Genomic DNA, 56,462 nt, shown 5'->3' on the forward strand with positions numbered 1-56,462 from the left:
ACTATATCGTCGGGTATTACAGCTCGCTAAGGCCGCATGACTATAACGGTGGGTTACCCCCAAACGAATCGGAAAATCGATACTGGAAAAACTCTAAAGCGGTGGCCAGTTTTAGTTGACCACTACAAAATAGCGATCTTTTACCGATAACAGAGATCACACTTTTCCGGCTCGTTGAATCACCAGGGTTTAACAGCCTCTCAAAGCTATTTCCGATGGCTTAAAAAAGTACTCATGAACGGTACTATCCTGAACAGCGCAAAATTGAAGCGGGCAAACAGGTTGCCGATCGTTGCGATTAACCTTTTTATTATGCTGTTGGTCGCTGATTCCTGGCGTCTGTAAACTGAATATTCCCGTCGTGGATCTCCCGGCTAATTTTCTCATACTGCAAGCTGATGCTTTCAAGGTGGTTCATTGTGGTTCATTTGGTCATTTGCTGAAAGTTTGCAATTAGGCGCACCACAGTTAACGCCTGTGATCTTTACGTTCTCCATCAACACGGAATAATAGGCCACTTGTTGCCCTGCATGGCTGATATGATAGAACTTGATTTCAGCACTTTTAAGCGTCTGACCAGCTGCAGCGGCTTTGCAAAGGTAGAGTGTAGATCTATCAACTTCCATTTCAATCATCAGTGATGAATGCTGACGTGTGCCAGTGATTTACCCTTGGCGCTGCCTACAGGTAAGTTAATACCGTGACTCAATCCGATGATCTCTGTACTTCCTTTACGGTCTTTAACATCGACAGATCCTTTGAGATCTGCACATCGCCATCGTCCAGAGGTATAGTGGCCTCCTGTTTCAGCTTATAAATGTTACCTCTGGCTAATGAACCTCAATCGCTTTTGTTACATTCTTCTCGGCTTAGCGGCTCTGGGCTGCTTATTTCTTCCCCATGCTTTGGCTATGTGGTTCTTACTGGTTAACGCGCTGACGCTGGCGATTTATGGCGTCGATAAAATGGCGGCCCGCAAAGCCTGGCGCAGAGTCCCCGAGTTGACGTTGCTCGTTTTTGGGCTGGTGGGGGGATGGCCTGGGGCGATTATGGGCCAGCAGCTCTTTCGGCATAAGACGCAAAAGCAGCCCTTCAGGCGCTATTTCTTTATCAGCGTGATGTTGAATGTCGTGGTAACGGCGGCGGTATATCGCTACTTGCTTTACTGAGGCCCGCGAAGTATTCATGAATACCGCTCATAGTGGCTATCCTCCTGCCCGCGATTATCTGCGGGCACAAACCGGTTAACATGCGTCTATCTCATTATCTCCAGATGGATCACCATGCTTAATCCACAGGCACGAACGCAGTCAGCGACGGCTAAAAAAACCACTCTTGCATTTGTACTTATTCTCAGCGCATTAATGGCTGTCACCTCCCTATCAACCGATATCTATCTCCCCGCAATGCCGGTCATGGCGCAAGATTTACAGGGCGATGCAGCGCTGACCATCACCGGTTTTCTTATTGGTTTTTGCATTGCTCAGCTGATTTGGGGGCCGATTAGCGATCGCTTCGGGCGGCGTCTGCCGCTGTTCATCGGTATGGCGCTGTTTGTTATCGGTTCTGTGGGCTGTGCGTTATCAGCGGATATCGTGCAAATCGTCTTCTGGCGCGTTTTTCAGGCTTTAGGCGCCTGCACCGGCCCGATGCTGGCGCGGGCGATGATCCGCGACCTCTTTAGCCGCACCCGGGCAGCGCAGATGCTTTCGACCCTGATGATCATCATGGCCATCGCGCCGATTGCCGGCCCCCTGATTGGCGGGCAAATGATTAAAGTGACGTCGTGGCACGCCATTTTCTGGCTTCTGGCGGTTATCGGAACATTGATGCTGGTTTCGTTATTCTGGCTACCGGAAACATTAGCTGAAAACAGACGTTCGCAGGCGTCGGTATCCAGCGCCTTTCGTAACTATTACGCATTACTGACTAATGGCAAGTACATGCGTTGTACGCTGTGCCTGACGTTCTACTACGTCGCCGCCTATGCCTTTATCACCGGCTCCCCGTTCGTATACATCACGTACTTCGGCGTTGACCCGCAGCATTACGGGTGGCTATTTGCCGTGAACATTGTCGGACTGATGGCGGTGAGCCTGGTCAACCGCCGCCTGGTTCACCGCTATCCGCTGGAAGCGTTACTTAAGATTGCCGTATTCGTCGCTACCCTTGCCGCAATAGTCCTGGCGGTCGCAAGCGGGCTGGGAGTCGGGGGGATTAGCGCGATCGCAGGAGCCGTATTCGTCTTCTTCTCCATGAACGGCATCATTGCTGCAACGTCTACGGCGTGCGCGCTGGACGCCGTACCGAGCGTTGCCGGTTCCGCATCGGCGCTGATGGGGGCGCTGCAGTACGGTAGCGGCATCATCTCTTCGCTGCTGCTGGCGCTGTTCAGCGACGGCACGCCGTGGACCATGGGCTGGATTATTGCGGCGTTTACGGCCGCCAGCGCCTTAATGGCGCTGACCATTCAGATAAAAAAATAACCTTCACCTGACGTCTCCCGTTCGGGTTTATGAATTTCATTCATAGCGCCTATTTAATGGGCGTAATTATCTTTCCCCGTGACTTCGCTAATCTGGGGGTCGTCAGGCGAATAAATATGAGTAACGGCCGGCCCGTCAGGCCGGCCGGGATAGTGACGGCGGCGAATTAAATATTCTTATCGAAGAAGACGTCCAGCTTCCGCACAGCCTGGTCAACGTATTTGGGAACCCAATACGTTTCGATATGGGTCGCGCCGTCGATCAGGAAGAGCTCTTTGTCCTTCGTGCCGGTGGCTTTAGCGAATGTATCTTCGGTCATATACAGCGTATCCGCTTTTGTACCGGCAATCATTAGCAGTGGTTTATTGATGAGATTGATATGGTCCGTCACGTCAAAGTTCATCAAGTCCAGCAGGCTGCTGGTGGTGTATTTAAACGTTGAGTTCGGGTGGGCGTGGGTTTTCCAATAGTACTCGTAGCCCTGCCGATATAAGGCAAAAGGTAATTTAGCGATCTGCTCATCGGTCAGATTTACATCGCCGGAGTAAAGAATTTCGCCTCCGGCGGCTTCCTGAGCGCGCGCGTCAGAAGCCTGCTGAAGCCGCTGCTGGATAGTATCCCGCTGCGAATCCTGTAACCCATTGCGGCGTACAAGCCCTGAGTTAAACATGCTGATTGTGGCAATCGATTTGAATCGCTTATCCGTTTCTGCTGCAACAAGTGAATACCCGCCGCCTCCGCAGATGCCAAGCAGACCGAGGCGGGAAGTATCCACCCCCGGGTACTGGCTGATGTAGTCAGCCATCCCGTGAACATCCTCAATGCGGTTAGCGGGTTTATCCACGCTGCGAGGCATCCCCCCGCTGCCTCCCTGCCAGGCGGCATCGGCGGTAATCGTAATGTAGCCGTGCTCTGCCAGACGCTGAGCGTACAGCCCGGCAACCTGCTCTTTTACGCCGCCGTTAGGGTGGGCAACCACAACCGCAGGGTACTTTTTCGCGGGATCGTAGTTGGCCGGCGTATAGACGTTCGCGGCAATCTGGATGCCGTGCAGATCGTATTTCACCGGGTGGATGTTGACCTTGCCTTTGACGTTTTCGGTGATAGCGCCGTCATAGACGAGAGTAAACGGATTCTTTTTGTAATCAGCCGCATGGGCCGAGGTGATTCCGGCCATTGCCGTAAACAGCATGGCGCTTAACAGCGTGAATTTCATGGTATCTCCCAACGAGTAACGGCCTGTCCATGCAGGTCCGCAAGATCAAAATTGCGGGTTCAGAGTAGGGAGCGAGGACTGTCAGCATCGTGACAGGCCAATAACATTTTTGTCAGGAAGCCGCGGTTTGGCAGGCGCCAGTTTCTGACAGGGCTGTCAGGCAACCGTCAGCTTTATGTTGGCAATCAGGCAGCACAATGACCGCAGATTACACGAGGCTGATGTTCAATTAGCGCAGAAAAGGAGCGAACCATGAAAAGCCAAAACAATCCGGCGCTGCCCGGGCGACGTAAGCTTTTAGCGGCCGGAGCCGGCATCGCCGCGGCGTCACTGCTTCCCCACGCCCTGGCAGCAGGGAAATCCTCTTCGTCGGATTCATCCGGACAAGGCAGCCAGCGCTCCGCTACGCCGGGCAGACGCAGGCTCGGGGAGCTGGAAGTCTCCGCCGTGGGGTTGGGCGTTCAGAACATGAGCCGTAAATACGACACCTCTACCCCGTGGCGTCCCGAGATGGTGAATATTATTCGCCGGGCATTTGATGAGGGCGTGACGTTTTTTGACGCAGCCGAAGCCTACGGTCCCTTTGAAGTGGAGAAGATCCTCGGGGAAGGGGTGGCTCCTTTCAGGGATAAAATCGTTATCGCCACGAAGTTTGGCTGGAACATCGATCAGCAGACCGGCAAGCGCCTGCCGGGCCTCAACAGCCGGCCGGAGCATATCAGAGCGGTTGTCGAAAATATGCTCAAACGCCTGCGGACCGATCGCATCGACTTGCTGTATCAGCACCGGGTCGATCCTCAGGTTCCGATCGAAGATGTCGCCGGCGTGATTAAGGATTTAATGGATCAGGGAAAAGTCCTGCACTGGGGACTGTCGGAAATGGGCATCAATACGTTAAGGCGGGCCCATGCGGCCGTACCCGTCACCGCCGTACAAAGCGAATATTCGATGCTCTGGCGGGGACCGGAAAAGCACGTGCTTCCGGTATGCGAAGAGCTGGGAATTGGGTTTGTGCCGTGGAGCCCGTTAGGCGTGCAGTTTTTAACCGGCTGGATTGATGAGAATACCCGGTTTGCCGCCGGTGATTTCCGCGCGACGGAAACGCGCTTCTCGCCCGATAACCTCGCGCACAACTTACAGCTGGTTGAGTTACTGAAAGCCTGGGCGATAAGAAAAAATGCCGCGCCAGGTCAGATAGCGCTGGCATGGCTGCTGGCTCGCAAACCCTGGATTGTCCCGATCCCCGGCACCACAAACCAAGACCATATGCGGCAAAACACGGCTGCCGCAGGAGTCTCGCTGACGCCCGCCGAGATGGCCGAGCTCAGCCGTTCGCTGGATGCGATCGCTATCCAGGGCCAACGGCTGCCGGATGCCGTGCAGGTTTATTCCGATGTTGAAGCGCCGTTGAAAGGTTAAGAGGAAGTCTCGTTATGCGTCTGCTGTTAGTCGAAGATGAAGAAAAAACGTCAACCTATCTCAGCCGTGCGCTGGGTGAGTCCGGATTTACGGTGGATGTTTCTGCCGATGGCGCTGAAGGGCTTCACTACGCGCTGGAATTCGACTACGACGCGATAATCCTCGACGTGATGCTGCCGGGAATGGATGGCTACCGGGTGCTTGAGGGCGTGCGGGCCAGTAAACAAACCCCCGTGCTGATGCTATCCGCGCGGGGATCGGTTGACGAGCGCGTCAAAGGGCTTCGCCTCGGCGCTGATGACTACCTCCCCAAACCGTTCTCGCTCATTGAGCTGGTGGCGCGTATTCAGGCGCTGGTGCGGCGCCGGTCAACGGATGGGGTTGATATCACCCAGCTGCAAATTCACGATCTGCATCTCGACCTGCTGGCTCGCCGGGTGTTTCGCGCCGGTTCGCGGCTGGAGCTGACCGCCAAAGAGTTCTCTCTGCTGAGCCTTCTCGCCCGTCATCAGGGAGAAATCCTGTCGAAGATGATGATTGCTGAGCAGGTATGGGACATGAATTTTGACAGCGACGCCAACGTGGTTGAGGTCGCCATTAAACGCCTGCGGGCCAAAGTTGATGCCCCGTTCGCCGTTAAATTACTTCATACCGTACGCGGTATGGGATACGTCCTCGAAGTCAGGCCTGAATAAATGAAGAGGATAAGCATGACCAGACGCTCCATCTCAGTCCATCTGGCGCTGATGTTCGCGCTATCCGCACTGCTGATCGTCTCGGTTATCGGCATTCTGCTGCGAAGCTCGTTGCACGACTCGCTGCAAAAGCAGATGCACAACGAGCTGTTATTCCGTGAGTCATTAATGAGCCCGTGGATCGCCGCGCGTACCTCGGCCGACGGCTGGTCAACGCTGGCCAATAAATTCACCGTGCTGGCCAATTCAGAAGGCGAGCGCGTTCGCTACTGGATAGTGAGCAATAATCCACGATTCAGCGTGGGGGGAACGCCGCCGGTTGGGGTTGAGTGGTCCGCGTTGCGGGAGGGCTTTAATAAAGCGCCCGGCGCATCGGAAGGCGCATGCTCGCTGTTCCTGTTAGTAAAAACTATCCCCGCAAACGGCGAAAGACCTGCGCTACGCTACGTGGTTGCCATCGACTCCACGCCGTACATGGGCACTCTCGATGCGTTCACCCATACGCTGCTGGTTATTGCCGCATTGGGGGTATTTATCGTCGCTTTGCTGGGCTATATGGTCTCAAGGATTGGTATGCGGCCGGTGGGGGCGCTCGGTAAACAGGCGCAGCATCTCGCGCCGGGGGATCACGGCCAGCGCCTGGATACCAACGCATTGCCCGGAGAGCTACGGCAGCTAGCCTCATCCTTTAACGGAGTGCTGGAGCGTCAGGAGGTCGCCTGGCGACAGCTTGAAAGTTTTAACGCCGACGTTGCCCATGAACTCCGTACGCCGCTGACCAATCTGATTGGCCAGACGCAGCTGGGGCTCTCACGTCGACGTTCGCATGATGAGCTGGAAGAGTTGCTGGGGTCAAATCTCGAAGAGCTTGAGCGAATGACGTCGATCGTTAACGACATGCTGTTTCTGTCCCATGCGCACGCGGGCGAACATGCCTCCCAGCTTGCGCCGGTCTCCCTGCGTGAGGAGACGCTAAAAACAGCGGAGTATGTCGAACCCTCCTTTGCTGAGAAACAGCTTTCCCTTGACGTTGAAGGCGATGTCACCGCGCATATTGACCGGCGGTTGTTCCACCGTTCACTGGCCAATTTGCTGGAAAACAGCGCAAGGCATTCGCCCGCTAAAAGTACGGTTACCGTCAGGTTGAGCGCAAAGAATAATCAAGCCTGCGTTGAGGTTTCGAACCCAGGCGATCCCATTGCGGCAGCGCATTTGCGTCGGCTTTTTGAACGTTTTTATCGCGTCGACTCATCTCGTGCGCGGAGTGATACGCATCATGGGCTGGGGTTATCGATCGTCCGTGCCGTGGCGATTATGCATCGGGGGGACGTCTTTGCGCGCAGCGAAGGGGGGATCAACACGTTTGGACTGACTTTGGCAATGCAGCCGGATAAAAAAACCGGCAGCGCCTTCGCCGGGGCGGGGGAGGCAAAAAGGCGGGCCAGCCAGGCTGACGCAATTGTCAGGCGTTCGTCAGCCTGACGACATCGCCCCCTCGTTAGAATCATCGCAGGCCATCCCCTTCCAACGATAAGGACGCTTTGTATGACTCAACGTTTACGCTACCTCGGGCTACTGCTGCCGCTCATTGCTTTTACATCCTCGGCCGCGGAGCAAAATGCCGCCGTCCATATTGCCGCCGCCGGTAGCCAGAGCGCGGTATCCGGGCCGGCGGAAAATTTTAGCGGCCGCGTCCGGGTTGAGCCGCTCTTCAGGCCGGATAGCGACATCAACGTTTCCGCAGCTTATGTCACGTTTGAGCCCGGAGCGCGATCCGCCTGGCATACGCACCCTGCGGGTCAGAGGCTCATTGTGACCTACGGCGTAGGGCTTACGCAGCAGGAAGGCCAGCCGGTACAGGTCATTCGCCCTGGCGATGTCGTCTCTTGCCCGCCGGGCGTCAGGCACTGGCATGGCGCAGCGCCGGGCAGCGCCATGACGCATCTGGCGATAACCGGGATTGTGGATGGCAAAAGCGTGAACTGGATGGAGAAAGTGACGGATGAACAATACCACGCCCGTTAAGGCATTAACGGCAGCGGCACTGCTGACCTGGGGTTTTAGCCTCACGGCAAATGCCGCGCCGGTGACGAAAGGAGCCACAGAAATGAATCAAGAACAAACCGTTTCAGACTCGTTGTCTGCCCGACAGCAGGCTATCCCTTTGATTGCGGCATCAATGGCCAGCAGTCAGATGGATAAGCTTAATGCGGCGCTTAATCAGGGTCTGGACGCCGGACTCACGATAAACGAAGCCAAAGAGATTCTCGTCCAGCTCTATGCCTATACGGGTTTCCCCCGCAGCCTGAATGCGCTTAATGAGCTGATGAAAGTGGTTGAAGCGCGCAAACAGCGCGGCATCGCAGACGTTGAGGGTAAAGAACCGGGCAAACCGGTTCCCGTCGGGGAGGAACTTCTCCGCACCGGCACCGCAAATCAGACCAAAATCTCCGGGGCTCCGGTTCAGGGGCCGCTTTTTGATTTTGCGCCGGTCATTAATCAGTTCCTGCAAACGCACCTGTTCGGTGACATTTTTGCCCGCGATAATCTCGACTGGCAAAGCCGCGAGCTGGCAACGGTGGGCGCATTAGCGGCTACGCCCGGGGTTGAAGCGCAGCTGTTATCGCATACGCGGGCAAGCATGCGGGTCGGCCTGACGGCAGGACAGCTGCGCCAGCTGGCGCAGGTACTGCGCGAGCATGGTGAAAACGATGCCGCCATGCGGGCCGAACGCGCGCTGCAGCAGGCGCTGGCGAGCAGGTAGAGGAACCGGTATGGAACACGATCCCACCCGCAGAGCGTTAATTACGGCGCTGGCCGGGCTTACGCTGGCTAGCGTCACGCTGGCGCCGGCGGCGTCCGCAGCCGCCAACGTTCGGGGCAGCAGCCGTATTCTGGTGGCGTACTTTTCACGTAGCGGGAATACGCGGGTGATTGCCGGCGTCATTCATCGCAGCCTGAAAGCCGATCTGTTTGCAATCGAACCGGCTGCGCCTTATCCGGAGGACTATTTCCTGACCGTTGAACAGGCAAAAAACGAGCGTGCCCGGGGAACAAAGCCGGCATTAAAAAATAGCGTCGCGGATATCGGGCGCTATAAGACGGTTTATTTAGGCTTCCCCATCTGGGGAACCAGCGTGCCTCCCGTGGTGCAAACCTTTCTGAGTACCCACAACCTTGCGGGTAAATTACTTATCCCCTTCATTACCCACGGCGGCTACGGCAAAGGTGACAGCGAGGATATCCTCGCTGTCCTTGCTCCGGCCGCTCGTCGGGAAAAACCGCTGGTCATTGAATGCGATCAGGAACGCAGAACCACGGAGACGGTAGCCGGTTGGCTAGAGGCGATACGCGGCTGATTTATTGATGCGGGAATGACGTTGCGGACACGCTGACCATCTGCACGACGCACCTTCCTTATATAGGGGGAAAGGAAATACCCACTTCCCGTTATCAGACCTCAATAAGATGCAGGTTGCTGATTTGGTGGGTAATTTATTGAAAGAAAAATAGCTGCCATAGTACGAGATAATATTGAGCCTCCATTATTGAGGGCTCAGAACATCGGCTTTATAAAGGCTAATGTGGCCTCATCGTGGCGAAGGGATGTTGAACGTGACTGTCTGCTTTGAGCTGTGAGTTCAACGGGTCGATGCTATCTTTAACACTTTGTTAGCGTTGATAAGGGATCGACTGGTATGGATAAGAAATTGTCTGGTGGGTGTTTATGTGGGTTTATCAGATTCACTGCGGTGAACCCTTCTTCCTCTCATTCCTGCTCCTGCGATATATGCCAGAAGCATTCTGGCTGCCAGACCGCAGTATGGCTTGAATTCCACTCGGATGATGTTGAATGGACTGGCGAAGGGGGAGTGCCTTCCCTGTTCCGCTCATCCACGGCTTCATCCACGGCTTCATCCAGGGCATTTTGCGCCCGGTGTGGCACCTCAGTCGGCGCTATCGATGACGCTCCGGTGATTGCTTTGCTTAGCGGTATTTTTGACCACAACGAGCGCGCCTTGTTTTCGCCACAATTTCACTCATTTCAAGATATGAAACCTGAATGGTGGAGAAAAATCATGCCTGATACCGCTGTCTAAATAATGAAGCAGTGCCATGTTCAAAGTGACTGCAACGCGATGTCGCTTCAATTATAAGGTTAGTGTTAGTTTTGGCCCTTAGCTGTGTGCAATGAGCGAGGAACGGAATTTGTGACCTTATGAATTAGATTGAACCTGAATCAACATCTTTATTTTCTCTCACCTTGTATCGCTGGGTGTTTATTGGCTGCTGTTGTAATCCAGTCACGGAACCGGCGACTTATCTTCTGCAATATAGCGGACTCTTCGTACACCAGGTAGTACGCAATCGGCGAATCAACCGGCATTTTCAGCGGGTTAATCAGCAAGCCACTTGCAAGTTCTTCCTGAACAAGAGCACTGCGAACAAGCGCAATACCTTTACCTGCGATTGCGGCCTCAATCACGCCGTTGGAATCGACGAAAACAGGACCAGTGTCAGTATTCACATTGGCAATACTCAGTGCACGAAACCAGACGGACCAGTCCAGCCGGTGTTCATCATGCAACAGCGTGTACTCTGCAATATCGATCGGTGATGAGAGTTCGTGTTCCGGTGCAATTAATCGGGGGCTACAGATCGGGAGAAGTTTATCGTTCACCAGGCACTCAGACTCCATTCCAGGGTAGCTACCAGCGCCGTGCCGGATAGCGAAATCAATCCCTTCAGACAGTAAATCAACCTGTCTGTTGGTTGTACTGATTTGTACTTCCACACCCGGGTTGGCTTTTTCAAATGCAGGCAGCCGTGGCAGCAGCCATTGAATGGCAAAACCACTTGTGCAACTAATCGTTACTTTGTTTGCCTTTCCATCATTCGTTAAGCGTTGTGTTGCTTCTGCTATCTGGCTGAAAGCGGGCCGTATCGCCCTCAGATAGATGCGCCCCTCAGTTGTCAGTTCGAGACGACGAGGACTGCGTATGAACAATCGAGTGTTCGTCACGTTTTCCAGTTTTGCAATCTGCTGGCTGACAGCGCTGGACGTTACGCATAATTCTTCAGCAGCGGCCTTCATACTCATAAGTCTGGCCGCAGACTCAAAACACATAAGCGCATGTAAAGGTGGAATTTTCATCAGATATTGTGCTTTATAAGTTAGAAAATCTTAAGTATAAACAAAAATCTTGTTTGTCGACATGTCTGGCATGATTCACAGTTTCGTTGTTACTTCCCCTTCAAAGAAAAAGGAACTGTTATGCGTGTTGCTGACTATCTCCGGTTACTCCTGCTTGCCGCTATTTGGGGGGCGAGCTTTCTCTTTATGCGTATAGCTGTGCCGCAATTCGGTGCCATTAACACCGCTTTTTTGCGGGTGTTTTTTGGCTTTGCAGGCCTCGCGGTTATTTTGTTTATGCTTAAATCCTCTTTTGATTTTAAAGGTAAATTCAAGTCCTCAGTGATACTTGGCGTGATTAACTCCGGGTTGCCCTTTCTGATGTATTGCCTTGCGGCCAAATGGCTACCTGCCGGGTATTCAGCCATTTTGAATGCAACAACGCCTTTGATGGGGGCACTCGTTGGATTTTCATGTTTTGCGGAAAAACTGACACTCCGAAAATGGGCTGGCATGCTCCTGGGACTTGTCGGCATCATTGTGATCACCACAATTGGTGAAGCATCGTCTGCGGACAAGCAAATTGCCGGTGTTATTGCCTGTCTCATCGCTACCGGTTGTTATGGGGTCGCCAGTTTTCTGACACGAAGCTGGATTTCCAACAAAGGCGGACTCGATCCTAAAATTGTCGCCTTCGGTAGCCAGATGGGGGCATCTATTTTTCTGATGCCTTTTTTTCTATGGAGCACCAGCATTGGCCCCACTGTTGACTGGCTACAGCAAGAGGCATGGGTAAGCGTAATTGCAGTGGGAGTGATCTGTACTGCGTTTGCTTACATATTGTATTTCCGTCTGATTGCCGATGTCGGGCCGTTACGTTCATTAACAGTGACATTCTTAATTCCTCCGTTTGGCATGCTGTGGGGATATATTGTGCTGGGCGAAATCGTTAACAATGGCTTCATTATAGGGGCGGCAATTATAGGTGTTGCTGTCTGGATGGTTGTGAGCCCGGAAAAAACTAATTAGTGGTGAAGTATAATGAATAAAAACAGCGGGCTTTCATAACCAGGAAGCCCAGAGGAGTTTAATTAAAAGCTAATTAACGCAGAAACTTATATTTATCAGTGATTCTTTTTTACTTGATTATAAAAATAAACGTCCGCTCACAGCACAAAACGGACCGGTCCTAAGCGTACGACTTCTGTTATGGACGAGAAGCGGAGCGCAACCCTTTCCCTGCCCAACAAATCCCATTTATGCAATTGAGTGCCATTCTCATCTATTATTATCCGCAAATCACAGGATCCATGGCTGCTGCAACAAGGGAGGTCGTCAGTGCTACTGGCTATCAGGTACGTCTTTGCTTCATGTCCACTTCGTATTACCGCGCTTATCGCCGTTGTATTGCTTCAGGGGCTGATACCGGCCCTCAACGTCTTTATGACCGGCCAGATAATCAATACGCTGCATGCAGCGCAAACCACCGACGGCGAGCTGATGCTGAACGTCGCAGTTTGGTGTGTCTCACTCCTTGGCATGCAGCTTATGCAGCCCCTGGTCAATCTTGTTCAGGGGGATGTCACGGAGATTTCGACCAATCACTTCAGCGCGAAGATCATGCGCCGCATGAACGACTCTTTTTCCCTGAGCCTGTTTGATAACAAGGCGCGTTACGAGCAGCTGGAATATTTGAAAAAAGAAGCAGCCTATCGTCCGCTTAATTTCATCATCTGTATCATTTACGTCATCCGGGCAACCATCATGGCCGGCAGTTTGCTGTTGGTTCTGCTCAACTATTCAGGAGCAGGAGCGGCCATTTGCGCGCTCTCCGCCATACCGATGATTGTTATTAATATGCGTATTCAGCAGAGATATGTGCGGGACTTATTCCTCACCTCTAAAGATGCGATTGCGATGCGCTACGTATATGGCGTTAGTATGGACAAGAGCTTTTTGCAGGAAATCCGGCTTTACGGCCTTGGGAAATATCTGCTGAATAAATTTAGCGTATCTGCCCGCAATACCTACTCACGCATGCACAAACAGCGCATTCGCGCGCTCATCGCGCCCGTGCCAGCGATGGTGCTGAGCCTGGGGATGCTGTTCGCCGGAGTAACGCTGTTTTTAAGCAACTTACGCACCAGCGATATTGCCGTGGGCGCGCTGGTGATGGTGTTCCAGTCTATTGTGATGATGAAATCGCACCTCGACGAGATAGCCAACTATGGTTCTAATCTCGTCAGCATGAGCAGTTTTTTCACTCACTATCATTCGTTTATGACGGATAAGATCGAACCGGTGAAAAACGGCCATCTTACCTTGCCCGCCGAAACGCCTTTTGCGCTCAGCATTCAAAATCTCCGGTTTCAGTATGAGGGGCGTAATCATCCCGCCCTGAATGGGGTTAACCTTGAAATCGCCCCCGGCGAAAAGGTCGCTATTCTCGGCGATAACGGCAGCGGAAAAACAACGCTGGTAAAAATGATTCTGCGCATGTACGCCTTCAGTGAAGGGGCGGTGTCGGTGTCAGGCGTGCCGCTCGACAGGCTGGATATTGAAAGCTATCGGAATCAGATCGCCACCGTGTTTCAGGATTACGGAAAATACGAGTTCACGGTGGGCGAAAACATTGCCCTGAATAATTACGACGCTGAAGCCCCGTCACCCGCGGTGGATGAATTGCTAAAACAGGTAGGGTTCCCGTATGACCAGCACACCCGTCTGGGCAAGCAGTTCGGCGGCGATGAGCTCTCCACGGGGCAGTGGCAACGGCTTGCGATTGCACGAGCGCTATACCGAAAGGCGAGTTTGTTTATTTTTGATGAGTTCTCTTCGTCACTCGATCCCGAAACCGAGCATCGGCTGTTTAATGACATCCTTGCTCTGAACACGACCGTTCTCGCCGTAACGCACAGGCTCGGTAACATCAAAGAGTTCGACAGGATTATCGTGATGTCTGCGGGAAAGGTCATCGAAAATGGAGACTTCGCTACGCTGATGGGCCGCCGGGGGAAATTTTACGACATGTGGCGTGCGCAGTTTAAATCGGTGATGGCTCAGGCGGTTTAATACTACGAGAATAGTACGCGGGTATTTTGCGCGTTACTCCTTAGATGTCGCTCCGCCAAAGTTAATATTATTGCACCCAGGCGTATGGCGGCCCCAGGTCTGCTATAAGCGAACGTAGGCTTTAAAAGAGTATTGGACACTTTGAAAATGAATCGCTTTTTTGCCGGGACTCTTATCCCAGGGCAACGGTTATTTTTCGGAAAAAAAGTCAGTTATGGATCAGGAAATTCCCAATCGAGTCGATTAAACCGGGAGCTAAGGGGAGTGCCGGTTCCGCGTATGAAGTGATATTTGCCTTGAGATCGTCCGAAGTCACCTCTTTCATAACGTGGTTCATATTGGGCAGTATAACCAGGGACGCTTGAGGATTTGCGGCTTTAAGCTGTCTTGCATCCGTTTCTCCCACCTGGAGATCGCGTTGCCCTTGTAGCACTAGCACGGGTTTGGTAATGGTCGAAATGAGCTGACTCGGATTATATGAAAACACATTGATCAAAAATCCCTGAACCGCAGGATTAAAGAGATTTTGCAGTGCTGGATGTATATTCGTTGTATCGACCCGCCGCCGATGCTCCAGAGCATCAATTATCGGCAATGCCTCCTTTAATAACAGCGCGTTTGCCGGATTAGCTTTAAGTTGTCCCCTCAACACCTCCCCCATCGGCCTCCCGGGCGTTGCGATAAGAACCACTCCGCACACATCCTGTTCCTGAGCCGAGGCAAGTGCGACAACACCTCCTTCGCTGTGTCCCAGAACCCAAATACAGGGAGTTTGCATTTCACGTCTAAGCACTTTTACCCAGGATCGAACGTCGTCAACATAGTCAGCAATCGTCACCGCATTGGCATCCTCTACGGCCATTGCGCTAGCGAACATTCCACGTTTGTCGATACGAAGCGTTGCAAAGCCTTTTGCAGCCAGGCCTTCAGCAAGAAGTCGATATGATGATGCACTCACTCCAGGCGGGTTGTTTCCATCCCGATCGGTAGGCCCGGAGCCAGGAACGATAAGAACAACTGCGGTTGGTGTTGAATTTGGGGTGAGTAACGTGCCTTTCAAAGGACCTTTTGGCCCGGGAGCCTCAAGGAAAGTTTCGGAAAAGGTCACCGGCACCGACGCCAGACTCACAAACGGGCATGCGCTCAAAAGGGCAATGGAGGCTGTAATATTCACCGATTATGTTCCTGTAAAACTAAGCGTAGCTGTCAATTTATATTATAAATATGACCTGCTCTCCATTGATTAATACATCAGTGATGTTAGTCAGGTCCGCCTCTGATGCAAAACAGCCCGTCAGACGCCAACAGCATTGATGAACACATCTAATAAACCCTAGCTAATTACCCCATCTAATAGAATAAATCGCTTTGCGTTATGCTTTTTCCGGACAACAGCTGAAGGATAACGTCATGCAAACTGTAAAACTGAACAACGGTATTGAAATGCCCCTGCTGGGCTTTGGTGTGTTTCAGATGTCTGATGCCGCCGAATGCGAGAGAGCCGTTATCGATGCCATCGATACGGGATATCGTCTGATCGATACCGCCGCCTCCTACCAGAATGAAAGCCAGGTCGGGAATGCGCTGCAGCAGACGGGTATCGCACGTAATGAACTTTTTGTGACCACCAAACTATGGCTACAGGATACCAGCTACGAAGGGGCGAAGGCGCAGTTCGAACGTTCATTGAACCGACTGCAGCTGGACTATGTTGACCTGTACCTGATTCACCAGCCCTACGGCGACGTCCACGGTGCCTGGCGCGCGATGGAAGAACTGCAGCAGGCTGGCAAAATTCGCGCGATTGGCGTCAGCAACTTCCATCCTGACAGACTTGCCGATCTTATCGCTTTCAACAGCGTCGTCCCTGCGGTGAACCAGATTGAAGTTAACCCCTTTAACCAGCAATTGCACGCTGTGCCGTGGATGCAGAGTCGTGGCATTCAGCCGGAAGCCTGGGCTCCGTTTGCAGAAGGCAAAAATGGTCTGTTTCAGCACCCCGTGTTAACGGCGATCGGTAAGAAGTACGGCAAGAGCGTCGGTCAGGTTGTTCTGCGCTGGATCTTCCAGCGAGGCACCGTTTCGCTGGCGAAATCGGTGCGAAAAGAACGCATGGAAGAGAACATCAACGTTCTCGATTTTGAACTCAGTTCTGCAGACATGCTGCAGATTGCCGCCCTTGATACCGCAACCAGCGCATTCTTCTCGCATCGCGATCCGGCAATGGTTGAGTGGCTGACCGGCCGCAAACTTGACGTTTAAGCCACGACAACAGAGGTACTTATTAAATGCAAAAACGTTATCTGGGTAAGTCCGGACTGGAAGTATCGGCCCTCGGACTCGGTTGCATGGGGCTTAGCCACGGCTACGGCCCGGCGACAGATACCCGTCAGGCTATCGAACTCATTCGTGCTGCGGTTGAACGCGGCGTCACCTTCTTCGATACCGCCGAAGTGTATGGCCCGTATCTAAATGAAGAGGTTGTCGGCGAAGCCTTAAAACCGTTTCGCGATCGCGTGGTCATCGCCACCAAATTTGGCTTTACCTTCGGGGATGACAACAGGCAGCAGATTTTAAACAGCCGGCCGGAGCATATCCGCGAAGCCGTTGAAGGATCATTACGCCGCCTCAAAACCGAGGTTATCGATCTGCTGTATCAGCATCGCGTCGATCCGGATGTTCCCATTGAAGATGTTGCGGGAACGGTAAAAGATCTGATTGCAGAAGGAAAGGTCAAACACTTCGGCCTCTCCGAAGCGGGGGCGCAGACCATCCGACGTGCGCATAGCGTACAACCGGTCACTGCCCTGCAAAGCGAATATTCCATGTGGTGGCGCGAGCCTGAACGGGAGATCCTGCCGCTGCTGGAGGAACTGGGCATCGGGTTCGTGCCGTTCAGTCCGCTAGGTAAAGGATTCCTCACCGGATCGATCAAGGCCGGGACCTCGTTTGGTAAGGACGATTATCGCAGTACGGTACCGCGTTTTGCCGCGCATGCGATTGAAGCCAATGAAAAGCTGGTCGCTTTACTGGGTGAACTGGCAGGCGAAAAAGGTGTGACGTCTGCGCAAATTGCGCTGGCATGGCTGCTGGCACAAAAACCGTGGATTGCCCCCATCCCCGGTACGACCAAACTGCACCGTCTGGAGGAAAACCTGAGCGCCGCCGAGATTATCCTTTCTCAGGATGATTTACGCCAGGTCACCCAGGCGCTTGAGACGATAAAAATCGTCGGCGAGCGTTACTCGCCTGAGCATCAGGCCCGCGTAGGCCGCTAAGACCCTGGCTGGTTCGCCGCGAGCTGCGGACCAGCTATTCCGCGTAGCGAAGGGCATCGATCATTAACGCAAAGGCGGGCGGGTGCTGCTTGCGGCTAGGGTAATAAAGATAGTATCCGGGGAAAGAAGGGCACCACTCCTGCAGAATCTGGATGAGCTCCCCTGACCGGATATAACCCTGGACCATATCTTCCGGAATGCAGGCGATGCCAAAACCCGATAGAACGGCATCTATTCTTTCCGCCAGCAGGTTAAACGTCACTTGTCCTTCAACTCTGACGCGTAGCGGTTTCCCGTCCTTCTCGAACTCCCAGTGATAAAGGCCGCCGGCGGTGGGCAAACGCATATTAATACAGCGATGGTTTTGTAGCTGGTGCGGCGTTTCAGGCGCGGGGTTAGCGGCGAAATATGCCGGAGCACCGACCACCGCCATACGCATATCCGCGCCTATCTTGACGGCGATCATGTCCTTATCCACGCTTTCGCCCAGGCGGATCCCGGCGTCAAAACGCCCCTCAACAATATCGACAAAACCATTATCAACGACCAGTTCGACATTGATTTCCGGATATTCCCTGAGAAAGGGTTTTAGCTTCGGCCATACGAGACTTCGCGCGGCGTGCTCCCCGGCAGATAAACGGATATTACCCGAGGCAGTGCCGTTCAGTTGAACAAGCGACTCCAGCTCCTGCTCAAGATCGGCAATACGGGGTTCAAGGCAGGCAATAATTCTCTCACCAGCTTCCGTGGGGGCAACGCTGCGGGTGGTTCGGGTCAAAAGACGGATGTTTAATCGTTCTTCCAACGCTTTCATCGCGTGGCTGAGCGCTGACTGGGAAACGCCGAGCTTACCCGCAGCTTTGGTAAAGCTTCGCTCTCTTGCCACCACAAGGAAGATTTGGAGTTCGTTGAAGTTTTCTTTGAGCATTGGCGATTCCCTTATTGAGGCATTCCCCCCCAAAAGCACTCATGAAGGGCGTTCATAGACACAATCATTTTAGCCCTGTTACTGACAATAATGATAATTGATATTCTCTTTGTATTAAAAAATATATCTGAATTATCAAAAGGTTTACTATGAAAATACTCGTTGCCGGCGCGACAGGAAGCATAGGGCTTCACGTCATGAACAGCGTAATTGAAATGGGCCATCAGCCCGTGGCCCTTGTCAGAAACCGGCGCAAAGTGAAATTGCTTCCTCGCGGAACCGATGTTTTTTACGGGGACGTTTCGCTGCCTGAAACGCTGGCTGATGTGGCGAAAGATATTGATGCCGTTATTTTTACGCTCGGTTCGGATGGGCAGGGGCGTATCGGTGCCAGAGCGATCGATTATGGCGGCGTGCGTAATATCCTGAGAATGTTCATAGAGAGGCCTGTCCGCATCGCCTTAATGACAACGATTGGCGTCACTGAGCGGCTCAGCACCTGGAATCAACGCACCGAGGTTCATGACTGGAAGAGGCGCGCCGAGCGTCTGGTCAGAGCAAGCGGTCATCCCTACACCATCGTCAGACCGGGCTGGTTTGATTACAACAACGATGATGAGCAGAGGATCGTTATGCTCCAGGGCGATCGACGCCATGCCGGAACGCCGGAGGATGGCGTGATCTCCAGAGAACAAATCGCCCGGGTGCTGGTTAATGCCCTGACCTGCGATGCGGCAAAAAATAAAACCCTTGAGCTGGTGGCTGAGCAAGGGGAAGAGCAGCAGGATCTCATGCCGCTGTTTGCTGACCTGCAGGCTGATAATCCCCAAAGAAATGAGGGCATTTTAGATCTGGACAATATGCCTCTCAATGAAGAACCACAATGCGTTATTAACGAGCTAAATCTGTTTTCAAAACACGCTAAATCAATTTAATTACTCTGACAATTTTGTCATATCACGGTCAGTCTTATGACAGCTAAGATCTGTATATTTATTTTGGCGGCCAGAGGGGACTTCTCCTAGCGGAAGCTCTGGAATATACATTTTTTGACAGAGGTACACAGCATGAAAACGCTACTTATTACTACATTGTTCATGGGCTTCCTTTTAGTGAATGCCGCATCTGCGGCACAGGAAATTAACCATGCCGATGGCAAGGAGAGAATTGGCGTAGTCTCGGCCAGCAACGCCTATACGCTTGATGATTTATCGAATGAGCTTTCTCGCAAGGCTGATGAGCAAGGGGCAACCTCGTTCAAGATTCTGTCAACAACAGGAAATAATCGACTGCACGGCGTAGCAGAAATTTACAAATAAATCATGAGTATCCTGAGAGGGATGGTGTCATAAACCTTTCATAATGAGCGTCAATTTATGTTCAGAACAGAAGACATCATCGATGAGATAACTCAATGGATTGATTCAAATTTACATCAACCGCTGAGGATCGAGGATGTTGCCGCCAGGGCTGGCTACTCTAAATGGCATCTTCAGCGGATATTCTTTCAGGTTAAACGCATTAGCCTTGGTAAATATATTCGCGATCGGCGACTGTCCCTCGCGGCAAAAGATCTTGTCGAAACCGACGAATCGATAATGGAAATCGCTTTTAAGTATGGATTTGATTCTCAGCAGACCTTTACAAGAGTATTTTCAAATAATTATAGGTTACCACCGCTCAGGTATCGAAAGTTTAATGGAGTAATTGATTAATTTATTATCTCATGCACTATATTCTACCTGACTCTGTGTTAATTAAGCCGTTACGCAAGCATAATAACCAATGCGTTGGTTTTAGATAAAGTCACCCAGTGTTTATTGGGAAATATCTATTTGAGCCTGTTACGTCCTTTTGCATATCCGGAAGGGGATTCAGTGCGTTCACTGACCAGCGATAAAGACAGATGCCCGCGCTGTTATATGCGTAGATGATCTTGGTTGACGAACTCAGCGCGGATTGCCGCGTCCTGACGGTAGCGATGATGGCTCCTGGCCCTAAACTTCCCACCGGCATTAGCCTTCTTTATGAGCGGAGTTAAGGCGCTGGCCGGGGCTTCCCTCCATGCCATCTTCTGGCGCGGAGCGGTAAAACAACATCCAGCCGCCGACAGGGGCTGGATGCCAGTAGTATACAATCGTAGCCGATTAGTTATCGCACTTACCCGGTACCGCTAACTTAACTTCCGGTTTGGAAACGACGCGCATACCTTCGCTTTCAGGAACCTGTTCCAGCCCGGCGCCGCCGACGAAAACGCCCATTTTAATGTACTGGCGGACAAAGTAGTTCTTGCCTGGGGTGACATTGAGCGTCAGGTTATTTGGCGAGAACTCAGATTCTGTCCCCAGCGTATGCGGCTGGCTGGCCGATATTTGCTGATAGAAAAAGACTCTGTCGGCGGTTTCGCCGAGACAGCGGCCATCAAGATAAACGTCTTTTTTTAACGCTTTTCCGACAAAGCTGTCCCTGTACACGTAGAGACCAGCCTTACCATTTTCCGGAGCAGGGAATGATTTAGCCGTCGTATTTTCAGCATTGCTGGCTAAAGGGACCGAGGCACAGCCGCCAAGAAGGGCTGAAGAAAGAATGACAGCGGCAAAGATTAGTTTATTCATTGAATTCTCAGAGGGTTAAAAAAAGTGGGGTAAGAGTAATCCTATTTTTTGAATGTGTCACCCCTGAAACATGGTGTAACAAAGTGTGAGAGTAAGATGAAAATTCGGACCGAAAAGTGATAGATATCGGGGGAATGATCGGGGACGCAATGAGGAGTGACCGCGGTTTATCGCAGCGCAGGGCGATAAAACTGACGTCTTCGTTTTTAATAGTGATTCAGCTAAGGTAGGAACCTAAGGGTTCAACGCGGGGCTAAAAGAAGGTAACGATGCTGATTTACGATGTATTTGGCCGACATATAGGGGTTAAGCGTGAAGGTGAGCGCTGGCTGATATTTCGAGCTGACCTGACGGAGCGAAAATTTTCCCGATTGCATGAAGTCATTATCCCCGACGATCTTACAGAAACCGAGATTCCGGGCTGGCTGGGTGATATTTTTCACGAGGCAGCAACGGAAAAGCATCCCGACGTGAGGCGGATTGAATAATAAAGGCGGCGTCAGTCCAATAACCGACGTTCGCTGTTCGCTCAAAGCGGTCTATCAGCTTCGTTTTATTTAAAAACAGCTTTACCGTATGATATTTTCCGTTTTCCAGGCGATCCCCTACTTCAGACGATAACCCATATAGTAAGAGGTTCGTCCGTTGCCAGTTTTGACCCTCATATTTTCTTATCCCACCACCTGAAGTTCCTATGAAATATCGCCCACCAGCTCTGCTATAACTGCATCACCGCTGATTGCGCAATCGGGTACATCATTTCCTATTTCTGCGGAACCCGAAACTTATGGATATTGCCAGCATTGAAAAATTGATCGCCCTGGTTGAAGCCTCCGATATTGGCGAACTGGAAATTGCCGAAGGGGCAAGCTCCGTGCGTATCAGCCGCGCCATCTCCAGCCCCACGGCGGTTGGGCCGTCCGCCGTATCCGTGGCCGTCGTTCAGCCGCAGCCGGATATTCCGATTCAGGCCACGGAGGCGCAGGTTATCGCGCCTGGCCCAGCGACGGAACACATCACGGTGTCCCCGATGGTGGGAACCTTTTATCTCTCACCGGGACCCGGTTCGGCGCCATTCGTGGCTGTGGGTCAGCAGGTTAACATTGGCGATACCCTGTGCATCGTCGAAGCGATGAAGATGATGAATCAGATCTCGGCAGAGAACAGCGGGATCGTTAAAACGATTCTGGCTACTGATGGTCAACCGGTTGAGTTCGACCAGCCGCTGATAGTGATTGAATAGGGGATCTCATGCTGGACAAAATCGTGATTGCCAATCGCGGCGAAATCGCGCTGCGTATTCTGCGCGCCTGTCGGGAGCTTAACATTCGCTCGGTTGCCGTCCACTCTACCGCCGACCGTGAGTTAAAACACGTGCTGCTGGCCGATGAAAGCGTCTGTATTGGTCCGCCGTCATCCGCCAAAAGCTATCTCAATATTCCGGCGGTAATTTCGGCTGCTGAAGTGACGGGTGCGGCGGCCATTCATCCCGGTTATGGTTTTCTGGCAGAAAATGCAGATTTTGCCGAACAGGTGGAGCGCTCAGGGTTCGTGTTTATCGGCCCGAAAGCGGAAACCATCCGTCTGATGGGAGACAAGGTCTCTGCTATTCAGGCGATGAAGCAAGCCGGGGTGCCGTGCGTGCCGGGATCCGACGGCCCGCTGGACGATAACCAGGAGAAGAATCGCCGGCTGGCAGCAGGGATCGGTTACCCGATCATCGTCAAAGCCTCCGGCGGCGGTGGTGGGCGCGGGATGCGGGTTGTCCGTGAAGAGAAAGAGCTGGCGCAGGCCATCGACATGACGCGCGCCGAGGCAAAAGCGGCGTTCAACAATGGTATGGTCTACATGGAAAAGTATCTGGAGAACCCGCGCCATATTGAAATCCAGATTCTGGCCGATGGACAAGGGCAGGCGATTTATCTTGCCGAGCGCGATTGCTCAATGCAGCGTCGTCACCAGAAGGTGGTGGAGGAGGCCCCTGCGCCGGGGATCACCGAGGAGATCCGCCAGGCTATCGGCGAGCGCTGTGCCAAAGCCTGTCTGGACATTGGCTATCGCGGCGCCGGTACCTTTGAATTTCTCTATGAGCAGGGTGAGTTTTATTTTATCGAAATGAATACCCGCATTCAGGTGGAGCATCCGGTGACGGAAATGATCACCGGCATTGACCTGATTAAAGAGCAGTTGAGGATTGCCGCCGGATTGCCGCTCTCCATCAGCCAGCAGCAGGTGAGCGTACGCGGTCATGCGATTGAATGCCGTATTAACGCTGAAGACCCGCACACCTTCATGCCTAGCCCCGGCAAAATTACCCGTTTTCATGCGCCAGGTGGCTTCGGCGTACGCTGGGAATCTCATATCTACGCAGGCTACTGCGTCCCGACGTACTACGACTCGATGATTGGCAAACTGATCGTCATCGGCGATAGCCGGAATGACGCCATTGCGCGGATGGAACATGCCCTGAGCGAACTGGCGATCGACGGCATCAAAACCAACGTTGAACTACAGCGGCGGATCATGGCGGATGACCATTTTCGCGCCGGCGGCAGCAACATCCATTATCTGGAAAAGAAACTGGAGCTCAGTCGCTGAACTTCGCCGCAAAGCCGCCTCCGGGCGGCTTTCTTCATCTATCGCTATCACTACTGGAAAACCGGAGGTAAGTTGTGTCTGCACTCTCTTATGTGACGGGTGAGAGCCATTGCGCCTGGGCTATCTATCTCTCCCAGGTGGAACGTGTTCTGCCGCTGCCCGGCGATCTCAATCGCTGGGCGGATACCCTGCGCCACCCGGAAAGGGCGCTGATTGTCGATGTTCCTCTGGAAATGGATGACGGGACGATTCGCCATTTTGAAGGCTATCGCGTTCAGCATAATCTCTCCCGCGGACCTGGCAAGGGGGGCGTGCGCTATCACCCCGACGTCAGCCTGCAGGAGGTGATGGCGCTGGCGGCGTGGATGACCGTGAAATGCGCGGCGCTCAATCTGCCGTTCGGCGGGGCGAAAGGCGGTGTGCGCGTCAACCCGACGACGCTATCCGACAGAGAGCTGGAGCGTTTGACCCGCCGCTACACTTGTGAAATCAGCAGGGTGATCGGCCCACGGCAGGATATTCCGGCGCCGGATGTCGGCACTAACGCCCAGGTCATGACCTGGATGATGGATACCTGGTCACGCAACGCCGGAACAGCCGCGGCCGGCGTGGTGACGGGGAAACCGATCCACCTCGGCGGATCGCTGGGGCGGGTGCAGGCTACCGGGCGCGGAGTGTTTATCACCGGCTGTTACATCGCGGAAAAAATGGGACTCTCCGTGGCGCAAAGCCGGGTTGCGGTGCAGGGGTTTGGCAATGTGGGTAGCGTCAGCGCCGGGTTGTTTCATGCCGCCGGCGCGCGGGTGGTGGCTGTACAGGATCATCGTGCGACGCTGTATCAGCATAACGGGCTCGATATCCCGGCGCTGCAGGCGTGGCAGCAGGCTCACGGCACGATAGCCGGTTTCCCCGGCGCCGATAGCGTGGCGGACGAGGCTTTCTGGCGTCTCGAGTACGAGATACTGATTCCGGCAGCGTTGGAGGGGCAGATTAGCGCGGAACTCGCCGTCGGGCTGCGCTGTCGCCTTATTCTGGAGGGAGCCAACGGTCCGACGCTGCCGGAGGCCGACGATGTGCTGGCTGAGCGGGGGATCATGCTGGTTCCAGACGTTATTGCCAACGCCGGCGGGGTGACGGTCAGCTATTTCGAGTGGGTGCAGGATTTCTCCAGCCTTTTCTGGAGCGAAGAGGAGATCGACGCGAGGCTGGATACCATTATGCGCCACGCTATCGAAAGCGTCTGGCTGAAAGCGCAGGCGCTGGCAATTCCCCTGCGTACCGCCGCTTGGGCCTTGGCCTGCGAACGGATCCTACAGGCAAGTAAAGACCGCGGGCTGTATTCCTGAGGCGGGGCGATGAAAAGCCCTGCGCTACCGGCGCGGGGCCACAGGTAGAGTCAGAAAGCGTCAGGAAGAGGCGCGCGCGATATGCGCCCGCCGCTGCCGCTGGTCGCACCACAGGGTGAATATCCCCGCCAGCGCTACGATCCCCGCGCCGATCAGCGTTGATGAACCGGGCAGGCTGTTTAAGAACAGATAACCGATTACCATCGACCAGACCAGCGTGGTGTAGTCAAACGGCGCCAGTAGCGAAGCGTCGGTAAATCGCAGGCTCAGCGTGACCAGAATCTGTGCCATGCCGCCGAAGAAGCCGCAGCCCACCAGCAACAGCAGCTGACCCGGCGTGGGCCGTGCCCAGCCGAACAGGCTGGTTGCCAGACCAATCAAGGTGGTCATCAGCGAGAAGTAAAAGACGATGGCGCCAGGTTTTTCAATGCCGTTGAGAAAACGGATCTGAATGTTGGAGGTGGCGGTGCAAAGAGCGGCCAGCAGGGCGAACGCGACGCCGAGAGCCATCCCGGACTGCAGGTGGCCGCCGGCGAACAGAGAACCGCTGGCGGTTAAACTGGCGGAGAGCATAAACAGGATGCCGGAAAAACCGACAATAACCCCCAGCCAGCGGGAAAAACGTACCCGCTCTTTCAGCAGCAGGGCCGCCATGATGACGGTGAAGAGCGGGGCAGCGTAGCTCAGGGCGGTGGCGTCGGCGAGAGAAATCGATACCAGCGCCAGATAGTTGAAGTACATCCCACCGGTACCGGAAAAGCCGCGAATCAGATGGCCGAAAATATTTTTGGTCTTGATATTGGCCAGCACGTTGCCCTGAGCTTTTAACCAGATGAGCAGGGGAAACATGGCGATAAAGGAGCGAAAGAAAATCACCTCGCCGGTGGGAATCGCCCCCTGCAATCCTTTGACGCAGGCCAGCATTAACGTAGCGCACAGCGCGGAGAGTATTTTTAGATAAATCCCAAGTCGGGCATTCATGTGACTACCTTTGGTTAACGGTCGCGGAGGGACGCGGCGTGGGTGTCGCGCATGGCGTTACAGTAGAGGGCGCGAGGGGCAGGCAGATAAGATAATTTTGTTCTGTCAGGATAATTTTTGCTTATCTCTGTGCGCCGGTGCCGTCATATAAATCACCTATCTCGCGACAGCGTTTCCCTCTTACCCATCACGTAAACAATGTCGATATAGTCGCGATAAGTGGTTAGCTATACCGGCGAAACGGGGGAACCTCTTACCGGGTGTCGGTACTCTTTTATCCAGACCGAGGAAAACAATAATGAAACTGAAGCGAAATGCGGGTTTAGCGCTGGTTCTGACACTGGTAGCGGTGTCCGGCGCCGCGCGCGCCGACATGCTGGCGGATATTCATGCACGCGGTGAGCTGAAGTGCGCGGTCTATTCCGATGTGCCGCCGTTTTCGGCCCCGGATCCAAAAACCCGCCAGCTGGTCGGGATGGACGTTGAACTCTGTCATTCGCTGGCGAAACAGATGGGGGTCAAGGCGCAGCTGGTTCCTACCTCCGTGGAAGCGCGTATTGCCATCATCGCCACGGGGCGAGCCGACGTGCTGATCGCCAACCTTGCCTATACCAAAACGCGTGGCCGCCAGATTCAGTTCAGTGACCCTTACTACGTCGCGAAAGAGATGCTGCTGGTAAAAGAGGCGAATGCCGATAAAACCCTCGCCGATTTTAAAGGCAAGCGTATCAGCGCCACCAAGGGCACCACCTCTGAACAATCCATCGTGCTGAAGGGGGGCAAACCGGTTACCTTCCAGGATGCCGCGTCGGCCTTCCTTGCCCTTGAACAGAATAAAGTGCTGGGTTTCGTCACCAACACCATGACTGGTATCAAAATGATCGGCCAGGCAAAAAAGGACGGCATTAATCTGGCGATGATTAAAGAGCCGATGGCGCTTGAGCCAATCGGCGTAGGGATGAAGCAGGGTGAACCGCAACTGCTGGCCAGCGTCAATGAAAGCCTGAAGGTTATGGATGACGACGGGACGATCGACAAGATCTGGAATACCTGGATTGGACCGAACACCGAATACAAAATGGTCCGCGAAGAACGGGTACAACCGTTATCCAGCCTCACGTTCGAACCGTTGGAATAAGTATGACGCCGACATCGAAAACGTTGTTACCCGAGCGCCGCGTTGAAATTCATGCCAGCGCCCCGGCACGGATCTCCATGATGGGCAGCCGGGCCTGGCTTATCGAAGCGCCTGGCGCCTTTGACCTTCCGGCGCAGCGCCGTATCTGGTCTATGGCGCAGAACCTGCAGCGGTGGCCGGAGGTGGAATCCTTGATCCCCGGTGTGACCAATTTACTGGTACTGCTACGCGATACGCCGGAGGAGCCGACGGCGGTGGAGCGCCGGTTGCGCGAGTGCTGGCTGTCCGCGCAGGTGCTCAACGTCGAAGGGCGACAGATTGATATCCCGGTGTGCTACGGCGGGGAACACGCCACAGATCTGGAGGCGGTATGTCGGCATACCGGTTTTTCCGCCCGGGAAGTTATTCGTCGGCATTCGCAGGGGGTCTATACCGTGGTCGCGCTTGGCAGCGCTCCGGGGTTCGGCTATCTGCATGGTCTGGATCCGCGCCTGGCGACGCCGCGTAAAAAGGTGCCTTCGCTGAATATGCTTAAGGGGACGGTCACCATCGGCGGGCCGCAGGCAGGCGTCTCGGTGCTGACCGGGCCGAACGGCTGGAACGCTATCGGCTACGCGGAAATTGAGGTATTCAATCCCCATGCTGCCATTCCTGCGCTGATGGCGCCAGGCGATATCATCCGTTTTCTGCCTGAGAGAGTCGAACTGTGATTGAGATTGAACAAAGCGCCTCGCTAAATACGATCCAGGATTTAGGCCGCCCGGCGTGGCGCCACCTCGGCGTCTCGGTGAGCGGCGTGATGGACCCGCTGGCGCTACGCGCCGGCAACACCCTGCTGGGGAATGAGGAAAACGCGGCGGCCATCGAAGTGCAAATGTTTCCCTTCCGCGTTCGTTTCCTGGCGGACACCTGGATCGCGCTCACCGGCGCCGATTGCCGTGCAAGGCTCGACGGCGAAGAACTACCGGCCTGGTGGGGCTGCACGGTACGTAAAGGACAGGTGCTGGAGTTGCGTTTTCCCCGTCGCGGCGCACGCGGCTACTTATGCGTGGCCGGGGGCATTGATGTCCCTCAGGTTCTGGGCTCGCGCAGTACCGCCCTGCGCGGCGGTTTCGGCGGACTCGAGGGGCGGCAACTACAGCGCGGCGACGTGCTGTCCTGTGGCCCTTGGCAGGGAGCACCACTTCCGGATTCCGGGATTGGCATTGAGCCGCCGGAAGTGGCCTTAAGCGCCTTTTTCCCGCGCAACGCACAGGGCGATGTACAGATCCGTGCTATCCCCGCCGGCGAGTATCCGCTGTTTGCCGCTGATGCACCGCGTTTCTGGAACCAGGCGTGGAAAATTTCGCAGCACAGCAACCGAACCGGCTATCGCCTGGCGGGGGAGCCTATCCTGCCAGCCGAAACGGTTGAAATGCGCTCCTATGGCCTGATACCGGGCATCGTACAGGTTCCGCCGGCCGGCGAACCGATTATCCAGCTAAGCGATGCCAACACCGCGGGAGGTTATCCCAAAATTGCCTGCGTGATTGAAGAGGACCTCTGGCGCCTGGGCCAGCTCCAGGCGGGTCAGTCAATTCAACTGGTACAGACCGATACGTCTACCGCCATCGCAGTGCGCCAGGAAATTGAACGTTGGCTGCAGCGTTTGCGCGTCAGCATAGCGCCGCTGATCAGGGTCGTTGGTTTATAAGGAACTCAGCATGAAAATTGATGTGAACTCTGATATGGGAGAAGGTTTTGGCGTCTATCAGCTATGTGATGATTCAGCGCTAATGGATAAGGTCTCTTCCGCCAACATCGCCTGCGGTTTTCACGCGGGGGATCCGGCGATCATGACGCGGATGGTACGCCTGGCGAAGGTACGCGGCGTAGGGATTGGGGCCCACCCCGGTTTGCCGGACCGCCAGGGCTTCGGGCGCAAAGAGATGGCGTTCTCTGCCGATGAGATCTGCCAGCAGGTGGTATATCAGCTTGGCGCGCTCTCTGCCATTGCCCGCGCCGAGGGTACCCGCGTAGTTCACCTGAGTTTTCACGCGGCAATGGGCAATATGATTAACCGTGACGATGCGCTGGCGCTGCAGGTGATGCAGGCCGTCGCCCGGATCGATTCGCAACTGATTATCTTCTGCCAGCCGGATACTATAATTGAACGGGCGGCGCAGGCTGCCGGATTGCCGACGCTGACGCTGTTTCTCGCTGACCGGGCCTACGACGATCGCGGACAACTTGTCCCGCGCGGTATTGCCGGTTCGCTAATCAAAGAGGAAGCGGCGGTGCGCGCCAGGGTACGTCAGTTTCTCCAGCAGGGAACGGTGACCACTTTTAGCGGCAATACGCTGTCGATACGTGCGCGTTCGATCCTGGTCCATAGCGATACCCCGGGCTCGCTGGCGCTGGCGACGCTGGTTCGTAGTGAGATTGAAGCCTGCGGCGCGACGGTAGCATCCGCCGCGGAGGTGCTGGCGCAGTAAAGCCTTTCCCCGTGACGAGGGGTGCAAATCGCGCCCCTGACCACTACCTGCTCTCCCTTCACGCTATGCGCTCTCGGACCCACAGTCAGTCAAAACCCATTTGCCATCCCGCCAGGTATGGATCTATCCCTGCGCCCCTCAGGCGCGATAAAAAATGCCTGCCGGTCAGACGCCAGGCAGGCATTTCACTCTGCTTAGCGCGCACAATCTGCGCGCTACAGCTTAACGGCAACCCGCGCAGAAGGCCGCGAGGCGATCGCAACCGGTTTGCAATCGTTCCATACTGGTGGCGTAAGAAAGGCGGAAGTAGGGGCTCATGCCGTAGGCCGCCCCCTGTACCGTTACCACGTGTTGCTCTTCGATAAGCGCCATCACAAAATCGGCGTCGCTGGCGATAAAACGCCCGCTGGCGCTGGTTTTTCCGATAAACGCCTCAATGTTGACGAACAGATAGAAGGCCCCCTGCGGCTTATGGCATCGCAGACCGGGAATACCGGCAAGACGCTCAAGCACGTAATCGCGGCGCTGGCGATAGATTTCCGCCCGTTCTGCCAGCAGATCCTGCGGGCCATCAAGTGCGGCGACGGACCCCGCCTGTGCCAGGGTCGCCACGCCGCCGCTGTTTTGCGTATTGACGTTGCTCATCGCCTTAATCAGCGTCAATGGGCCACCGCAAAAACCCAGCCGCCAGCCGGTCATTGAATAGGCTTTCGAGACGCCGTTCACTGTCAATACGCGATCGTACAGCCGGGGCTCCACCTGTGCCAGGGTCCAGAATTTCACCCCGTCGTACAACAGATGCTCATAAATGTCGTCGGTCATGATCCAGATCTGCGGATGACGCAGCAGCATTTCGCCCAGCGCCAGGAGCTCGGCATGGGTGGCGACGGAGCCGGTCGGATTGCTGGGATAGTTCAGCAGCAGCCATTTGGTCTTCGGCGTGATCGCTGCTTCGACCTCCTGCGGCAGCGGTTTAAAGCCGTGCTCTTCATGACAGGGTACCGCAACCGGCGTACCGCCGGCGAATTTAACGATGTCGGCGTAGCTAATCCAGGATGGCGTGGGGATGAGTACCTCATCGCCGGGGTTAATTGTCGCCATCATGGCGTTGAAGATAATCTGTCGGGCGCCGCCGGCGGTCAGGATCTGGCTGATATCGTAGCGTAGCTCATTGTCGCGCAGGAACTTGCGCTGGATGGCCGCACGCAGCGCGGGCGTGCCGTCCGTTGGCGGGTAGCGGGTATCCCCGGCGCATGCTGCGGCATAGGCGGCATCGATCACGTGAGGCGGTGTGGGAAAGTCCGGTTCGCCGGTAGACAGACCAACGACATCGATTCCCTGCGCGGTGAGATCGCGCGCTTTTTGCGTCATGGCGACGGAGGCGGAGACGGTAACATTTTTGAGACGATCGGCGATATCAGGCATGAGGCTGCGGTTCCTGGTTATAAGGTCAGCAAACCCGCACGCGGCGCAGAACGATCCGCCGCGTGCGGCGAGCGGGGGTCAATACACATCAACCAGCATAGAGGGGGGCAAAGGCGGCGAGCTAATAGCGCTTTGTTGTGGGGACATAACGCAATGCGATGACTGACGGGAATCGCCCGCTGACGACCGGCCGGTGAACGGGGCCGCGCGTATGCGCCGATGCCCCCCCACGGTGCAAACGCGGGAGTGCTGAAGAGCGGATTGCCCGAAATGGTGGCGCGATCGGCGGCCTGCGGGGCTTTTAGGTTCTGGCACCGATCTTGCTTGTCATCAGAGATGCGTATTGATGTAGGACAGCTACTATGAATCTTCGCCGCCTGAAATATTTCATCAAAATTGTCGACGTCGGGAGCCTGACGCAGGCCGCTGACATTTTGCATATCGCCCAGCCGGCGCTCAGCCAGCAGCTGGCGACGCTGGAAGGCGAGGTCGATCAGCAGCTATTGATTCGTACCAAGCGCGGGGTTACGCCGACCGACGCCGGGAAAATTCTCTATACCCACGCCCAGGCGATTCTACGCCAGTGCGCGCAGGCGCAGAGCGCCATCGATGGCGCGGGCCGGGCCCTGAGCGGCCAGGTTTCCGTCGGCCTGGCACCCGGCACAGCCGCCCAGCTGCTGGCGATCCCGCTGCTGACCGAAGTGCAGCGCCAGCATCCCGGGATCGTGCTCTATTTCAATGAAAACTTTGGCACGACCCTCAGCGAATTAATCATGAGCGGGCGAATGGATATGGCGGTGATTTATGGCGACCGCGATATTCACGGTTTGCGTTTTCTGCCGCTGATGAAAGAGGAGCTTTTTTTCGTCTGCCCGCACACGCTGGGGGAGCCCCGGCGCGAAATCTCCCTGGCGGAGGTCGCCCGCTACGATCTGTTTCTACCGCGCATTTATAACATTATGCGTAAAGCCGCGGACGACGCCTTTACACTGGCCGGACTGAGCTACCGGGTGAAGTGCGAGATTGAATCGCTGACCACGCTTAACGCCGCGCTGGCGGCGGATCTCGGCGGCACCATCATGCCGGAGTCCGCGGCGCGCACCATGCTCCAGCCCGCCAATGCCTGGATGGCGAGAATTGTCGAACCCAATGTACTCACCTCGCTCTCGTTCTGTATGTCCGACCATCTGCCGCTTTCGCAGCCCGCGGAAGCGGTGAAGGGGATTTTGCTCTCCCTGATGGCGCAGCGGACTGAGGACAACCGGCCGCTAACCCTGGTGGGATAATAAGTCCCCCTTATTGCCTCAAAGCGAAACCCTCTTATCAACCCGTCCGATACCCGCGCTAGAGTCACTACTCTGGCGCGCGGCACTGCCGTGCTCTGACCCTTGCGCGATGGAATCATGATGGAAAAAGAACTGATAGCTTTTGAGGACGTGCGCCAGCTGGCGCAGAAGATGCATAACGCCGGACTACGGGAGCTTGAATGGCGCGGCGCGGACTGGTCGGTTCGCCTGCGCTACCCCGGTGGCAAAACGATGGCCGAACCGCCGCCTCTGCCGCCGCCGGCGGCCGAAACCCGTCAGCTATCGGTGTGTTCCCCGATACCGGGACGCCTGCTGCTGAGCCACCCCAGCCATGGGGAGGCGTTCGTCAGCGAGGGGCAGCGCGTTGCGCCGAACGATATCCTCGCGCTGGTGCAGGTCGGGCCGCTCTATTTGCCGGTGCGCAGCCCGGTGGCCGGGACGCTCAAAAACCTTGTGGCACAGGCGGGGAGCCGGCTGGAGTACGGCAGCGAGATCGCGCTGCTGCTGCCCACGGATGCCGCTTCCGCGAAGTTATAAGGACCCCTTATCGGGCCAAACTATTTATGTCTTATCCCCGTTGGACATAACTGCATACAGTCAGAAAAACAACGTCAAAGGCAGATCGGTCTGCCGCAACAGGAGAGGCTCATATGCCATTTTCAGATTATAAAGTGGCCCTGGTGACCGGCGCTTCCGCTGGGATGGGGGAAGCGATTGTCGAACGCCTTTGTAAGGAAGGAATTGAGGTCCATGCGGTCGCGCGTCGCCATGAACAGCTTGCCGCCCTGGCGGACAGAACTGGCTGCATTCCCCACGCCGTCGACGTCGGCGATCTATCGGCGCTGACCGCACTGTGCCAGGATCTGCAGGTCGATATTCTGGTGAACAACGCCGGCGTTTCTCATCCGGGATCGATTCTCGATGCCGAGGCCGACTGGGTCAACACCCAGGTGGATGTCAACCTGCGTGCCGTGCTGCACCTGTGTCGTCTGTTGGTACCGGGAATGGTAGCGCGCGACTGCGGCCACGTCATTAATATTACCTCCATCGCTGCGATTTATAACTTCAATGGCAATTCCATCTATCATGCCACCAAAGCAGGAGTGCACGCGCTGTCGCGTCAGCTGCGCGTCGATTGCTACGGCAAGCGGGTGCGAATTACCGAAATTTGCCCGGGGCGGGTGGCGACGGAGATATTCGGTAACGTATCCGGCGATCATGAAGAGGCCCGCCGTCGCTTTATCGATGGTTTCGAGCTGCCGGAAGCAAAAGATATCGCCGACTGCGTGGCCTTTGCGCTCGCCGCGCCGGTGGCGGTCAATATCGGCAATATTGAGATCACCCCGACGCTGCAGGTACCTGGTGGGTTATCCACGATGCGTCCCGGCGACCGTGAATCCTGAATGACGGTAAACGAGGAGGATATATGGCACTCGACTTCAGTAACGTGATGACTGGCCACTACGGTCAGATGATTATTGATGGCACCGTCGTCACTCTGGAACTGGCGTTGGGTGCATGGCTGCTGGCCATGTTTATTGCGCTGGTGCTGGTGATGATCCGCCTGAGCAACAAGCGCTTCGCGCAGCTTTTGGTCGCGGCGTACGTATCCTACCACCGCAACGTACCAACGCTTATTCAACTGATGATGTGGTATTTCGCGATTCCGACGCTGCTGCCCGAGTCGTTGCAGATGTGGGTTAACGAGATGAATGCGGAGTTTCTGTTTTCGCTTGTCGCGCTGGGATTGTGCCAGGCGGCCTACTTTTCAGAAGACATCCGCAGCGGTCTGCGTGCCATCCCCGAAGGACAGAATGAAGCAGCGAGGGCACTAGGAATGGGATATTTGCGCGCCATGTGGCTGGTGATTCTGCCACAAGGGATCCGTAATGCGTTGCCATCGGTGATTAACCACACCGTGCTGCTGTTTAAAAATACCAGCCTTGCAATGGTCATTGGCGTTACCGAGTTGACTTACGTAACGCGCGATATTGAAAACCAGACCTTCCGTACCTTCGAAGCTTATATGGTGGCGACGGTAGGCTACCTGGCCTTCTCTTTGTTGCTGATGGGGATGGGAGCGCTGCTGGCCCGTCGCTTTCAGCGCGCGTATGCGAGGTAATATGTATGTTTGATTTTTTCACGATTCTGCGTGATAACGGCCTGTTATTGCTGATGGGGCAGTATCCTGATGGTCCGCTGGGCGGTGTCCTGTGTACCTTGCTGGTGTCGCTGCTGGCAGTGCTGTTCGCCTTCCCGGTCGGCGTGCTGTTGTGCCTCGCTCGCCTCTCTCCGTGGCGCTGGCTGAGCTGGCCGGTCACCTGCTGGATCTATCTGCTGCGCGGTATCCCTCTGATGATGGTGGTGTTCTGGACCTATTTCTGCGTGCCGCTGCTGATTGGCCACAACATTAGTGGCTTCAGCACGATGCTGTGTACGCTGGTTATCTACGAGAGCACTTATATCGCTGAAATTGTGCGCGGCGGGATCCAGGCGCTGCCTTCAGGGCAATATGAAGCCTCCCGCGCGCTGGGAATGGGGCATGTGCGGGCTCTGCGCCTGGTGATTCTACCGCAGGCGTTGTACAACGCGCTGCCAAGTTTGGTCAGCCAACTGGTGTCGATTATCAAAGATAGCACCCTCGGCTACGTTATTAACGTTCCGGAGCTGACCTATGCGGCCAACCAGGTCAGTAATCAGCTGCTGACAAAACCGTTCCAGGTCTTTGCCATCGTAGCGCTGAGCTACTACATCATTAATTTTAGCCTGACGTGGCTGGCCAATCGCCTGGAGCTGCGTATTGCCAGCAGGAGGCAACGTGCACAGTCCGCTGTGGGAAAGCCGGTCACGCCGCTGGTTCTCGACCCGTCACCATCACAAACTCAATAAGGAACAACCATGCGACCGATGATTCTGTTCAATCAGGTGAATAAATGGTACGGGGAATATCAGGCCCTGACCGACGTCAGCGCCGAAATAAAAAGCGGTGAAGTGGTGGTGGTGTGCGGTCCTTCCGGATCCGGCAAATCGACGCTAATCCGGACGGTCAACCGTCTTGAGCCTATCGAACAGGGACAGATCTTGTTTGACGGCATTGATATTCATGGCTCGAGCACCAGGCTGAACCAGCTGCGTACGCGAATCGGCTTTGTCTTCCAGAGTTTCAATCTGTTTCCGCACGTTTCGGTGCTGGAGAATATCATGATGTCGCCGGTGAAAGTTCTCGGCGAGAAGCGTTCGGAAGCCCGACGTCATGCCGGGGAGCTGCTGGAAAGGGTGGGAATGTCGCACAAGGCCGACGTTTACCCGGCGCAGCTTTCCGGCGGCCAGCAGCAGCGGGTGGCTATCGCCCGGGCGCTGGCGATGAAGCCGCCGGTCATGCTGTTTGACGAACCGACATCTGCACTCGATCCGGAAATGGTCGGTGAGGTGCTGAGCGTGATGCGCGGGCTGGCGCAGGAAGGAATGACCATGATGTGCGTTACTCATGAAATGAACTTTGCTCGTGACGTCGCCGATACGATCTGGTTTATGGATCAGGGACAAATACTGGAAAAGGCTGCTCCGGATAAATTCTTCACCGCGCCGCAACATCCGCGCGCGAGACGTTTCCTCAATGATTTACTGCTCCATTAGGAGTGAATTCACTGATCATGGAACTGGTAGGCACTTTTCAGCCTTGTACGCCTGATGAATTTCATCGGGCGTTTTGCATTGTAGTAGCAGTTGTATTGTACATTTCTACTCTACCGGCTTTCTTGCCTGTACCAGAGACCATCGGCAGTTATCCATTTTCGAAGTGCCGCAGCTCCAGATTCTCGACGGTCGTTCCGTTAGATGCTGCTTGCGAGCAGCATCTAACGGAACATACGGTTTTTAACAATCGACTGAATGACATTACTCCGGCTGAGTTCTTAATCTGACATAGTCATTAGAATCCTGATGTCCCCATGACCCGATGGTTTGAGCCTTTATGCAAGAAAAAGTGACATTACTAAATGGGTTGAAAGTGACATCAGAATATTGCAGGTACATTAGCTGTCAAAGCTAAGTTAATAGGTACGGGGGGCAAAGTTCAAATGTCCGCTCTGTGCCAGGAGCGGACATCGCTGAAATAGTGTTATGTTAATCGGCAGCGGTTCGTGATGTGTGTAGCTCGCGCAACGAGGGAATTGGCTGATACCGAATAATAATGGAGAAGATGAATGACAATTGATTTGATTGCAATTTCTGCAATTGGTGTAGCTATCTTGATCGGCGCAATGAGCCCGGGAGTTAGCTTTCTCCTCGTTGCCCGCACTGCCATGTCCAGTTCACGGCGGGCGGCATTATTTGTTGCAGCGGGTATGGGTTTTGGTGCACTTGTCTTTGCTGCCATAGCGTTAGCGGGTCTTCACACACTTCTGACGTTGGTCCCGTCACTTTACACAGCTCTTAAAGCTGCCGGTGGTTGTTATCTCCTATGGCTGGCGTTAAAAATGTGTCGTCGTCCTTCAAACCGGTTTAGTGATCATGCCGTATTAGAGAACGTCAGCACCTCAAAAGCTTTTCTTACTGGGGTATTCACGCAAATCAGCAATCCTCATACCGCTCTGGTATTTGCCAGTATCTTTTCCGCAACGCTTAGCAAAGATATTCAGCCTATTATGTATATCATTCTGCCTATAATGGCATTCGTTATTGATTTGATTTGGTATGCAGTCGTGGCATGCCTGTTATCAACTGAAGGTCCACGTCATGCTTACATTAAATACCGTAAATTCTTAGACAGAATAAGCGGAGCAGTTATGGCCTTTCTTGGAATTCGACTGCTGTTAAAGTAAGTCAACGAATACAATTCAGTCCATGGATATACCGCCCTGATATCCGCTCTTCGCTCATGAAGGACGACCATACTCAAATCTCCCATATTGCAGGAGATTTGATCATGAACACGTCACCGTGGAACAAAGGCCGTATCGTCGGCCAAAAAAGACCACTTCAGATATCTCATATCTGGGGATCTGAATCAGGCTTGAACTAGAAGGTAAGACACGCGATTTTGTTCTGTTCAACATGGTTCTGGATAGTAAACTTCGGGCCTGCGATTTGGTGAAGCAGAAGGTTTCTGATGTAGTCTACGGACGCTCAGTTTCGGGCAGAGCGACAGTACTGCAGCAAAAAACCGGGAGCAGGTCAGGGTAGCTAATTCTTGGTCAGGGCTACACCTTTGCTGAATCAGTCACCGCAACAATAACCTGATGGATAAGACAATGCGGGATGGGTGGCAGAGGAATCAATATACAGGTATCTAAGCGCGTTTTAATGTAACAGAGCCTAACTATAATTGTTCGATGTTTGGCTTAACGATTTTATTATTTCAGAAGAGAGATTTGATATTAACTCATCGCTGTGTTTGGATAATAACGAAAAACGTGGGAGTTCGAAAATAAGACGCTCTCTTGTTGGCTCGAAATAGTCGGGGACATTTGGTCCTGTCTCTACGCAACACTGGGCGAATCCCCATAAGATATCGAGTATTTCAACCATAAGTAACTCATCGGCACTATCAAGAATTTCTAATATAAAAGGAAGGGCAAGATATCCCGCTGGCGCCATAGAAACATGCTGATGACATAGTCCGCACCAAAGTTTATGACTGGCGGTCTTTGCTACTTCATGATCAGCTGATGATAATTGTAATAATAGTTCAGGAACATCGTTTGCGGGTCCATATGCTGTATAGGATGAATTCCAGTTTACTGCATAAACTCTATCCTTCAGTGATGCATTACTCATCAATGATTTCCTTTATATTAATTAGTATAGTTAATTGGTTTTCCGCATTAAATATAATTTAGCCAACACTAGTTCTGCTTACAATAAATAGTCTTAAGCGTATCACTGCAATTATAACCATTTAGTCGCAAAAACCTTCACTTTATCTGCATTTATTGATGAAGTGAAGTTTATGGCGTGGATACACTCAATATCGTCTGCTCTTTGCTCTCAGCGGACCAACAGCACTCACATCCGCTTCGTACCCGGAGCGGATGTGAGCAGGTATAATTCAACAAGGGTCAGGCCAATATTGAATGCGGTATTAAGTCAGCGAACTCTCAATAACGAAAAAGTTCGCTGCACGCTCGTTTGAATGGATGTCTGAAGGGAACAAGGATATCTACAAATCAAAGACAGGCTTCGGAAACTGCGTAGCTATCCTCGAACATGCGAAAACGGGTAATAAGACCATCTTCAATGTACATATCTAGTACAAACTCGGTTTCAATCAGCTTATCCGTTTTTTTAACGCGTGATGCTTACAATCGCACTGCTTAAAAAATCGCTCACCGTCTTCATGCATAGATCGCGCTCTTCAACGTGCGGCATATGGCTTGAGTCTTCAAAAATGACCCACCGCGCGCCGAGGATATGGTCCATAAAGGGCTGTACCACTTCCGGCGTGGCTTCATCGTAGCGCCCGGAAATCAGCAGCACCGGAATCTGAATTTGCGCGAGGCGGTCGATAATCGTCCACTCTTTCATGCTGCCGATGACGTGGAATTCGGTGGGGCCATTCATAGCGTGATAGACCGTTGGATCGGCATCCATAGCATCAAAGGTGCGCCGGACTTCCGGCGGCCAGGGATCAAGCCGACAGACGTGACGTTGATAAAATACCGCGCTTGCCGCCTTATATTCTGCGCTGTCCAGCGTACCCGCCGCCTCATGTGCCAGCAGCGTCTTCTGGACATCGGCAGGGAGCTGCGCCCGGAGTTCTGCTGCGCCCTGCAGCCACAGCGCCATTGAGGCCGGAGAGTTGGCGATAATCAGCGCTTTTAAGCCCGTTGGCTGGGTCACAGCATGTTCTGCGCCTAGCATGCCGCCCCACGATTGACCCAGTAGGGCGTAATTATCGGCAATGTCGAGATAGCGCAGCAGGTTATCCAGTTCGTTGAGGAACAGTGCCGGTTGCCAGAAGTCGGCAGGCTGCTGCGGTAGATGAGTTGAGCGGCCGTTGCCTAGCTGATCGTAGTGGATCACCGCTCGCCCGCTGAGGGCGATATCGCGGAACGCATCGACATAATCGTGCGTACATCCCGGCCCGCCGTGGGCAATAACCAGCGGCGTCAGGCCACTATGGATGTCACCACAAATACGAAACCAGGTTTGGTATTCCCGAAACGGGGCGTAGCCTTCGCTAATGGTGTACATGAATGATCTTTACCCTGCTAAGTGGACCGGCTTTCAGGGTAAAGGGTCGCAACCAACGCTGAACACTAGCAAAAATGCTAGTTCTTAGCTGTCGAGCAGACGGTAATGCAGAGCGCGTACTACCGCCTGTACGCGATTGCTGGCGCCCAGTTTTCTGGCTGCGGTATTCAGGTGCAACGTCACCGTCGCCACCGAGCGGTGCAGTTTACGGGCGATCTCTTTGGCGGTGAGCCCTTCAGCAGACCACGCCAGACATTCGCGTTCACGATTGCTTAGCTTCACGTGGAGACAGGTCAGCATGGTGCTATCGAATAGCGGAAAGGCTGACTCCTGGAACTGGTGGGCAATCAGCATCAGCTGCGCCAGGGTCGCGCTGATTTCCCGTTCCTGACGCTGGCCGGTATGGATGCCGGTGAGAGTAACGAATCCGCCGTTGGGGAGATGCAGGGGAACCGTTGCTCCACAGGGCATATTGTGTTCACGCATATAGTCGGTGACTGCGGTAGCGTGATCGTCGAGCCTGCCGCGCAGCATGCTTCTGTCCGGACGTTGATAGGACCAGACGAAGGGCGCGCAGCTCTCCAGCGCACAGTGTTGTACCGGATCAACCTGGTAATATCCTCGCTCGCACCATAGCTGGCGCATATCCTCCGGTACATTGCACGTTTTCAGCAGCGATGGCGTAATCAGCTCCCCCTCCAGCGAACGCGGGACCGGCGTGTAGTCGTAAATAACCGCGTCAAATCCCAGCGTCCGGGTGTGCTGGAAAAGCCCACTGAATGCGTCATCCAGGCTGGTTGCCCGGGTGCTGCCGGGGCGTTCAAACTCCAGTCGCATATAACCCCCTTTACGTTAAACGAGACCTGCGACGGGCACGATTTGTGCAAAACCGTCAATAGCTCGCTCTGAGGCATGCAATTCCGGTGCCGTTCCGGCGCAGCGCAAAACTAGTATTTTTGCTAACTGTTCAGCTTCCGACGTTGTCGTTAGCGTTAAGGCTACGACACACCAGCAACATCGACGACGAGGAACACACCATGTGGAGCGAAGTAGCGCCCGATCAGTGCCATAACATTGCTGTGGATGGTTATAACGTCGTGGCTTATCAATTTGGTGACGGCGATGAGACCGTCCTCTGCCTCAACGGCGGACCTGGGCTGCCCAGCGACTATTTGCGTGAGGCTCACTCCTGCCTGAAACAGCACGGCTACCGGGTGATTGCCTTTGATCAACTGGGAACCGGGAAATCCGACCGACCGGATGACGCCAGCCTGTGGACCATGGCGCGCTACGTACGTGAAGTGGAAACCGTCCGCCAGGCGCTGGGGCTCGGTAAGGTGCATCTGCTTGGTCATTCGTGGGGCGGATGGCTGGCGATTGAAGTGGCATTGCACCATCCTGGCGCAATTTGCTCGTTGATTCTGGAAAACACCGTCGCCGATATGCCGCATCTGGTGCAGGAACTGAACCGCCTGCGCGGTGCGCTGGGACCAGAAACCGTCGCCATGATGCAGCGCTATGAAGCGCTGGACTGGCTGGATCACCCGGCCTATCAGGCGGCGATTACCCTGCTTAATTATCGCCACGTCTGCCGCCTTGATGTGTGGCCCGAACCTGTTAAGCGATCGCTTGAGGACTGGAATTCGGGGCCGTATATCACAATGCAGGGGCCGAACGAATTCCTCTATACCGGTAATTTAAAAGCGTGGAACCGCAGCGCGGAACTGGCTTCGATCCGCGTGCCGTGCCTGATAGTCACTGGGCAGCATGATGAACTTACACCCGCCTGCGCCCTGAAAATGAAGCAGAGACTGGCGAATGCCGAAATAGCAGTTTTTGCCAATAGCAGCCATATGCCGTTTTACGAAGAGCCACAGGCTTACTACCCGGTTCTGCTCGATTTTCTGGCGCGTCAGCGCGATACGGGAGGATGTTGATGCATCGTTACCGCTTTCTGCTTTTTCGCCCGCTACAACTTCTGCCGGTTCTGCTCGGCATCAGCTTGATCACCTTCATGATGGTGCGGGCGATCCCCGGCGATCCGGCGCGCATTCTGCTGGGGGTCCGCAGCACTCCGGCTGCGCTGGCCCGCATCCGCGCGCAGTTTGGTCTCGATGAGCCGCTATGGGTGCAGTACGGCTATTTTCTACGCAACCTGCTGCAAGGAGAACTGGGGAAGTCGATTGTGTATCGCGTGGATACTCTGAAGCTGATTGGTTCGCGTCTTGAACCAACGCTGTGGCTGGTACTGGGCAGCGTCCTGTTGGCCATTGCCTTGACGGTGCCACTAGCGGCGATTGCCGCACGTCAGCGTGGACGTCTCGCCGATCGGCTGATTCGTCTTTTTACCACCGCCGGGCTGGGGTTTCCAGCGTTCTGGCTCGGTATCATGCTGATTCTGCTGTTCAGCATCGTGCTTGGCTGGTTCCCGGTTTCCGGCTACGGCAGCGATTTTTTAGACCAGTTACGCCATATGGTTCTGCCGTGCCTGACCGTGGCGCTGGCGCTTTCAGCGGTATTAATTCGTAACCTGCGCGCTAGCCTGCTGATGGAGATGAATAGTGACTATGTCGTGGCGGCACGGGCGCGCGGGCAGCGGGAAAGACGCATTTTCTGGCGACATGTGCTGCCCAATTCGCTGGTGCCAACCATCAATCTGCTGGCGGTGAATATTGGATGGTTAATCGGCAGTACTGTAGTTATCGAAAGCGTGTTTGCCATCCCTGGCCTCGGGCAACTGCTGGTAAAGGCGATTTTTAGCCGCGACTACATGGTGGTTCAGGGCGTGGTCATGGTCTTTGCCCTTGCCACCGTGGCGGTCAGCCTGCTGGCGGACATTCTGACCGTGGCTCTCGACCCGAGGATAAAACTATGAAGGTGACGGCAACGTTTTCCCGTCTGCGTCAGCGGATTATTCCGCGCCAGCAGGCGCTATATGCCGGGCTGGCCATTGTCGGATTGTGGCTGTTGGTGGCCTGCCTGGCACCGTGGATAGCGCCGTTTGATCCGATTGCTCAGGACGTGTCCTCCAGCCTGCTGTCGCCGGGTGGCGCGCACCCGTTCGGTACTGACAACTTTGGTCGCGATGTCTTTTCCCGGGTGCTATGGGGCGCGCGGGTCGATCTGCAAATTTGCATTCTGGGAGTCCTGTTCCCCTTTATGCTCGGTACCACGCTGGGTGCGCTCTCCGGCTATCTTGGCGGCGTCGTGGATGCGCTGGTGATGCGGGTGATTGATATTGTGCTGGCTTTTCCGTTTCTGGTACTGATGCTGGCGATTATTGCCATCCTCGGGCCGGGGCTGAGCAGCTTTTATATTGCGATGGCGATAGTGGGCTGGGTCTCCTACGCCCGGCTGGTGCGCGCTCAGGTACTGACGCTGAAACAGCGAGATTTTATTCTGGCTGCCCGCAGCCTGGGCTATGGACACCTGCGCATTTTGTTCCGCCATCTGCTGCCGAATGCGCTAACCGGCGCGATCGTTTTTTCGATGTCCGACTGCGTACTGGTGCTGCTAAACGGGGCCTCGGTGAGCTATCTCGGGCTCGGCGTGCAGCCTCCAACCGCTGAATGGGGCGTGATGGTTGCCGAAGGGCAGAGCTTTATCACCACCGCGTGGTGGATAACGACCTTTCCGGGGATCGCCATCGTGCTGTTGGCAATGGGATTCAGCCTGCTGGCCGATGGGTTGGGGGATAAGTTAGGGGAGCGCGTATGAGTTTGTTGAAGGTTAATCACCTGACGGTCACGCGTGGTGAAGATATCGCGCTGGTAGATAACGTCTCATTAAGTCTCGAAGCCGGTGAGATGCTCGGGCTGGTCGGCGAGAGCGGGTCGGGAAAAACCGTAACCTGCCGGGCGCTGATGCGCCTGTTGCCGGGGGCCGGGCTGCGGATTACTGGCGGAGAAGTTCTGCTGGGAGGCCGCGATATTTTGTCCCTGAGCGAAGGGCAAATGTCGGCGGTGCGCGGACGGGAAATCGGCATGATTTTCCAGAACCCCTCCAGCCACTTGAATCCGGTGATGACTATAGGGGAACAGATTGCAGAAAGCCGCCGCCTCCATTTTGGCGCTAACCGTCGTCAGGCGCGGGAGGATGCGCTGGCGCTGCTGCGACAAGTGGGGGTCCCGGACCCGCAGAATCGGCTCAATAACTATCCGCATGAATTCTCCGGCGGCATGCGTCAGCGGGCGATGATTGCCGTCGCCCTCGCACCGGAGCCCACGCTGTTGATTGCCGATGAACCGACGACCGCGCTGGACGTGACCGTGCAGATGCAGATTTTGCGCCTGCTGAGCGACCTGCGCGCTGAGCTGGGGCTGGCGGTCATTATGATCACTCACGATCTCGGCGTGGTGGCGCAAACCTGTGACCGGATTGCGGTGATGTACGGCGGCCGACTGTGCGAGGTGGGCGGCAAGCGAGAAGTGCTGGCCGGGCCGTTGCACCCATACACTCGCGGACTTATTGATTGCCAGCCGGTCAGCGAAGGCGGACAGGGGAGGTTGACGACCATCGACGGCCAGCCGCCGGTTGCCGACCACTTTCCATCGGGCTGCCGTTTTCATCCGCGCTGTCGACGCGCCGATGAGGTCTGCCTGCACCAGCCGTTGCTACGCTACGGGCAGGATAGCCACAGCCACGCGGCAGCCTGCCATCACATATTGCCGACGCTTATCCGGCGGGAGGGATAATGGCTCACCCTAACTGGCCGCTGCTTGAGGCCGATAACCTTTCCGTCACCTTTCCGGTTTCCGGCGGGCTTTGGCAAGCGAAAAAAGTGGTGCAAGCGGTTAACCAGGTCACGGTACAAATTTATCCCGGCGAGACGCTGGGCCTGGTCGGCGAGTCCGGCAGCGGTAAAAGCACCCTTGGACGGGCGCTGTTGCAGCTCGAACGGGTTGCTGCCGGAGAGGTGCGGTTCGAAGGTCAGCGTATTACGCATGGCTTAACCAGCGATATCGCCCGTCTGCGCCAGCAAAGCGCGATGATTTTCCAGGATCCTTTTGCGTCATTAAATCCGCGACAGACCGTGGGAGAAAGTATTGCGGAGGTACTGCGCGTTCATCAGAAGGTACCGCGCGCGCAAGTTGCTCAGCGGGTAGCGGAACTGCTCACCTTGGTTGGCCTGCGTACGCAGCAGGCCGGCGCGAAACCGTCTCAGCTTAGCGGTGGTCAGTGTCAGCGCGCCGGTATTGCCAGAGCGCTGGCCATCGAGCCGCGGCTGATTGTGGCGGATGAGTGTGTCGCGGCGTTGGACGTCTCTATTCAGGGGCAGATCGTGAATTTATTGATGGATCTGCGGGAGAAGATGGGGCTGGCGATTCTGTTTATTGCTCACGACCTGGCGATTGTGCGTCGGCTCTGCGATCGCGTCGCGGTGATGTATCTCGGGCGGATCGTGGAGGAGGGGCCTACGGAAGCGGTCTTTACCCGACCACTGCATCCCTATACTGCCGCGCTGGTATCCGCGATCCCGGAAATTGACCCGGATAAACCGCTGCCAAAAAATTTGCTGGGGGGCGAGCCGCCCAGCCCCGTCGCTGTTCCACCAGGTTGTGCATTTCATCCGCGCTGCCCTTATGCGCAGGTGCAGTGCCGCACCGGCGAACCACCACCAACCCGGCAGATTGCCGACCACGCTTATGCCTGCGTATTGAACCACGAAGGCAATGAGACCGTTTTTCCTTTGACAGGGGGATCTATTGATGAAGCACAGGCATGTTAAATTACTGGCGGCGAGCGTTTTTCTGACGCTCAGCGTGGTGAGCGAAATAGCGCAGGCGGCAGGTGTATTGACCATTGGCCGTCGCGAGGACAGCACCACTTTTGACCCGATAAAATCGGCGCAAAATGCCGACAACTGGGTTTTTTCCAACGTCTTCGATCCGCTGGTACGGGTGGATAAAACCGGGACTAAGCTGGAGCCTGGCGTGGCAGAGAGCTGGACGATTTCCCCGGACGGCAAGGTCTACACCTTTAAAATTCGCGATACCAAATTCTCTGACGGCACACCGCTGACCGCCAACGATGCGGCGTTTAGCCTGTTGCGTATCCGCGATGATCAAGGTTCGCTGTGGCGCGATTCCTACAGCATTATCGCTAAAGCTGAGGCCACGGACCCGCGCACCCTGGTGGTCACGCTGAAATCGCCCTCAGCGCCATTCTTATCGCAGCTGGCACTGCCGAACGCCTCGGTGGTTTCACAGCAGGCTATGAAGGCGGAAGGTGAAGAGGCCTTTGCCGAAAAACCGGTAGGTTCCGGCGCGTTCAGCGTTAAAGAGTGGCTGCGTGGCGAAAAAATCGTGTTGGTTAAGAACCCGAACTTCTGGCAGGCGAAGAACGTCAGCCTGGATGGCGTGGAGTGGTTAACCATTCCGGATGATAATACCCGAATGCTGAAAGTGCAGGCCGGTGAGCTTGACGCCGCGCTGACCGTGCCTTTCTCGCGCATTGCATCGTTACAAAAAGATGCCAATCTGAAGGTTGAACTGGATCCTTCCACTCGGGAAGACCATCTGCTGATCAATCATTCTCACGGCGCGCTGGGCAAGGTGGAAGTGCGTCAGGCGCTGGACTTTGCGATTGATAAAGACGCTATCGTGAAGACTGTGACCTTTGGGTATGGTCAGGTGGCGAACTCCTACATTCCCGCCGGGGCGCTTTACCACTACGCGGACAATCTTCGCAGGCCATACGATCCGCAAAAGGCCAAAGAGATGCTGAAAGCGGCGGGGGCGGTCGATCTGAAGCTGAACTATGTGGTTAACGCCGGGGATGAAGTGGATGAGCAAATCGCAATTTTGCTCCAGCAGCAGCTGGCGAAAGTCGGGGTGACGGTGAATTTACAAAAAGTCGATCCGAGCCAGAGCTGGGATATGCTGGTAGCCGGGGATTACGATATTTCGGTGATGTACTGGACGAACGATATTCTTGACCCTGACCAGAAAACCACCTTTGTGCTTGGTCATGATGCCAATATGAACTATATGACCCGCTATCATAACGAGCAGGTTAAAGCGCTCGTGGCCGCGGCGCGCGTCGAAATGGACAGTGAAAAGCGCGAGCAGATGTATATCGACCTGCAAAAAATGGCCAAAGCCGACGTAAACTGGGTAGATCTGTATTACAGCCCGTATCGCAACGTCAGCCGCAAGAATATCGACGGTTTTTACCAAAATCCGCTGGGGCGCTTCTTCCTGGAAGATACCGTCAAAAACTAATGCCTCTTTGCGCCGGTTGGTCTCGGCCACCGGCGCTTTTTTTGATCTTTTCGGACAACACGCTTCCTCGGGAAACCCTCGACGTGCTTACTCCTACCACGTACAGCAGCTCCTCACGCATTATCAGTAGGTATGGCCTTAGCAGGATGGGGGACAGAACCTATCACACAGCAGCAGGCTGCACCGGGCTTCGGCGGACTGGCTTCTGCGTCCTGTTTTACGCTTGCGGGGCACCTTCTATACTGCAAAAAAATACTCTCTCCGCAACTAAATACGAGTGGGTCCCATTTATTGACAGCCTTTAAGGGCGAGTATAAGGGGAATATAACTGTGTATATACAGTTAATGAGTAAGGATTATCATAGTGAATCCGCTAAAAGGACACAAAGTGAGAACTTGATTTAACTCCCGCTTACGCCTGTAATCCGAGGGTGGGTTATGCCAGCAACTTTACAATTGTTCGCTCAGAGCAGCCTCTTAGGGGCTTGCGTACGGGCAAGTTCGTGCAGCAGACATTGCAACGCGGAGTATTTGTTGAAAATTTGTGTTTATGGATCGCTATGGACATCAGCTTGCCTCGAGTAAGAGGATGGGGATACCGGACAGATATGCCGAAAATATACCCCAACGCCATAGGCTGTTGGGGGTAATCATAATGCCTGGCCGACCTACCTGCGAATAACATAGCGGACTAAAGACATTGTTTCTCAGTGGTTATTTTCGTTACTGAGCCTGTTTGAGCTTTATCCCCGGTAGTACCATACATAGACATCCGATAAACGGCACCAATCGCATCTATATCCGGGCGCAGGCTCGCCGGACACTCTACTGCGGCTTCCGTCCAGTTGGTCCCGGCCTGCACGCGCAGTTCGCGAAATGACAGCTGGTTTTCGACGGCTGCTGCAGCCAGCTGACGGCTGATTTGCAGGGCTGTTTCGATCCCCCGCGGGGTGACGAGATCTACCGGGCTGACGCACGCCTCACGGACCTGGTGAAACAGCCACTGCAGCTCGTCTGGCGTCATCGCCTGAGGGCTAAACACCCCGTCTCCGTTGATTCTCCGGTAGATTTTTCGCAACGACTGGTCCGGGTCAGTGGACAGCTGCAGAAACTCATCCTGAGGCAGGCTGCTCTGCAGGCTGTGCTCGACCAGACGCTACGTCAGAGCATTGACCGAGATTTTTTCGCTGCCGGCGCGGTTTTTCAGCAGCTCAATTAATTTTCTGGAAAACCGGAGTGTTAACTGACCGATCATCCGTCTGCCCTCGTCGTCATTTGGTTTCAGACCAAATGTTATCGACGATGTCCCTTCTAACGCCCACGCTTGCGCCAGCGTGGGTACGTCGTGGAGGTTTTATCAACCCGCTTTCACGGCAATCACGTCGATCTCAACTTGCCATTCCGGACGAGCCAAATGTGAAATCATCAGTCCGGTAGAGACCGGGAACACGCCTTTCAACCAGCGGCCCATGATGTTGTATACCGTTTCACGGTGGCGAACATCGGTCAGATAAACGGTAATTTTGCAGATCTCTTGCAGGTTGCTGCCGCTCTCTTCCAGCAGCATGTTGATGTTGTACATTGCCTGCTCGGTTTGCGCCGCAATATCACCAATGCCCACTGATTCACGGGTGTCTAAGTTTTGCCCAATTTGCCCGCGTAGAAAGACCATATTTCCGGCGACAACGGCCTGACACAGATCGTTATCCAGATTTTGTTCCGGATAGGTCTCTTTGGTATTAAACGGACGAATACGCGTGTGTACCATTTTTTTGCTCCAGGGTGTATTAGCGGCCCTCAGGCCAGGAATTGACGAAGTTCTGCCGTTTGCGGCTGAGTAAACAGTGTGTCCGGGCTACCCACTTCGTGGACGCGCCCTTGATGCATAAACACTACCCGGTCGCTGACTTTGCGCGCGAAATTCATTTCGTGCGTGACCATGATGATGGTCATACCTTCCTGCGCCAGCGACTCAATCACCTGCAGCACTTCGCCGACCAGCTCCGGATCCAGCGCGGAGGTTATTTCATCGCACAGCAAGATTTCCGGATTCATCGCCAGCGAGCGGGCAATAGCGACGCGCTGCTGTTGACCGCCGGAGAGGCTATCCGGCCAGGCATCAAATTTATCGGCCAGGCCGACGCGTTCCAGTAACCGTCTGGCCGTGCGCTCGGCTTCACCTTTGGCCATCTTTTTCACCAGCGTCGGGGCCAGCATCACGTTCTTACCCACGGTAAGGTGAGGAAAAAGATTAAAGCTCTGAAAAATCATGCCGACGTTTTGCCGCAGTTCGCGCAGAGCGGCGCCGTTGTCCTGCTGCACCGGCTGCCCGTCCACCCGCAGCTCTCCCGCGTGATAGGCATCCAGGCCATTAATGCAGCGTAATAAGGTGCTTTTCCCCGAGCCGCTTTTGCCGATAATGCACACCACTTCCTGGCGTTTTATCTGCAAATCAATGCCTTTCAGCACCTCGTTTTCGCCAAAACGCTTACGCAGCGCGCGTATATCCACCAGGGAAAAATCGGCTGTCTGGGTCATCAGTTGGTTCTCCGTGACAAACGTTGTTCAAGATGCCGGCTCCATATGGAGAGCGGAAAGCACAGAAAGAAGTAGAACAGGGCCACGCTGCCGTAAATCAGGAAGGGTGAAAACGTGGCGTTCGAGATGATCTGCCCGGCGCGCGTCAGTTCGACAAAACCAATCACCGACGCCAAAGCCGTGTTCTTAATCGCCTGCACTAAAAAGCCGACGGTAGGGGCGATGGCCACACGCAGGGCCTGGGGCAGAACGATGTAGCGTAGCTGTTCGCGAAAGTTGAGCGCCAGGCTCTGGGCTGCCTCCCACTGCTGGCGTGGAATGGCTTCCACGCTGCCGCGCCAGATTTCGCTTAAATAGGCGCTGGCGTACAGCGTCAGGCAGAAACTGGCGGTAAATAACGGTGAAGTATTAATGCCGACGATCGCCAGGCCGAAATAGACCAGAAAGAGCTGCAGCAGCAGCGGCGTTCCCTGAAACAGCTGCACATAGCCGCGAACGAAATAGCCGGCGATACGTGAACCAGAGAGGCGCAGTACCAGCAGTAACCCACCGACGACGCCCCCGCCAATAAAAGCGATAGCGGACAATCCAACCGTCCAGCGCAGCGCCAGCAGCAAGTTGCGATAGATATCCCATAAGGAAAATTCGCTCATCATGGATCCTCAAGGTCGACGGAAAATAAAGCGCGGGCCTATCCAGTTCAGAATCTGGCGCACGGCGATTGCTAATACCAGATAGGCAGCGGCGGCGATAATGTAGGCTTCGAAATTACGGAAGGTGCGGCTGGCAATCAGGTTGGCGCTGAACGACAGCTCCTCGGTTGAGATCTGGCTGCATACCGCCGAACCCAGCATGATGATAATGACCTGACTGACCAACGCGGGCCAGACTCTACCAAGAGCCGGAGGTAGCACCACGCGGGTAAAAATTTGCCAGCGGTTTAACGCAAGGCTCTGCGCCGCTTCGATTTGGCTGCGCGGCGTGTTCTCAATACCAGCACGGGCGATCTCACTGGCGTACGCGCCAAGGTTGAGGATCAGCGACAGCACGCTGGCCGTCAGCGCCGACATCTGTACGCCTACCGCCGGCAGGCCAAAAAAGATAAAAAACAGCTGGATGATATAGGGAGTATTGCGGACCAGCTCGACATAGCTGGCAATGAGCCACCGTAACGGGTGCGGGCCGTTGGCGCGCCCCCAGCCGCAGGCAATCCCCAGGGTAATGCCCAGCAGCGTGGCCGCCAGCGTCATCATGAGGGTGATGACAATGCCGTTAAGCAGCATTGGCCACTGGCTCAATACCGGCGAAAAATCAAAGCTCATGTTCTTGGTTCTCCAGTAGTCGTGACAGCTGCGCCACGGAGGGCAGGGCGATAACCTGGCGTAGCTGAGCCAGAAGGCGACGACTCGTGGTCGCGGATAGCACACGCTGGGCGCATGACAGGAACTTGTCATCCAGGGCCTCATCGCTCAGGGGATTGGCGGCATTGCCCAGAGCGCGATCGACACGGCAACTGAGCTGCCGCCCCGATTTCAGATTCAGGGTGACGCAGGCACCTTCCGGGGCGGTTTGCAAACTCTGCGGGTGTTGCCACTGCGTGCTGCTGGTGATGCTGACTTTCGCCATCAGGGCATGGAGCTCCGCCGGTTCCAGCGACGCCTGCGTCAACTGGTTCAGGGTTAACTCACCATAAAATAGCGTGGCGGCGATGGCATAGGGCAGGCTGAATTGCGCCTGTTGCGGAGTCATCGGATCGGCGTAAATCAGGTTGGCGATCACGATCTGCGGCACATCGCACTGGATCTGCTTGATTCCATCCACCGCAAGCGTATGCCGTTGTACCAGGGCGACAACCGCATCGACGGCCGCGTGAGCAGACAGGCATACCGGGATGCGTTTAACGTCCAGCCCCGGCTGCAGCAAGCGCCAGCCGGGAGCGGTTAACCGCTTCGGCCGCCATTGGGCATCGTTCATCAAGGCCGGCAATCCGTAATGATGCTCCAGCGTATTGAGCGGACCTGTGATTCCCGCTTGCGCCATCAGCGCCGCCTGAACGCCTCGCTCGGCGGCCAGTCCGGCCATCACGGCTTTTGCATCGCTGCCAAAGGCGCTTTTACTGCCGCCAGCGGCGGCGAGAGCTAACGCAATGGCGTGCGCAACCTGAGGCGTATCCAGGCGTAGCAGGTGGGCGGCGGCAACGGCGGCGCCCACCACGCCCAGAACCCCGGTTGTCCACCATCCGCGTTGATACAGCTGCTGGCCCAGCGCTTCGCCGAGCCGGTATTGGCATTCGCTGCCCGAGACAATGGCCGTCAGCAGACTGGCGCCGTCGCGGTCATACTGCTGAGCCACTGCCAGTGCGGCCGGGATGATGACTGCGGAGCCATGGACGAATCCGGCGTAGCAGTTGTCATCAAAATCCAGCGCGTGGGCGGCACAACCGTTGATCCGCGCGGCGTCCAGCGGGCTGACGCGCAGCGTGCCGCCCAGCGTGCTGGCCTTACCCTCGCTCATTACCGTCCGTTTCAGACGCTGCACTATCGGCATCGTGCTGCCAGCCAACGCCACGCCCAGCGTGTCGATCAGCGCGCGACAGGCGACCCGCCGCACGTCGCCTGGGATCGACGACAGCGTTATGGCCGCCGCCTGCCGGGCCAAAATATGGGTTGCATAATGGTTCATGTTATTCCTCGCCAGAGAAAAGACTCCCCGCCCGCAGGGAGCCATAATGCTCAGGATTCAGGCAGATCGCCTGCTGGCGCACCCAGCCACTTCTGCGAGATCCGATTGATAGTGCCGTCGGCTTTCGCGGCGCGCAGAATTTCATTCACTTTGGCAACCAGCGCGGGGTTACCTTTCGGCAGGCCGACGTAGCACGGGGCGTTAGCCAGAATCACTTTTAACTGGATATCCAGGTCGGGGTTTTTCTGCTTCAGCGCGCCGGCGACGGTGGTACCGATTGCCACTAATTGCGTTTGGCCGGACATGAACGAGGCGATAGTGCTGTTGTTATCTTCAAAGCGTTTGACGTTAGCTTTCGGTGCCAGGGTCGTTAACTCTTCATCCTGCATCGAGCCGCGGGTTACCGAGACCGTTTTGCCCGCCAGCTCGTCGGCGTTGCTGGCTTTCACCCCGGCCTTGCCAAACACCGCATCAAAGAAAGGCGCATAGGCGATGCTGTAGTCGATCACTTTGGCGCGCTCCGCGGTTTTACCCAGCGAGGAGATGGTCATATCCGCTTTACCGCTTTGCAGATAGGGGACGCGATTTGGGCCTGTGACCGGCACCAGCTGCAGCTTCACGCCCAGTTTATCGGCGATCAGTTTGGCGGTGTCGATATCAATGCCCTGCGGCTGCATATCACTCCCCACAAAGCCATAGGGGGCGTAATCCTGAGGGACCGCAATACGCACCACCTTTTGCTGCATAATGGTATCCAGCAAATCGGTGGCGCTGGCGGAGAGGCTGGAGAATGTGCAAGCGAGTCCCAGCATTGCTGCAAATGCAAACTGTTTTTTCATCTCATTATTTCCCGTTCAGGTTATTGTTACGTAAATGCGCGGTCATGAGGCGGATTAACTATTTTTATTGAAATAACCCGCGCGCACTGCAGTGCCAATTAAATTGACAAAGAACCGACAGGCGGTAATGGCGGTAATTTGGTTAATATCTTTCTTCGGCGTGATTTCAACCAGATCCATGCCCACGACTTTGCCTTTTGCCACCAGACCGTGAATTAATTTACGCATTTGGTGATAGGTTACCCCGCCTAATGCCGGGCCGTTGACCGCAGGCATAATCGTTGGGTCAATACCATCGGCGTCACAGGTAATATAATAATGACCGCCATCAGGAATACGTGCTAACAGGCTGTCGATACCCTCATCATGCAGCTGATGGGCAGGAATCAATTTCGCACCATATTCCAGCGCTGCGTCCACCTCTTCCTGGCGGGCCGAACCGTTTGCGCGCAGGCCAATTTGCCAGATTTCGCCGATGTGCTTCATTTCCGAGGCCCGGCGAATGGGGCTGGAGTAACCATCGGTCACGCCGTTGACATCCTGACGCCAGTCCAGATGAGCATCGACATGAATCAGGGTGATGGTTTCATTCAGTTCATCCAGCGCGCGCAGAACCGGAATCGGAATGCCGTGGTCGCCACCAATCACCAGCGGCATGCCGCCCAGTTGCAGAATTTTACGTACCACCGCTTCGGCCGCTTCGTAATGTTGACCAAGGGCACGCGCATCGCCTGCGATATCGCCGCAATCGATCATGCGAATATCCTGATTATCCATCAGCGGGCCGCCAATATCGAAATCGTAACGCTCAATGCTGCGCACCGCGCGATCGGTCGCCTGGCGCACTGCCGTTGGTCCATTGGTTTGATCGTTGGTGACCTCATCAATGGAATAAGGCGAGCCATAAGGAATCCCTAATACGGCGATATCTACGCGATCCAACGTATTTAAATCACTGACTACTTCGGAATAAAGCAGGCTCTTATGACCATGTTTCGGTGCGGTGGTCATTTCGGATTTATATCTCATTTTATCCTCTGGTCTGTCGTGAATAACTAGTTAAGACTCCACCATTCTCCGGTGGCCCATAATTGCTCTTCGGTTCTTTTCACTGCCGAGTGAATATCGGTCCGGGCGTTGGCGGCAAATAATGCCACCAGTAATTCACTAACTAATAAGGCTGGCGTAATGGTGTCGAAAAACGACGCCGTTTTCTTTTGTACCAATATTGATTCCGCGGCCAATCTTGCGACAGGAGAACTGGCATTATCGGTAATTGCGACAACACGGATTTTCCGTTGGGCTAAATAGCGGGCCAGCGTGACGGCCCGTCGGGAATAGGGGGCCAGACTGACCACCAGCAGCACATCTTTGGCATTAATCTCCCCCATCAGCGTCATCATGCCGCTTTCGCCTGCGCCATCAATCAGGCGCACATTATTGGCGAACCAGGCGCTGACATGTTGAAAATGGAAGACGACAGGAAACGATGAGCGAAGCCCCAGACAGTAAATGGTCCGCGCGTCTGCCAGCAGCCTGCTGGCTCGGATCATCGCCTCAAGATTCTCCTGACGACACAGTGTTTCAATATGGGCCTGCGTGGTGGCGGCCAGATCGCGCAGCAAAGAGTCTTCTCCCTGCTTATTCATCGCAACCAGCCCCGGCACTCGTGATTCATAGATGCTGCTTTTGGCACGTACGGTGGCGATAAACACTTCACGCAACGCATCGTAGCCGCCGAGTCCGAGGCGTTTTGCCAAACGGGTCATCGTGGAAGGCGGAACGCCGGCAAGACGTGACTGTTCACGCATCGACATCACCGCCACTTCCTGGGCGTGGTCTAACACAAAGCTGGCCGCCTGTCGTTCCTGACGGGGGAGCTGTTCGTACATTGCTTTTAGTCTGGAGATAACTTCAGCCTGTTCCATATGTTATTCCCTTTCGGTTTGACACAATCACAATTGCAACGTATGTGCCAAAGATGATTTTCATTGATTGGAATGAATCAAAATTAAACCCGCGGAAATACACCCTGGTGGCATAGGGAGGGAACGTTGATCCCAGGAATGATTAGTCTGATTCAAAACGGCGTGAAAAAAGTGGCGGCGTTATTTTTTAAGGTCGTTAACGACGTGCTGCTGTACGTTTTTTGCGCACCAGAGTAGGGCGTCGACTGTTTGCTGATGGAGCAAAAAAAGTGTTTATGGGGCAGGGCAGCGCTAATGAGGGCATAATTTAGGGCAATCAAAGCGGGTTCGCGTGAGCTCCCATCAGAAGAATCCGGTCACACTTAATGGGTAGGAATCTCAACCGCATCACGGTTTTTGGGGAGCCATTTCTGCCGATAACCATTCGGCAAGTTGCTTTATGGTTTGGTGGTGGTTACCTTCGGGATTGCTGACGAAATAATGTGCTGCACCGGATAAGGCTGTGTTGAAAGGGGCAACAAGCAACCCGTCTCTCAGAGCATGTTGTGCCATCAACTCACTGACAATAGCCACCCCCTGTCCTGCAATCGCAGCCTGAATTACATGAGCCTCGTCGGTGAACCGTGGCCCGGCGTTAATATCCAGCGCCGCTGGGCCAAATTCATTGCGCCAGCGCTGCCAGTCTGGCACAGGTTGTGGTATCCGGCGACCATCGGTATGAAGCAGCGTGACTTGTAGCATATCCTCTGGCGTCTTCAAGGTGAGCTGTGGGCTGGCGACCAGCACGAAACGATCCCGGTATAGCAGGCGTGGTGCCAACTGCTCATCCGGTTCAGTACCGTAGCGCAGGGCCATGTCAATCTTCCTGCTGCGCAAATCCACAATGCAGTCATCGGCATGTAGTCGTAGTTCTATTGTGGGGAACTCGCGCATCAGCGCCGGTAGTCTCGGTACCAACCAATGAGTGATCATCGCGGTGGTGGCTGTTAGCGTCAGAACTCTTGGACGTTGTACCTCAACAATTTCTTCCACCGCATTTTCTAGCAACCGGAAGGCCTGAATGGAGGCCCGTTGCAGAATCTTCCCGCTAGCGGTGAGTTCTACCTTGCGTGGTGTTCGTTCAAATACACTAACCTCCAGCAGACTTTCCAGCAGTCGGATTTGGTGGCTGATGGCCGTTGGCGAAACGCCAATTTCTTCAGCGGCCAGTTTGAAGCTTTTTAGTCTTGCTACTGCATCAAATACTTGTAGTGAACGTAAAGGCGGAAGTCTTTTTTTCATGATGAGTTTTTTACATCTTTAGCTGAGAATTATGATTTTGATTAACTATATAACATCAAGATATCTTCTTACTTGCAGCATAGAAGATGAAAATTATTCATTGAGTTAATCAGGAGATGACCATGTCTAAAACAGCGGTAAAACAGCTTCGTTTAGTAATCACTACAGAAGATTTTGATAATGCGCTTTCCTTCTATCGCGATAGACTTGGATTGACGCAAATTAGTGCTGTCCCACCTGATGAAGGTAGGGTGGCAATACTTGAGGCGGGCAAAGCTACGTTAGAGTTGGTAGAACCAGCGACAGCTGCTTACATCGATAATATTGAAGTCGGTGAGCGAGTTTCCGGCTGGGTACGGGTAGCGTTTGAGGTGGTAGACATTGCCACAGCAACCGCAACTTTGGTGGAGGGAGGCGCGCGTATGCTCTCAAAACCAAGGGTGACGCCCTTTAATTCTTTGAATAATCGTCTGGAAGCGCCAGCAGGATTACAGTTAACACTGTTTCAACCACTGTGAAAACAAGCCTGCCGGATGGCTGGGAACTATTTGTATTAGCTATTTATTAGCATCCGGAATGTCCGCTTTGTGCTGCGAGTACAACCGATGGATGCAACACACTTATTGAACCGTTCTACGGGTGATTCATAATCTGGCGTTTTTCTC

Annotated in this window: 58 protein-coding genes and 4 pseudogenes (1 of these 62 running past the window's edge); 40 read left to right on the forward strand and 22 right to left on the reverse strand. The window is 54.6% G+C overall.

Annotation, left to right across the window (positions count from 1 at the left end; genetic code table 11):
* Positions 1-310: 310 nt before the first annotated feature.
* Positions 311-769, reverse strand: a pseudogene (locus GO007_RS27470) (Hcp family type VI secretion system effector); the annotation flags it as partial.
* 64 nt (positions 770-833) lie between these two features.
* Here GO007_RS27470 and GO007_RS27475 point away from each other — a divergent pair.
* The gene (locus tag GO007_RS27475) at positions 834-1,169 is read left to right on the forward strand and encodes a DUF1294 domain-containing protein (protein WP_095105435.1); all 336 of its coding nucleotides are present in this window, start codon (positions 834-836) and stop codon (positions 1,167-1,169) included.
* A 114-nt stretch (positions 1,170-1,283) separates the two neighbouring features.
* Positions 1,284-2,486 carry a multidrug effflux MFS transporter gene (locus GO007_RS27480; RefSeq protein WP_095105438.1) on the forward strand — a complete coding sequence of 401 codons (1,203 nt, stop codon included), beginning with the start codon at positions 1,284-1,286 and terminating at the stop codon, positions 2,484-2,486.
* A gap of 166 nt (positions 2,487-2,652) precedes the next feature.
* Here GO007_RS27480 and GO007_RS27485 read toward each other — a convergent pair whose 3' ends face one another.
* The gene (locus GO007_RS27485; protein ID WP_095105440.1) at positions 2,653-3,702 is read right to left on the reverse strand and encodes an alpha/beta hydrolase; all 1,050 of its coding nucleotides are present in this window, start codon (positions 3,700-3,702) and stop codon (positions 2,653-2,655) included.
* A gap of 252 nt (positions 3,703-3,954) precedes the next feature.
* Between GO007_RS27485 and GO007_RS27490 the strand changes: the two genes are divergently transcribed.
* From GO007_RS27490 to GO007_RS27520, 8 genes and pseudogenes are all read left to right on the forward strand, one after another.
* The gene (locus GO007_RS27490; protein WP_189339931.1) at positions 3,955-5,121 is read left to right on the forward strand and encodes an aldo/keto reductase; all 1,167 of its coding nucleotides are present in this window, start codon (positions 3,955-3,957) and stop codon (positions 5,119-5,121) included.
* Between the two features lie 14 nt (positions 5,122-5,135).
* A complete protein-coding gene (locus GO007_RS27495; RefSeq protein WP_095105447.1) occupies positions 5,136-5,816 on the forward strand; it encodes a heavy metal response regulator transcription factor in 681 nt (226 codons plus the stop codon).
* Positions 5,817-5,831: 15 nt separating this feature from the next.
* Complete coding sequence (locus tag GO007_RS27500; protein ID WP_095105450.1) at positions 5,832-7,298, forward strand: heavy metal sensor histidine kinase; 1,467 nt, start codon at positions 5,832-5,834, stop codon at positions 7,296-7,298.
* A gap of 63 nt (positions 7,299-7,361) precedes the next feature.
* The gene (locus GO007_RS27505; protein WP_095105451.1) at positions 7,362-7,841 is read left to right on the forward strand and encodes a (R)-mandelonitrile lyase; all 480 of its coding nucleotides are present in this window, start codon (positions 7,362-7,364) and stop codon (positions 7,839-7,841) included.
* Complete coding sequence (locus tag GO007_RS27510; RefSeq protein ID WP_095105453.1) at positions 7,819-8,580, forward strand: carboxymuconolactone decarboxylase family protein; 762 nt, start codon at positions 7,819-7,821, stop codon at positions 8,578-8,580. The genes GO007_RS27505 and GO007_RS27510 overlap by 23 nt, the downstream gene beginning before the upstream one ends.
* 10 nt (positions 8,581-8,590) lie before the next feature.
* Positions 8,591-9,175 (forward strand): flavodoxin, encoded by a 585-nt coding sequence (locus GO007_RS27515; protein ID WP_095105454.1) that lies wholly within the window; start codon positions 8,591-8,593, stop codon positions 9,173-9,175.
* A 38-nt stretch (positions 9,176-9,213) separates the two neighbouring features.
* Positions 9,214-9,329 (forward strand): annotated as a pseudogene (locus GO007_RS29680) (alpha/beta hydrolase); the annotation flags it as partial.
* A 185-nt stretch (positions 9,330-9,514) separates the two neighbouring features.
* Entirely contained in the window at positions 9,515-9,916 is a 402-nt protein-coding gene (locus GO007_RS27520; protein ID WP_095105455.1) for a GFA family protein, read from the forward strand.
* 149 nt (positions 9,917-10,065) lie between these two features.
* Here the strand turns inward: GO007_RS27520 and gcvA are convergent, their stop codons facing one another.
* Positions 10,066-10,971 (reverse strand): transcriptional regulator GcvA, encoded by a 906-nt coding sequence (gene gcvA / locus GO007_RS27525; RefSeq protein WP_095105457.1) that lies wholly within the window; start codon positions 10,969-10,971, stop codon positions 10,066-10,068.
* A gap of 120 nt (positions 10,972-11,091) precedes the next feature.
* Between gcvA and GO007_RS27530 the strand changes: the two genes are divergently transcribed.
* Complete coding sequence (locus GO007_RS27530) at positions 11,092-11,979, forward strand: DMT family transporter (protein WP_095105458.1); 888 nt, start codon at positions 11,092-11,094, stop codon at positions 11,977-11,979.
* 309 nt (positions 11,980-12,288) lie between these two features.
* On the forward strand, positions 12,289-14,022 hold the full coding sequence (locus tag GO007_RS27535; RefSeq protein WP_143350208.1) for an ABC transporter ATP-binding protein: 1,734 nt from the start codon (positions 12,289-12,291) through the stop codon (positions 14,020-14,022).
* A gap of 208 nt (positions 14,023-14,230) precedes the next feature.
* Here GO007_RS27535 and GO007_RS27540 read toward each other — a convergent pair whose 3' ends face one another.
* Positions 14,231-15,196, reverse strand: a complete 966-nt coding sequence (locus GO007_RS27540; RefSeq protein WP_095105461.1) for an alpha/beta hydrolase — start codon at positions 15,194-15,196, stop codon at positions 14,231-14,233.
* A 236-nt stretch (positions 15,197-15,432) separates the two neighbouring features.
* Between GO007_RS27540 and GO007_RS27545 the strand changes: the two genes are divergently transcribed.
* Both GO007_RS27545 and GO007_RS27550 read left to right on the forward strand, forming a co-directional pair.
* Positions 15,433-16,284, forward strand: a complete 852-nt coding sequence (locus GO007_RS27545; RefSeq protein ID WP_095105465.1) for an aldo/keto reductase — start codon at positions 15,433-15,435, stop codon at positions 16,282-16,284.
* Positions 16,285-16,310: 26 nt separating this feature from the next.
* A complete protein-coding gene (locus GO007_RS27550; protein ID WP_095105467.1) occupies positions 16,311-17,300 on the forward strand; it encodes an aldo/keto reductase in 990 nt (329 codons plus the stop codon).
* Positions 17,301-17,334: 34 nt separating this feature from the next.
* Here GO007_RS27550 and GO007_RS27555 read toward each other — a convergent pair whose 3' ends face one another.
* The gene (locus GO007_RS27555; protein WP_095105469.1) at positions 17,335-18,228 is read right to left on the reverse strand and encodes a LysR family transcriptional regulator; all 894 of its coding nucleotides are present in this window, start codon (positions 18,226-18,228) and stop codon (positions 17,335-17,337) included.
* 149 nt (positions 18,229-18,377) lie between these two features.
* On the opposite strand from GO007_RS27555, the gene GO007_RS27560 reads away from it, so the two are divergent.
* The 3 genes from GO007_RS27560 (at position 18,378) to GO007_RS27570 (ending at position 19,943) form a co-directional block, all read left to right on the forward strand.
* A complete protein-coding gene (locus GO007_RS27560) occupies positions 18,378-19,163 on the forward strand; it encodes an SDR family oxidoreductase (RefSeq protein WP_095105471.1) in 786 nt (261 codons plus the stop codon).
* A 132-nt stretch (positions 19,164-19,295) separates the two neighbouring features.
* Positions 19,296-19,547, forward strand: coding sequence for a YdgH/BhsA/McbA family protein (locus tag GO007_RS27565; RefSeq protein WP_095105473.1), 252 nt, complete (start codon positions 19,296-19,298; stop codon positions 19,545-19,547).
* A 57-nt stretch (positions 19,548-19,604) separates the two neighbouring features.
* Complete coding sequence (locus GO007_RS27570) at positions 19,605-19,943, forward strand: helix-turn-helix domain-containing protein (RefSeq protein ID WP_095105476.1); 339 nt, start codon at positions 19,605-19,607, stop codon at positions 19,941-19,943.
* 432 nt (positions 19,944-20,375) lie between these two features.
* Here GO007_RS27570 and GO007_RS27575 read toward each other — a convergent pair whose 3' ends face one another.
* Complete coding sequence (locus GO007_RS27575) at positions 20,376-20,843, reverse strand: DUF2846 domain-containing protein (RefSeq protein WP_095105478.1); 468 nt, start codon at positions 20,841-20,843, stop codon at positions 20,376-20,378.
* Positions 20,844-21,112: 269 nt separating this feature from the next.
* On the opposite strand from GO007_RS27575, the gene GO007_RS27580 reads away from it, so the two are divergent.
* From GO007_RS27580 to GO007_RS27595, 4 genes are all read left to right on the forward strand, one after another.
* Positions 21,113-21,331: a DUF7661 family protein gene (locus tag GO007_RS27580; protein ID WP_095105479.1), complete on the forward strand. Its 219-nt coding sequence runs from the start codon at positions 21,113-21,115 to the stop codon at positions 21,329-21,331.
* A gap of 299 nt (positions 21,332-21,630) precedes the next feature.
* Positions 21,631-22,086, forward strand: a complete 456-nt coding sequence (gene accB, locus GO007_RS27585; protein WP_095105480.1) for an acetyl-CoA carboxylase biotin carboxyl carrier protein — start codon at positions 21,631-21,633, stop codon at positions 22,084-22,086.
* Between the two features lie 8 nt (positions 22,087-22,094).
* Positions 22,095-23,441, forward strand: coding sequence for an acetyl-CoA carboxylase biotin carboxylase subunit (gene accC, locus GO007_RS27590; protein WP_095105481.1), 1,347 nt, complete (start codon positions 22,095-22,097; stop codon positions 23,439-23,441).
* Positions 23,442-23,515: 74 nt separating this feature from the next.
* Complete coding sequence (locus GO007_RS27595) at positions 23,516-24,787, forward strand: Glu/Leu/Phe/Val family dehydrogenase (protein ID WP_095105483.1); 1,272 nt, start codon at positions 23,516-23,518, stop codon at positions 24,785-24,787.
* A 60-nt stretch (positions 24,788-24,847) separates the two neighbouring features.
* Here GO007_RS27595 and GO007_RS27600 read toward each other — a convergent pair whose 3' ends face one another.
* Complete coding sequence (locus tag GO007_RS27600) at positions 24,848-25,768, reverse strand: DMT family transporter (RefSeq protein ID WP_095105484.1); 921 nt, start codon at positions 25,766-25,768, stop codon at positions 24,848-24,850.
* Between the two features lie 298 nt (positions 25,769-26,066).
* On the opposite strand from GO007_RS27600, the gene GO007_RS27605 reads away from it, so the two are divergent.
* Genes GO007_RS27605 through GO007_RS27620 form a run of 4 tightly spaced genes read left to right on the forward strand, consistent with a single transcriptional unit; the run spans position 26,067 to position 29,380 of the window.
* Positions 26,067-26,906, forward strand: a complete 840-nt coding sequence (locus GO007_RS27605) for an ABC transporter substrate-binding protein (protein WP_095105485.1) — start codon at positions 26,067-26,069, stop codon at positions 26,904-26,906.
* A 2-nt stretch (positions 26,907-26,908) separates the two neighbouring features.
* A complete protein-coding gene (gene pxpB, locus GO007_RS27610) occupies positions 26,909-27,616 on the forward strand; it encodes a 5-oxoprolinase subunit PxpB (RefSeq protein WP_095105487.1) in 708 nt (235 codons plus the stop codon).
* Positions 27,613-28,599 (forward strand): 5-oxoprolinase subunit C family protein, encoded by a 987-nt coding sequence (locus GO007_RS27615; protein ID WP_095105488.1) that lies wholly within the window; start codon positions 27,613-27,615, stop codon positions 28,597-28,599. The genes pxpB and GO007_RS27615 overlap by 4 nt, the downstream gene beginning before the upstream one ends.
* 10 nt (positions 28,600-28,609) lie before the next feature.
* The gene (locus tag GO007_RS27620; protein ID WP_021312346.1) at positions 28,610-29,380 is read left to right on the forward strand and encodes a 5-oxoprolinase subunit PxpA; all 771 of its coding nucleotides are present in this window, start codon (positions 28,610-28,612) and stop codon (positions 29,378-29,380) included.
* Positions 29,381-29,602: 222 nt separating this feature from the next.
* Here GO007_RS27620 and GO007_RS27625 read toward each other — a convergent pair whose 3' ends face one another.
* Positions 29,603-30,805, reverse strand: a complete 1,203-nt coding sequence (locus tag GO007_RS27625) for a pyridoxal phosphate-dependent aminotransferase (protein ID WP_095105490.1) — start codon at positions 30,803-30,805, stop codon at positions 29,603-29,605.
* A gap of 362 nt (positions 30,806-31,167) precedes the next feature.
* Between GO007_RS27625 and nac the strand changes: the two genes are divergently transcribed.
* The 8 genes and pseudogenes from nac to GO007_RS27665 form a co-directional block, all read left to right on the forward strand.
* Positions 31,168-32,091, forward strand: a complete 924-nt coding sequence (gene nac, locus GO007_RS27630; RefSeq protein ID WP_095105492.1) for a nitrogen assimilation transcriptional regulator NAC — start codon at positions 31,168-31,170, stop codon at positions 32,089-32,091.
* A gap of 117 nt (positions 32,092-32,208) precedes the next feature.
* The gene (locus GO007_RS27635; RefSeq protein WP_223261846.1) at positions 32,209-32,649 is read left to right on the forward strand and encodes an acetyl-CoA carboxylase biotin carboxyl carrier protein; all 441 of its coding nucleotides are present in this window, start codon (positions 32,209-32,211) and stop codon (positions 32,647-32,649) included.
* A gap of 113 nt (positions 32,650-32,762) precedes the next feature.
* A complete protein-coding gene (locus tag GO007_RS27640) occupies positions 32,763-33,515 on the forward strand; it encodes an SDR family oxidoreductase (RefSeq protein WP_095105496.1) in 753 nt (250 codons plus the stop codon).
* A 23-nt stretch (positions 33,516-33,538) separates the two neighbouring features.
* A complete protein-coding gene (locus GO007_RS27645; protein ID WP_004222853.1) occupies positions 33,539-34,234 on the forward strand; it encodes an amino acid ABC transporter permease in 696 nt (231 codons plus the stop codon).
* A 5-nt stretch (positions 34,235-34,239) separates the two neighbouring features.
* Complete coding sequence (locus tag GO007_RS27650; RefSeq protein ID WP_095105498.1) at positions 34,240-35,001, forward strand: amino acid ABC transporter permease; 762 nt, start codon at positions 34,240-34,242, stop codon at positions 34,999-35,001.
* A 9-nt stretch (positions 35,002-35,010) separates the two neighbouring features.
* Positions 35,011-35,748, forward strand: coding sequence for an amino acid ABC transporter ATP-binding protein (locus GO007_RS27655; RefSeq protein ID WP_095105500.1), 738 nt, complete (start codon positions 35,011-35,013; stop codon positions 35,746-35,748).
* 569 nt (positions 35,749-36,317) lie between these two features.
* Positions 36,318-36,935: a LysE family translocator gene (locus GO007_RS27660; RefSeq protein ID WP_095105502.1), complete on the forward strand. Its 618-nt coding sequence runs from the start codon at positions 36,318-36,320 to the stop codon at positions 36,933-36,935.
* A gap of 104 nt (positions 36,936-37,039) precedes the next feature.
* Positions 37,040-37,284: pseudogene (locus tag GO007_RS27665) on the forward strand (integrase); the annotation flags it as partial.
* 144 nt (positions 37,285-37,428) lie between these two features.
* Here the strand turns inward: GO007_RS27665 and GO007_RS27670 are convergent.
* From GO007_RS27670 to GO007_RS27680, 3 genes are all read right to left on the reverse strand, one after another.
* Positions 37,429-37,890: a hypothetical protein gene (locus GO007_RS27670; protein WP_143350209.1), complete on the reverse strand. Its 462-nt coding sequence runs from the start codon at positions 37,888-37,890 to the stop codon at positions 37,429-37,431.
* A 507-nt stretch (positions 37,891-38,397) separates the two neighbouring features.
* Positions 38,398-39,306 carry a proline iminopeptidase-family hydrolase gene (locus tag GO007_RS27675; protein WP_095105504.1) on the reverse strand — a complete coding sequence of 303 codons (909 nt, stop codon included), beginning with the start codon at positions 39,304-39,306 and terminating at the stop codon, positions 38,398-38,400.
* A gap of 84 nt (positions 39,307-39,390) precedes the next feature.
* Positions 39,391-40,143, reverse strand: coding sequence for a helix-turn-helix transcriptional regulator (locus GO007_RS27680; RefSeq protein ID WP_045857278.1), 753 nt, complete (start codon positions 40,141-40,143; stop codon positions 39,391-39,393).
* Positions 40,144-40,343: 200 nt separating this feature from the next.
* Between GO007_RS27680 and GO007_RS27685 the strand changes: the two genes are divergently transcribed.
* From GO007_RS27685 to GO007_RS27710, 6 genes are read left to right on the forward strand one after another with little or no spacing between them, the layout of a single operon-like run.
* A complete protein-coding gene (locus tag GO007_RS27685; protein WP_095105506.1) occupies positions 40,344-41,243 on the forward strand; it encodes a proline iminopeptidase-family hydrolase in 900 nt (299 codons plus the stop codon).
* Positions 41,243-42,181: an ABC transporter permease gene (locus GO007_RS27690; RefSeq protein ID WP_095105508.1), complete on the forward strand. Its 939-nt coding sequence runs from the start codon at positions 41,243-41,245 to the stop codon at positions 42,179-42,181. Before GO007_RS27685 ends, GO007_RS27690 begins: the two co-directional genes overlap by 1 nt.
* Positions 42,178-43,023, forward strand: coding sequence for an ABC transporter permease (locus tag GO007_RS27695; RefSeq protein ID WP_095105510.1), 846 nt, complete (start codon positions 42,178-42,180; stop codon positions 43,021-43,023). Before GO007_RS27690 ends, GO007_RS27695 begins: the two co-directional genes overlap by 4 nt.
* Entirely contained in the window at positions 43,020-44,000 is a 981-nt protein-coding gene (locus tag GO007_RS27700) for an ABC transporter ATP-binding protein (protein ID WP_095105512.1), read from the forward strand. Before GO007_RS27695 ends, GO007_RS27700 begins: the two co-directional genes overlap by 4 nt.
* The gene (locus GO007_RS27705; protein WP_095105514.1) at positions 44,000-45,034 is read left to right on the forward strand and encodes an ABC transporter ATP-binding protein; all 1,035 of its coding nucleotides are present in this window, start codon (positions 44,000-44,002) and stop codon (positions 45,032-45,034) included. Before GO007_RS27700 ends, GO007_RS27705 begins: the two co-directional genes overlap by 1 nt.
* Positions 45,015-46,529 carry an ABC transporter substrate-binding protein gene (locus GO007_RS27710; protein ID WP_095105517.1) on the forward strand — a complete coding sequence of 505 codons (1,515 nt, stop codon included), beginning with the start codon at positions 45,015-45,017 and terminating at the stop codon, positions 46,527-46,529. The genes GO007_RS27705 and GO007_RS27710 overlap by 20 nt, the downstream gene beginning before the upstream one ends.
* Positions 46,530-47,220: 691 nt before the next feature.
* Here GO007_RS27710 and GO007_RS27715 read toward each other — a convergent pair.
* From GO007_RS27715 to GO007_RS27760, 10 genes are all read right to left on the reverse strand, one after another.
* Positions 47,221-47,571 (reverse strand): hypothetical protein, encoded by a 351-nt coding sequence (locus GO007_RS27715; protein WP_143350210.1) that lies wholly within the window; start codon positions 47,569-47,571, stop codon positions 47,221-47,223.
* Between the two features lie 315 nt (positions 47,572-47,886).
* Positions 47,887-48,297, reverse strand: coding sequence for a RidA family protein (locus GO007_RS27720; RefSeq protein ID WP_045854808.1), 411 nt, complete (start codon positions 48,295-48,297; stop codon positions 47,887-47,889).
* Positions 48,298-48,326: 29 nt separating this feature from the next.
* Complete coding sequence (locus GO007_RS27725) at positions 48,327-49,067, reverse strand: amino acid ABC transporter ATP-binding protein (protein ID WP_095105521.1); 741 nt, start codon at positions 49,065-49,067, stop codon at positions 48,327-48,329.
* Positions 49,067-49,720 carry an amino acid ABC transporter permease gene (locus tag GO007_RS27730; protein WP_095105523.1) on the reverse strand — a complete coding sequence of 218 codons (654 nt, stop codon included), beginning with the start codon at positions 49,718-49,720 and terminating at the stop codon, positions 49,067-49,069. The genes GO007_RS27725 and GO007_RS27730 overlap by 1 nt, the downstream gene beginning before the upstream one ends.
* 9 nt (positions 49,721-49,729) lie before the next feature.
* Positions 49,730-50,389: an amino acid ABC transporter permease gene (locus GO007_RS27735; RefSeq protein ID WP_095105524.1), complete on the reverse strand. Its 660-nt coding sequence runs from the start codon at positions 50,387-50,389 to the stop codon at positions 49,730-49,732.
* On the reverse strand, positions 50,379-51,749 hold the full coding sequence (locus GO007_RS27740) for an MmgE/PrpD family protein (protein WP_157349418.1): 1,371 nt from the start codon (positions 51,747-51,749) through the stop codon (positions 50,379-50,381). The genes GO007_RS27735 and GO007_RS27740 overlap by 11 nt, the downstream gene beginning before the upstream one ends.
* Positions 51,750-51,799: 50 nt before the next feature.
* Complete coding sequence (locus GO007_RS27745) at positions 51,800-52,588, reverse strand: transporter substrate-binding domain-containing protein (RefSeq protein WP_095105527.1); 789 nt, start codon at positions 52,586-52,588, stop codon at positions 51,800-51,802.
* Positions 52,589-52,642: 54 nt separating this feature from the next.
* Positions 52,643-53,617, reverse strand: coding sequence for an agmatinase (locus GO007_RS27750; RefSeq protein WP_045854814.1), 975 nt, complete (start codon positions 53,615-53,617; stop codon positions 52,643-52,645).
* A gap of 26 nt (positions 53,618-53,643) precedes the next feature.
* Positions 53,644-54,516 (reverse strand): MurR/RpiR family transcriptional regulator, encoded by an 873-nt coding sequence (locus GO007_RS27755; RefSeq protein WP_095105528.1) that lies wholly within the window; start codon positions 54,514-54,516, stop codon positions 53,644-53,646.
* A gap of 387 nt (positions 54,517-54,903) precedes the next feature.
* Positions 54,904-55,797, reverse strand: a complete 894-nt coding sequence (locus GO007_RS27760) for a LysR substrate-binding domain-containing protein (protein WP_095105529.1) — start codon at positions 55,795-55,797, stop codon at positions 54,904-54,906.
* A 122-nt stretch (positions 55,798-55,919) separates the two neighbouring features.
* Here GO007_RS27760 and GO007_RS27765 point away from each other — a divergent pair, with 122 nt between their 5' ends.
* Positions 55,920-56,315, forward strand: coding sequence for a VOC family protein (locus tag GO007_RS27765; RefSeq protein WP_095105531.1), 396 nt, complete (start codon positions 55,920-55,922; stop codon positions 56,313-56,315).
* A 35-nt stretch (positions 56,316-56,350) separates the two neighbouring features.
* Here the strand turns inward: GO007_RS27765 and GO007_RS27770 are convergent.
* Positions 56,351-56,462, reverse strand: a pseudogene (locus tag GO007_RS27770) (IS30 family transposase) (its annotated part continues 354 nt past the right edge of the window); the annotation flags it as partial.

The sequence above is a fragment of the Klebsiella sp. 10-1 genome (genome assembly GCF_009758445.1).
Taxonomy (GTDB): domain Bacteria; phylum Pseudomonadota; class Gammaproteobacteria; order Enterobacterales; family Enterobacteriaceae; genus Klebsiella; species Klebsiella scottii.

Coding starts and splice junctions, on each gene's coding strand:
- GO007_RS27475 (WP_095105435.1), top strand. CDS start 834: ATGAACCTCAATCGCTTTTGTTACATTCTTCTCGGCTTAGCGGCTCTG.
- GO007_RS27480 (WP_095105438.1), top strand. CDS start 1,284: ATGCTTAATCCACAGGCACGAACGCAGTCAGCGACGGCTAAAAAAACC.
- GO007_RS27485 (WP_095105440.1), bottom strand. CDS start 3,702: ATGAAATTCACGCTGTTAAGCGCCATGCTGTTTACGGCAATGGCCGGA.
- GO007_RS27490 (WP_189339931.1), top strand. CDS start 3,955: ATGAAAAGCCAAAACAATCCGGCGCTGCCCGGGCGACGTAAGCTTTTA.
- GO007_RS27495 (WP_095105447.1), top strand. CDS start 5,136: ATGCGTCTGCTGTTAGTCGAAGATGAAGAAAAAACGTCAACCTATCTC.
- GO007_RS27500 (WP_095105450.1), top strand. CDS start 5,832: ATGACCAGACGCTCCATCTCAGTCCATCTGGCGCTGATGTTCGCGCTA.
- GO007_RS27505 (WP_095105451.1), top strand. CDS start 7,362: ATGACTCAACGTTTACGCTACCTCGGGCTACTGCTGCCGCTCATTGCT.
- GO007_RS27510 (WP_095105453.1), top strand. CDS start 7,819: ATGAACAATACCACGCCCGTTAAGGCATTAACGGCAGCGGCACTGCTG.
- GO007_RS27515 (WP_095105454.1), top strand. CDS start 8,591: ATGGAACACGATCCCACCCGCAGAGCGTTAATTACGGCGCTGGCCGGG.
- GO007_RS27520 (WP_095105455.1), top strand. CDS start 9,515: ATGGATAAGAAATTGTCTGGTGGGTGTTTATGTGGGTTTATCAGATTC.
- gcvA (WP_095105457.1), bottom strand. CDS start 10,971: ATGAAAATTCCACCTTTACATGCGCTTATGTGTTTTGAGTCTGCGGCC.
- GO007_RS27530 (WP_095105458.1), top strand. CDS start 11,092: ATGCGTGTTGCTGACTATCTCCGGTTACTCCTGCTTGCCGCTATTTGG.
- GO007_RS27545 (WP_095105465.1), top strand. CDS start 15,433: ATGCAAACTGTAAAACTGAACAACGGTATTGAAATGCCCCTGCTGGGC.
- GO007_RS27550 (WP_095105467.1), top strand. CDS start 16,311: ATGCAAAAACGTTATCTGGGTAAGTCCGGACTGGAAGTATCGGCCCTC.
- GO007_RS27555 (WP_095105469.1), bottom strand. CDS start 18,228: ATGCTCAAAGAAAACTTCAACGAACTCCAAATCTTCCTTGTGGTGGCA.
- GO007_RS27560 (WP_095105471.1), top strand. CDS start 18,378: ATGAAAATACTCGTTGCCGGCGCGACAGGAAGCATAGGGCTTCACGTC.
- GO007_RS27565 (WP_095105473.1), top strand. CDS start 19,296: ATGAAAACGCTACTTATTACTACATTGTTCATGGGCTTCCTTTTAGTG.
- GO007_RS27570 (WP_095105476.1), top strand. CDS start 19,605: ATGTTCAGAACAGAAGACATCATCGATGAGATAACTCAATGGATTGAT.
- GO007_RS27575 (WP_095105478.1), bottom strand. CDS start 20,843: ATGAATAAACTAATCTTTGCCGCTGTCATTCTTTCTTCAGCCCTTCTT.
- GO007_RS27580 (WP_095105479.1), top strand. CDS start 21,113: ATGCTGATTTACGATGTATTTGGCCGACATATAGGGGTTAAGCGTGAA.
- accB (WP_095105480.1), top strand. CDS start 21,631: ATGGATATTGCCAGCATTGAAAAATTGATCGCCCTGGTTGAAGCCTCC.
- accC (WP_095105481.1), top strand. CDS start 22,095: ATGCTGGACAAAATCGTGATTGCCAATCGCGGCGAAATCGCGCTGCGT.
- GO007_RS27600 (WP_095105484.1), bottom strand. CDS start 25,768: ATGAATGCCCGACTTGGGATTTATCTAAAAATACTCTCCGCGCTGTGC.
- GO007_RS27605 (WP_095105485.1), top strand. CDS start 26,067: ATGAAACTGAAGCGAAATGCGGGTTTAGCGCTGGTTCTGACACTGGTA.
- pxpB (WP_095105487.1), top strand. CDS start 26,909: ATGACGCCGACATCGAAAACGTTGTTACCCGAGCGCCGCGTTGAAATT.
- GO007_RS27620 (WP_021312346.1), top strand. CDS start 28,610: ATGAAAATTGATGTGAACTCTGATATGGGAGAAGGTTTTGGCGTCTAT.
- GO007_RS27625 (WP_095105490.1), bottom strand. CDS start 30,805: ATGCCTGATATCGCCGATCGTCTCAAAAATGTTACCGTCTCCGCCTCC.
- nac (WP_095105492.1), top strand. CDS start 31,168: ATGAATCTTCGCCGCCTGAAATATTTCATCAAAATTGTCGACGTCGGG.
- GO007_RS27635 (WP_223261846.1), top strand. CDS start 32,209: ATGATGGAAAAAGAACTGATAGCTTTTGAGGACGTGCGCCAGCTGGCG.
- GO007_RS27640 (WP_095105496.1), top strand. CDS start 32,763: ATGCCATTTTCAGATTATAAAGTGGCCCTGGTGACCGGCGCTTCCGCT.
- GO007_RS27645 (WP_004222853.1), top strand. CDS start 33,539: ATGGCACTCGACTTCAGTAACGTGATGACTGGCCACTACGGTCAGATG.
- GO007_RS27650 (WP_095105498.1), top strand. CDS start 34,240: ATGTTTGATTTTTTCACGATTCTGCGTGATAACGGCCTGTTATTGCTG.
- GO007_RS27655 (WP_095105500.1), top strand. CDS start 35,011: ATGCGACCGATGATTCTGTTCAATCAGGTGAATAAATGGTACGGGGAA.
- GO007_RS27660 (WP_095105502.1), top strand. CDS start 36,318: ATGACAATTGATTTGATTGCAATTTCTGCAATTGGTGTAGCTATCTTG.
- GO007_RS27670 (WP_143350209.1), bottom strand. CDS start 37,890: ATGAGTAATGCATCACTGAAGGATAGAGTTTATGCAGTAAACTGGAAT.
- GO007_RS27675 (WP_095105504.1), bottom strand. CDS start 39,306: ATGTACACCATTAGCGAAGGCTACGCCCCGTTTCGGGAATACCAAACC.
- GO007_RS27680 (WP_045857278.1), bottom strand. CDS start 40,143: ATGCGACTGGAGTTTGAACGCCCCGGCAGCACCCGGGCAACCAGCCTG.
- GO007_RS27685 (WP_095105506.1), top strand. CDS start 40,344: ATGTGGAGCGAAGTAGCGCCCGATCAGTGCCATAACATTGCTGTGGAT.
- GO007_RS27690 (WP_095105508.1), top strand. CDS start 41,243: ATGCATCGTTACCGCTTTCTGCTTTTTCGCCCGCTACAACTTCTGCCG.
- GO007_RS27695 (WP_095105510.1), top strand. CDS start 42,178: ATGAAGGTGACGGCAACGTTTTCCCGTCTGCGTCAGCGGATTATTCCG.
- GO007_RS27700 (WP_095105512.1), top strand. CDS start 43,020: ATGAGTTTGTTGAAGGTTAATCACCTGACGGTCACGCGTGGTGAAGAT.
- GO007_RS27705 (WP_095105514.1), top strand. CDS start 44,000: ATGGCTCACCCTAACTGGCCGCTGCTTGAGGCCGATAACCTTTCCGTC.
- GO007_RS27710 (WP_095105517.1), top strand. CDS start 45,015: ATGAAGCACAGGCATGTTAAATTACTGGCGGCGAGCGTTTTTCTGACG.
- GO007_RS27720 (WP_045854808.1), bottom strand. CDS start 48,297: ATGGTACACACGCGTATTCGTCCGTTTAATACCAAAGAGACCTATCCG.
- GO007_RS27725 (WP_095105521.1), bottom strand. CDS start 49,067: ATGACCCAGACAGCCGATTTTTCCCTGGTGGATATACGCGCGCTGCGT.
- GO007_RS27730 (WP_095105523.1), bottom strand. CDS start 49,720: ATGAGCGAATTTTCCTTATGGGATATCTATCGCAACTTGCTGCTGGCG.
- GO007_RS27735 (WP_095105524.1), bottom strand. CDS start 50,389: ATGAGCTTTGATTTTTCGCCGGTATTGAGCCAGTGGCCAATGCTGCTT.
- GO007_RS27740 (WP_157349418.1), bottom strand. CDS start 51,749: ATGAACCATTATGCAACCCATATTTTGGCCCGGCAGGCGGCGGCCATA.
- GO007_RS27745 (WP_095105527.1), bottom strand. CDS start 52,588: ATGAAAAAACAGTTTGCATTTGCAGCAATGCTGGGACTCGCTTGCACA.
- GO007_RS27750 (WP_045854814.1), bottom strand. CDS start 53,617: ATGAGATATAAATCCGAAATGACCACCGCACCGAAACATGGTCATAAG.
- GO007_RS27755 (WP_095105528.1), bottom strand. CDS start 54,516: ATGGAACAGGCTGAAGTTATCTCCAGACTAAAAGCAATGTACGAACAG.
- GO007_RS27760 (WP_095105529.1), bottom strand. CDS start 55,797: ATGAAAAAAAGACTTCCGCCTTTACGTTCACTACAAGTATTTGATGCA.
- GO007_RS27765 (WP_095105531.1), top strand. CDS start 55,920: ATGTCTAAAACAGCGGTAAAACAGCTTCGTTTAGTAATCACTACAGAA.